The sequence below is a fragment of the Bacillus cereus group sp. BfR-BA-01347 genome, from assembly GCF_022663835.1.
Classification (GTDB): Bacteria; Bacillota; Bacilli; order Bacillales; family Bacillaceae_G; genus Bacillus_A; species Bacillus_A thuringiensis_K.
Map to the genome: position 1 here is coordinate 1 of NZ_JAKUGG010000006.1, position 57471 is coordinate 57471.

A 57471-nucleotide genomic window follows, 5' to 3' on the forward strand; every position below is an offset into this window, starting at 1 on the left:
TCATAAAAGAATTAAGGCAAAATTAAAGGGTATGAGCCCAGTACAATACCGGGCTCATACCCTAGAGGCTGCCTAATGAAACGACCTGTCTAACTTTCGGGGGTCACTTCACACTTTGAACGGCTTTTTTTATGAGAATTGTTTAAGTGCTCTTTCGGCTAGTAAAGCAAAGTATTCTGCACTTATAGGCAGTGCCTCTTCATTAATTGTAAAAGCAGGATGATGCCATTCATGTGTACCGCTCGTTCCCATAAAGACGAATGAACCTGGTATTTCCTGTTGGTAAAATGAAAAATCTTCTCCAGCCATTGACGGACTAGGTGAGATGATATTAAGATTCATCTTTGTGGCAACTTGAGTAGATAAGTCTGTAAGAGCTTTATCGTTGTGAACAGCAGGAGGACCTGAAAAAAAACGGAATTCCGTTTTTACACCTAATGCATCAGATACACCTTTAATAATACGCTCCATGAGTGCTGGAATCTTTTCACGTGTTTCAGCTTGGAACGTGCGAATAGTACCTTCTAATGTAGCTTTTTCAGGAATCACGTTCCACGTATTTCCTGCATGAATATTTGTGACACTAACAACCGCATTATGAGATGAACTTATATTTCGGCTTACAATTGTTTGCAGTGCCATCACAATTTGAGAGGATGCGACAATAGGATCTACGCCAGCATCTGGTACAGCCGCGTGTGTACCAACTCCGTGAATTTCAATTTCAAATCGATCAACTCCGGCCATCAGTGGACCATCTTTAATGCCAATAGTACCTACTGGTAAATCAGGTTTATTATGCATGCCGAAAATCGCTTGCACATTACGTAAATGTCCAGCATCAATAACTTTGCAAGCGCCATTACTACTTTCTTCAGCTGGTTGGAATATGAAGCGAACCGTTCCATTTAGGGAAGATTCTCTTTCTTTTAATAAGAAAGCAGTACCTAAAATAGCAGCTGTATGAAAATCGTGTCCACAAGCATGCATTTTCCCTCGTACTTTAGATGCATAGGACAAATGTGTTTCTTCTTGAATAGGAAGAGCATCAATATCAGCACGAACTGCTACAATTGGTCCGTTTTTATTACCAGACACTTCAGCGATAATTCCTGTTTCTAAATTGGAATCAATGATAGTAATATTTTTTTCTTCTAACCAATTTTTTATTGCTTTTGTTGTTTCGAACTCTTCATATGATAGTTCTGGATACTCATGTAAATGTCGACGCACGGAAATAAGTTTTTCTTTTAGTTGATTTGAAATAGATACCATGTAGTATGCCTTCTTTCTTCAGCAAAATATTTATCATAAGTATACAACAATAAAAGAGAGGATTCTCAAATGAAAATCCTCTCTCGTTTATCCCGTATTAATGGGCAGCCCGATTGGTTCAACTAATTAAAGTTTTACTTTATGCTGCGACTTTTTTATGCGTATGATGTTTACGATAACGTCCACGCATTGCGTATGCAATTTGCGGGATTGCAATCCCAATTAATATAAGTGATACACCGAACCATTGTGAAGATAGTACAGCTTCTTTTAAAACGAATACTGACATAATTGTTGTAACTGGTAGTTCCGCTGCACCAAGAATAGTTGCTAAGCCAGAACCGATTTTTGGAATACCGATTGTAAAGGCAATAGATGGAATTACGATACTAAATGTTCCTAATCCTAAACCATATTTCCATAGACCTTGAGAAATGGCACCATTAAAAATAAATGTTGGTGGGAATACAATCATGACTAAAGTTAAAGCACCAGTCATTAAGAGAACACCGCGCGGTAATGAAGGTACTTCAACAGCAACTTTTCCGCTCACGAAAATGTATGTTGCGAATGTAACAGCAGATAATAAACCTAAAATGATCCCAGTCGTATCGAAAGCACCTACTGATTGTTCAAATAAACCACTTGATAAAAATGTCCCTACAAGTAAGAAAATAACAGAAATAACTTTTTCTCTTGAAGGTAATGTTTTTGTTGCGACTGCTTCAATGATAATTCCGACCCAAACGAATTGGAATAAAAGAATAATTGCAATAGAAGCTGGTACAGTTTTTAATGAAGCATAATAAAAAATTCCGGTAAAACTTGCAGATGTTCCTGCAACGAATAAAAGTAATGCTTGCTTTAAAGGAACGCGATGTCTAGAAAATAGAAGTGTAATAGCAAGCAAAATAATCCAACCGAACAAATATTGGCTGCCAATTACCTCTCCAAGTGAAAATCCTTCTGCATATGCAAGCTTAACAAAAATAGCTAAAATTCCATAACTACACGCTCCTAATAAAACTAAAAGAGAATAACGAAGCATGAAAAATTCCTCCCATCTATATGAAGTTGTTCCGTATCGAAAATATATAACTAGAGGGAAGTATACAAAATTAGAAATAAAGGGTCAAATGAAAGAAAAGTATGACATTTTATAGAATAATAATAAAAGTATGATATTTATGCATAATCTTGAAATTATTAATAGTAGAAGTATTATAAAATCAACTTTGTATTGTATAGAGACAGCATTTGAAAAAAATATTTTTTTAAACCAATATGTATATAGACGTACTAGTAACGTGCTAATTATTTGAGAAACTATGTTACCTTTGTTATGGTAATAACAATTAAAGGAGTTGTAAAATCCATTTGAGTTTTTCTATATAATAGAAGGAAATGAAAACGTTTTATTAGAAACTGTGAGGAAGTATGGTTTTTCTTATTACCACGTTGTAAAAGTGATTTCACGAATTGTTCATAGTATTTTTATGTGTTTTTGTTACAATATTTAGGGAGAGGAGTGGAATGATGCAAGATATTAGTATTTTTTTAGCGTTTGGCGCCGGGTTCTTATCATTTATTTCCCCATGTTGCTTACCGCTTTATCCGGCATTTTTATCGTACATAACAGGTATGTCGGTTTCTGAATTGAAAGAAGAAAATGCAATGCTTCGCAAAAGAAGTATGATACATACAGCGTTTTTCTTACTTGGATTTTCAATTATATTTATTGCAATTGGATTTGGTACAAGTTTTATTGGAGGAATCTTTACTGACTATAAAGATTTAATCAGACAGTTAGGTGGTATATTTATCATCGTGTTCGGCTTAATTATTGTCGGGGTGTTTAAGCCGAAATTTTTAATGCAAGACCGTAAATTTACATTTAAAAATCGTCCAAGTGGCTATTTTGGATCAGTACTAATTGGATTAGCTTTTGCAGCAGGGTGGACGCCATGTACCGGACCAATTCTAGTGTCCGTAATTGGATTAGCAGCAACAAATCCAGAATCAGCAATGATATACATGATTGCTTACATACTTGGATTTGCAATCCCGTTTTTCGTATTGTCATTCTTTATTACGAAAATGTCTTGGATTAAAAGAAATAGTATGGCCTTCATGAAAGTCGGAGGATATATTATGATTGTTATGGGTGTCTTCCTATACTTTAACTGGATGACGAAAATTATCGTATATTTCTCAAGTTTATTTGGTGGTTTTACTGGTTTTTAGTATTATTCTGCGAAAATGTTGGAAATACTAACGGAAAAGCATATAATGAAAGTATATTTTGCATATAGCCACAAAAAAGGATGAGAAAATATGAACATAGTTCTTTTATCAAGTATCGTTGCTGTTTGTATGGCTGTCGGTGCGATGTTTATTCGTTTAAAAGCAGCTAAGAAACCTGCAACATTGAAAAAAATTATACTTCCGCCATTTTTTATGAGTACGGGCGCATTGATGTATGTTTTTCCTGAATTTCGATTAACTCCAGCAGAAATGTTAGAAGCAATTGGTGTCGGTTTGATTTTCTCTATTTTTCTTATTAAAACATCTAAATTTGAAATTAGAGGACAAGAGATTTATTTGAAGCGTTCAAAAGCCTTTGTTTTTATATTAATTGGATTACTTGTAGTGCGGATTGTATTTAAAACATACTTAAGTCAATCTCTTGATTTAGGACAACTTAGTGGCATGTTCTTCTTACTTGCGTTTGCGATGATTGTGTCATGGAGAATTGCAATGTATCGTTCCTTTACGAAATTACAGAAGGAAATGGAAAAAGAAGATGGTTTTTATAATGAAAAAGATATGAAGCTAACTTAAAAACTGTATATGTATTAAATAAAAAAGACAGCGTCAAAGGCGCTGTCTTTTTTATCGAAAATAATATGAAGTTACTTTGCAAGTAAAGATTGATAGTTAGAATAATCAATCTTTTTTTCTTGTAGTTTTTTAATTAAAAATTTATGATCACGCTTTGGTGTGGCAATGATGTATCCTTTAATAATTAAGTCTTGTGTAATTTGAGAGGCATTTTCTTGTAATGCAAGTTCTCCAATTTTTCCAGCAATCTTTGATTTTGCAACATCGCGAAATAGTTCTGGAACAGGACTTACAAGCTCTTCTAACAATTGTTTTTGTTCGTCAGTCCATAAATGTCTCGTTTTATTTATGTAGTGTTCTTCCCAATCTAAAATGGACATGCCGTCTTCTTTCGGTAAACGTTTTAAAAATTTTCTGAACATAAAGTATCCACCGATAGACATAAGCCCTAATAAAATAACCGTCCATAATACAATGAACCAACTGAACCATCCCTCGAGCAAGCATATCCCCCCTTAATGATAGCGGTTTTCTTTTATTCATATTATATACAGTGAGATTCATAGAAAGCAAGAACGCTTGGTCATTTTGACCAAGCGTTATAGTTTAAACGAAGTATAGTTGTTCAACACATAAATTATTATTATCGTCTTCAACATACTCAATAATAAGTGTGCCAACTTTACGATCTTTATCTTCAGTTGTGAAAATAGAGTAAGAAGTAAAACGTGTTTTTGATAGGCCGCTTATATGTGTAGGTAAAGAAATGTAGTTGTTATCGCGGAAGAATTCCATCAGTTCAATATCCTCAAATTCTTTTCGGTCAACTTGTTTGTTTGTATAGCGGCGTTGAAGTTGTTTTAAAGATTCATTCCAAGAAATTGCTTTTGTGTCGTATACCATTGTTCTATCTCCTTACTGTATGTAATTATTAAGAACATACGTTCTAATCTAGTATACTCTTTTTATTAGAAAAGGGAAAGCAAAAAATAATGTAAGCTTGGATTTCCAAGCTTACATTATTGATGCGTCCGTCATAATCTCTATTTTTCATTATAAGTTAGATAAGAATAAGAAACAAGATGATATATATAATGTTGAGAGTTTTCAAGGTTCTGTATATTATAGGTGTACTAAAGTGTAAGGGAATGAGAGGCGTGGCATATGTAATTTCACTGCAAGGGCCGATGGCTAGCGGAAAAACAACATTAGCAAAAAGGTTAGAAAAGAGAGGGTTTCGAGTTATATATGAAAATCCATATCCAATTGTAGAGAAGCGAAAAAAATTGAATTTAGATATGAATTCAAAAGTAGGGTTTATTATGAATCAAAAAATGTTTATGGAAGCAAAAATTAAGGAGTTTCAAAATGTGAAAAATTCAGTCGTAATTTTTGATCGCGGACCAGAAGACATTGAGTTTTTTACACTCTTTTATCCAACGATTATAGGAGAAGAGTGGGATATAGAAACTGAATTGAAAGATGAATTATATAAATTAAGAGAATGCCGTTCGGATGCGATTTTTTACTTAGATGTTACGAAAAAGAATGTATATGCTAGAAAAAATAATGATAGAACAAGAAACAGAAGTACGTTTGAGGAGCAATTTAAATTAGTAGAAACTGAAAAAGATTGGTATAAACAATTTCCTGTAACTTATGTGGACACAAATAGATTAACAGTGAACAATTTAGAGGTATATTTTATGGACTGGCTAAAGGAGAGAGGGCTATGAAAAAAATACTTTTATTTGTATACCCAACATTTGCAGAGTTTGAAATAACAGTAGCAACGGCATTGCTGAAAAATAAATATGAAATCATCACAGCGGGCTTAACTAAAGAATTGGTTATAAGTGAAACCGGGTTGCAAGTGCAGCCGCATATAGAAGTAAGTGAAGTACGTGTAGATGAGTATGAGGGGATACTTATTCCAGGTGGAGAAGAAGTACAGTTGAAAGATGCAAAACCTCTTTTTTCAATCATTCGTCAATTTCATGAACAAGAAAAATTAGTGGCGGCAATTTGTGCTGGACCGTATGCGCTAGCAAAAGCAGGCTTATTCAAAGAAATCTCGTATACAGTGACCCTAGATTATCAAAAGCTTGATTGTTTTCCAGTAGAAAATTTTGTGTATAAAGAAGTTGTGCAACACTCAAATATCATTACAGCACAAGGGCATGCATTTGTACCATTCGGAATAGCGATTGCCTCTTATTTTGGAGTAGCAAACGAACATAATATAAATTTTTACGGTGGTAAAGGGAATGTGATGATGGAGAAGCTTTTGCCTGAGAATGTATAAAAGCTAGCTAATGCTAGCTTTTTTCTTTTTGACATCGATAAATGGCTAACGTTTTCGGATCGCGCCATATACCATTATGAAGTAACAATTCATTTTCTACTTCTTCTTTTAGCCATTCCTTCATTTCGGTGTGAAGAAGTGTGTTATCCGGTATATTTAACGACGGAAACATGCTAGAAATATAGTTTACAATCGGAGTAGCATGATGAAAAACGAGAGCATTATGAATAACTGTTTCTTCAACAGTTGGAAAAACGGATTGTAATATCTCTTTACCGTTTTCTAAACAAAATGGAGTGACTGATGATGTTGTTTTCGGCAAATCAAATGCGTCTAACATGCGGTTACACATTTCAACTATACGAGGTAGTGTAACGCTAGAATTTGTTGTAGCTAAAAGTGAGCCACCAGGACGAATTACTTTATCGAATCCTTGAATTGTTTTTTCGACATCTTTCATGTGATATAGCATATGTCTTGCGACAATCCAGTCGTAGCAATTAGCTTCAAAAGGAAGTTTTCCAGCGTCACCTAGTCTCCATTCAATTAAATTATTCGTTTTAGTGGCTTCAGAAAGCATGGCTTCTGATTGATCAAAACCGGTTAATTGACCTTTATGGCCATTCGCTTGCAAAAGGGAAAGGAATTTTCCGTTAGCGCACCCAACCTCTAATATTCTTTCTCTCCCTTGAAGTTGTAAATGTTCAATAACGATTTCATCTAAATTCACTTGTTTTTCTTCGTAATGTTTATGTGTATCGATACGTGTTTGTAAATTGTTACTAACGCTATATTGCCGTTTTACATCATTCATTTTTTCATATTCCACTTTCATACAAAATTGTTGAATCGCATGTGTTAATACATCGGTTTTCTTTAAACCTTCGTAATGGAGTGCGGATTCAAACCTTTCAAGTAATTTTTCTTCAATTCGAAAATGAATATCTTTTCGCTTTTTCATTGGAATCTCTCCCCTTTGCATCTGTTAGTGAGACTATAGCATGCCTGAAAAATTTGTGTAAATCATTTGTGTACACAAATGGAGGAGATGAAAAAATTGTTTGAATGTGAGTTTAAACTATTGACGATTTAACCGTTTTCATATATTCTTAAATTAAGAAATATTCAAATAATTAAAAGAAATGAGAGAGTCACATGCTTCTTCAAGGAACACATCGAATTGGTCGTATGGCCATGCTGTTGGCACTTGCGGATGAGAATGAAAGCCCTGTATTATCCATTCCGAAAGGTTGGAAATATTGTACGGGGAAAGTGGGTTCGATGAATTCGCAAAAGGTTGTCGCAGCAATGGAAACAGCGGCTAAAAGCAACCAAGTTATTGAAACAGACGTTTACAGAGAAACACATGCACTTTATCATGCAATTATGGAAGCTTTGTACGGAGTGACGAGAGGTCAAATTCAGTTAGCAGACGTTCTTCGTACAGTAGGACTTCGTTTTGCGATTGTGCGCGGTACACCATACGACGGAAAAAAAGAAGGCGAATGGGTTGCTGTTGCATTATATGGAACGATTGGTGCACCTGTAAAAGGATCTGAGCATGAGGCGATTGGTTTAGGAATTAATCACATATGATTTGCCCATAGTCTATTAGTTAGAAGGGGGCCTTAATTTTTTAGGACAGAAGTCTGTCTTAAAAAAGATAAGGTCCCCTTTTGCCTTTTTAAGGAGGAAAAATGATGATTACGTTAACAGGACATACATTGACAGTTGAAGAAATGAAGAGGTTATTACTGGAAGGAGAAGGTGTAACAGCTTGTCCAAATAGTATGAAAAAGGTGGCGGAGTGCCGCGAAGTAGTTGAGAAAATTGTAGAGGACGGAAAAGTCGTTTACGGTATTACAACTGGATTTGGAAAGTTTAGTGATGTGCTTATTCAAAAAGATGATGTAAAGGCACTTCAACATAATTTAATTCAGTCACATGCATGTGGGATAGGTGATCCGTTCCCGGAAGAAGTATCACGCGGTATGTTAATTTTACGAGCGAACACGATGCTTAAAGGGGTATCTGGCGTTAGACCGCTCGTTGTAAATATGCTTCTTGAGTTTGTAAATCGTAAAATTCATCCAGTCGTTCCGCAACAAGGTTCACTTGGTGCAAGTGGAGATTTAGCACCTTTATCTCATCTTGCGCTCGTATTATTAGGCGAAGGTGAAGTGTTCTATAAAGGGAAACGCGTTCATGCAATGGTTGCTCTTACAGAAGAAGGGCTTGAGCCGATTGAACTTGAAGCGAAAGAAGGTCTTGCGTTAATTAATGGTACGCAGGCGATGACAGCACAAGGAGTTCTTTCTTATATAGAAGCAGAAGCAACGGCGTATCAAGCTGAACTAATTGCTTCGATGACAATTGAAGGGTTACAAGGCATTATTGATGCATTTGATGAAAATGTTCATAAAGCACGCGGTTATAAAGAGCAAGTGGAAGTAGCAAGCAGAATTCGTGACATTCTTCATGACAGTAAATTAACAACAAAACAAGGAGAACTACGTGTACAGGATGCATATTCACTTCGCTGTATCCCGCAAGTACACGGTGCTTCTTGGCAAGTTTTAAATTATGTGAAAGAAAAATTAGAAATTGAAATGAATGCCGCAACAGATAATCCGCTTATCTTTGATGGTGGGGAAAAAGTAATTTCGGGCGGGAATTTCCACGGTCAACCGATTGCGTTTGCGATGGACTTCTTAAAAGTAGGAATGGCAGAACTTGCAAATATTTCAGAGCGCCGTATTGAACGTTTAGTGAATCCGCAATTAAATGATTTACCACCATTTTTAAGTCCAGAACCAGGACTTCAGTCTGGTGCGATGATTATGCAATATGCTGCAGCATCACTAGTTTCTGAAAATAAAACGTTAGCACATCCGGCGAGTGTTGATTCAATCCCGTCATCAGCTAACCAAGAAGATCACGTAAGTATGGGAACAATCGCTTCACGCCATGCACATCAAATTATTCAAAACGTAAGACGTGTTCTTTCAATTGAAATGATTTGTGCGATGCAAGCTGCAGAATATCGCGGTATTGAAAACATGAGTACAGTGACGAAGAGCTTCTACCATCAAGGTCGTCAGCAAGTACCTTCTATTACAAATGACCGCATATTCTCAACGGATATTGAAAATATTGCGTATTGGTTAAAAACGAATTATTCGATCAAAGAAAGATTAGATGTAAACGCAGCACTATAAAATGAGAAAAAGGAGAGATTGAAATGGAAAAAGTACAACAAACAATTCGCGCGCCAAGAGGTACTGAGTTACAAACGAAAGGATGGGTTCAAGAAGCTGCACTTCGTATGTTAATGAACAATTTAGATCCGGAAGTTGCTGAAAAACCAGAAGAATTGGTTGTATATGGCGGAATTGGCCGTGCAGCCCGTAACTGGGAAAGCTATCAGGCGATTGTAGATTCATTAAAAACGTTAGAAAGCGATGAAACGTTACTTGTTCAATCAGGAAAACCAGTTGCAATCTTTAAATCACATGAAGATGCACCGCGCGTTCTGTTAGCGAACTCAAACTTAGTACCAAAATGGGCAAACTGGGATCACTTCCGTGAACTAGAGAAAAAAGGTCTTATGATGTACGGACAAATGACAGCAGGTAGCTGGATTTATATTGGAACACAAGGTATTTTACAAGGAACATATGAAACATTTGGAGAAGCGGCACGTCAACATTTCGATGGTTCATTAAAAGGCACACTAACACTTACTGCTGGTTTAGGTGGTATGGGTGGCGCACAACCTCTTGCTGTAACGATGAATGGCGGTGTTGTTATCGCTATTGATGTTGATAAGCGCAGCATCGATCGTCGTATTGAAAAGAGATACTGTGATATGTATACAGAATCGTTAGAAGAAGCATTAACGGTTGCGAACGAGTATAAAGAGAAGAAAGAACCAATTTCAATTGGATTATTAGGCAATGCGGCAGAAATTTTACCAGAGCTAGTGAAGCGTAATATTACGCCAGATTTAGTTACGGATCAAACATCTGCACATGATCCATTAAACGGTTATATTCCAGTAGGTTACACATTAGAAGAAGCAGCGAAACTTCGTGAAGAAGATCCAGAGCGCTATGTACAATTATCAAAAGAGAGCATGACAAAACATGTGGAAGCAATGCTTGCTATGCAAGCAAAAGGTGCAATTACATTTGATTACGGAAATAACATTCGCCAAGTTGCTTTTGATGAAGGGTTGAAAAATGCATTCGATTTCCCAGGATTCGTTCCAGCATTTATCCGTCCATTATTCTGCGAAGGAAAAGGACCGTTCCGCTGGGTAGCACTTTCTGGTGATCCAGAAGATATTTATAAAACAGACGAAGTAATTTTACGTGAGTTCGCTGATAATGAACATTTATGTAACTGGATTCGTATGGCACGTCAACAAGTTGAATTCCAAGGTCTTCCGTCACGTATTTGTTGGCTTGGTTACGGTGAGCGCGCGAAATTTGGTCGTATCATTAATGAAATGGTGGCAAATGGCGAATTATCAGCACCGATCGTTATCGGCCGTGACCATTTAGATTGCGGATCGGTAGCATCTCCAAACCGTGAAACAGAAGCGATGAAAGACGGTAGTGATGCAGTAGCTGACTGGCCAATTTTAAATGCATTAATTAACAGTGTAAACGGTGCAAGTTGGGTATCTGTTCACCACGGTGGCGGCGTTGGTATGGGATATTCACTTCACGCTGGAATGGTTATCGTTGCAGATGGAACAGAAGCAGCAGCAAAACGTATTGAGCGCGTATTAACTTCTGACCCTGGTATGGGTGTTGTTCGTCACGTGGATGCAGGATATGACTTGGCAGTGGAAACTGCGAAAGAAAAAGGCGTTAACATTCCAATGATGAAATAAGGAGGAGAAAACATGCTGGACACTTTACTAATAAATATCGGTCAATTACTAACAATGGATCAAGAAGATGGCTTGTTAAGACGGGAAGCGATGAACACGCTTCCTGTTATCGAAAACGGTGCGGTTGGAATTGAAAATGGTGTAATCACTTTCGTTGGAACAGTGGAAGAAGCGAAAGGACTTCAGGCGAAAGAAGTTATTGATTGCGGTGGGAAAATGGTTTCTCCTGGTCTTGTTGATCCGCATACTCATCTTGTATTTGGTGGATCTCGTGAAAATGAAATCGCACTAAAATTACAAGGAGTTCCGTACTTAGAAATTTTGGAAAAAGGGGGCGGTATTCTTTCAACTGTAAATGCAACGAAACAGGCGTCGAAAGAAGAACTTGTTCAAAAAGCGAAATTCCATTTAGACCGTATGCTATCTTTCGGAGTTACAACTGTAGAAGCGAAGAGTGGTTACGGATTAGATGATGAGACGGAATGGAAACAATTAGAGGCAACAGCACAATTACAAAAAGAGCATCCGATCGATTTAGTTTCAACATTTTTAGGTGCTCATGCAGTTCCGAAAGAGTATAAAGGTAGATCGAAAGAATTTTTACAATGGATGTTAGACCTACTACCAGAAATGAAAGAGAAGCAATTAGCGGAGTTCGTTGATATTTTCTGTGAAACAGGTGTGTTCTCTGTAGAAGAATCAAAAGAATTTTTATTAAAAGCGAAAGAGCTTGGCTTTGACGTGAAAATTCATGCAGATGAAATCGACCCTCTTGGTGGTGCGGAAGCAGCGGCAGAAATCGGTGCAGCATCAGCGGACCATTTAGTTGGAGCTTCTGATAAAGGAATTGAAATGCTTGCAAACTCGAATACAGTAGCAACATTATTACCAGGAACAACTTTCTATTTAAATAAAGAAAGCTTTGCTCGTGGTCGTAAAATGATTGATGAAGGTGTTGCAGTTGCGTTAGCTACAGACTTTAACCCAGGTAGCTGTCCAACTGAAAATATTCAGCTTATTATGAGCATTGCGATGCTAAAACTGAAAATGACACCAGAAGAAGTTTGGAATGCCGTAACGGTTAACTCATCATATGCCATTAACCGTGGTGATGTAGCTGGAAAAATTAGAGTTGGTCGTAAGGCAGATTTAGTTTTATGGGATGCTTACAATTATGCTTACGTACCGTATCATTACGGCGTAAGTCATGTGAATACAGTATGGAAGAATGGTAATATTGCATATACAAGAGGTGAACAATCGTGGAGCACGGCCACTATTTAAAGAAAAATGCAAAGTTTATTGATCGTGAAGTGACAAAATGGAGTGAGATGATTAAAGATTGGGAGGAAGGCGTAGAAATATTCGGTGCTGCCTTAATTGGAGCACCCCTTTCTAAACCATCTATTAGTCATTCAGGAGCAAGTTTTGCTCCAAAGACAATTCGTGCGATGTTAGATGCATATAGCACATATGCAATTACAGAAGAACACGATATGAAAGAAAGTGTCTTATATGATTGCGGCGATATTACGATGCATGTGACGGATATAAAAGAAAGTCATAAACGAATTGCAAAAACAGTTGGTCATGTAACGAAAGTAAATCCGAACATGATACCAATCGTTCTTGGCGGTGACCACTCGATTAGTTTTCCGAGTATAACAGGTTTTGCAAACAGTAAAGGAAAGGTCGGAATTATTCAATTTGATGCTCATCATGATTTACGTAATTTAGATGATGGAGGCCCGTCAAATGGTACACCATTCCGTAGTTTACTAGAAAATGATGTCATTACAGGGAAACAACTTGTTCAAATTGGAATTCGTAATTTTTCTAATGCACGTGCGTACCATGAATATTCAATAGAACATGGCGTGAAAGTGTATACAATGAAAGATGTACGAGAGCGAGAAATAAAAGATATTATCACGGAAAGTATTGAAGTATTAAGAAATCAAGGTGTGACTTCTATTTATATTTCTCTTGATATGGATGTGCTAGACCAAGCGTTTGCACCAGGTTGTCCAGCAATTGGGCCTGGTGGAATGGATAGTACGACTTTACTAGATGCGATTGAATTCCTTGGTAAAGAACCGCTCGTTCAAGGGATGGATATAGTAGAGATTGATCCAACTCTTGATTTTAGGGATATGACGAGTAGAGTAGCAGCGCAAGTGATTATGAGTTTTCTTTTAGCGAGGGAAACGGTTAGTAAGCAGGTTAGTATATAGACGGAAAAGTAGATCTTTATTTATGTCTTATCAAAAACACATCACTACTTAAATGTAGTGATGTGTTTTTGTGTTAAAAGAGAATGAATGTGTGTGGAACTGTTAATGGAATTGCGGTTTTTATAGTGTATTGTGTAAATTTAATTTCTTGCTTCTGAAGTGTTGACGTGTAAAATAATTTTGTGATAAAATAAAAATTTTGCTAAAAAACTAAAATTGTGTTAAACTTGAGAAGGTTACCATATATGGAGGTGGATTATTTGTTTCAAATTGGCGATAACATTGTTTATCCAATGCAGGGAGCAGGTATAATTAAAGCCATAGAAGAGAAGGAAATCTCAGGAGAAAAACAACAGTATTATGTTATAAAAATGTCGGCTAGTAATATGGAACTAATGATTCCAGCAGGGAAAATATTGAATTCGAATATACGACCAGTTACGGATATAACCGCATTAGCACACATAATGGATATTTTTCAACATGGGGAATCAGATAGATTACTTACGTGGAAGCAAAGGTATAAATTGAACACTGATAAAATAAAGACGGGTAAAATGCAAGAAGGTGCTGAAGTTGTGCGTGATTTAATGCGTATACAGAAAGAAAAAGCACTTAATGCAAGCGAAAAGAAGATGTTAGATAACGCATATGAATTTTTGATTAGTGAACTGGGATTAATTGAAGGTATCACAGAAAATCAGATAAAAAGCTTTTGTTAAGGTTCATTACAAATAATGTATTATATCCCAAAAAAGATCTTGAATTTTTTGGGAACATAATTATAGAAAATTTATCATTTCAAAGACATTCAACTCTTTCAAACCACTTTTAGAGCATTACCTCTATTGTTATTACTACAATCAAATCCATTTTTATTTTTTAATTTCATTTATGAATGTTCGAAGTTTAATTGAATACTTCGATAAAATAGTTACTTGATTTTTGCAATCCTGATTCACACTGGCACGGACGAGGAGCCGTAAGGATGAAAGAGAGGTAGGGCTTTCATTGTTTTAGGTATATAAGTTATTATTTTTAGAAGAATACTGAACCATTTTCACTTCTATTGATAAGGTGTTTTTTATTAAAGAGATAAACGAATTGACAGCCATATATGGTTAACAAAAAAGGTTTCCTCCTAAGGAAACCTTTTTAATATTATTTATAGCATTTTATTTTTGGGATATTCGAATTTTTTATTGTAAAGTCGTAAAAATTGACGTTACTATCTAAAAGTAAGTATGATGCGATTATAGTAAGATTTTTTAGGGGGAAGAAAAATGACAAGTTCAAGTAATAAAGCAGCGAGTATTTATGAAGGAACAAATGTAAATGCTGGGGGATTTTTTGAAAACGTTGAAGAAACAAAGTTGTTTGATCCAATTCAAGTTGGAGCTTGGTCTCTTCGTAATCGTATAGCGATGGCACCGATGACAAGATGCTTTGCAGATAATGAGACTGGAGTAGTTGGTGCTGATGTAGTGGAGTACTACAGAAAACGTGCTGCGGATGGAATTGGACTAATTATTACAGAAGGAATTGTCATTAGTCAGAGAGCAAAAGGAAACCCAGGAGTGCCAGGTATTTATACACAAGAACAAATCGATTCTTGGAAACCTGTTACAGAGGCGGTACATAAAGAAGGCGGGACGATTATTGCTCAAATATGGCATGTTGGGCGTATGAGTCATCATGAAATAATTGGTGGTCAAATGCCACAAGCACCGTCGGCTATCGCTGCAGAGGGAAATGTTCCACGTTTTCGTAAACCATTTGATACGCCAGAAGCAATGACGTTAGAAGAAATACAAGAAGTGATCGGTCAATACGCACAAGCTGGGAAAAATGCGATCGAAGCTGGATTTGATGGAGTAGAAATTCACGGTGCACACGGATATTTAATCGATCAATTTACGTATGAGTTTGCGAATAAGCGAACAGATAAATATGGCGGTAATTTAAAACAAAGGTTAACGTTTATGAAAGAAGTAACGGCGGCTGTAATAGAAGCTGTTGGAGCTAATAAAACACTTCTTCGCTTCTCTGCTTTCAAAGGTGATAATCCTACTTATATGTGGGAAAACCCTGAGTTTGCAATTGAAACGTTCATAAATATATTTAAAGAGGTAGGGTTAACGATGATCCATCCTTCAACGATGAATTATACGCAAGAGATTACTGACGGAAAGAATTTTCATCAACTAGTAAGAAAATATTGGGATGGTACGATTGTTGGGGTTGGTAATTTGAATCCGAAAGAGGCCGAAGAAGCGTTGGAAGAAGGAACGATTGATGTAGCGGCATTCGGAAGACCGTTAATTGCTAATCCAGACTTTGTTCATCGAATTAAACACGCTGAAAGTTTAGTTGAATATGACGCGAAAGAGCATCTTGCTACGTTAGTATGAATAAAGATAAAAGGAGAGCACATCGAGTGTTCTCCTTTTATTATGGAATTTCATAGGGGGAAGCGGGATGAGTGAAACGCTACTCGTTATTATTAGTATATTACTATTTTTAATGTTGCTTTTAATCGTCTTTTTTATCATTACATTTTTTATAAAAAAACGAACATATCATTCTATTTTAAAATTACATCCGTACTTAGGAAGAATGCGCTACTTACTGGAAAAGATAGGGCCTGAATTTCGACAATATTGGTTTGATCATGATACGGATGGAAAGCCTTTCTCACGTTATGATTTTCAAAGTGTTATGTTTTTAGCGAAATATCGCTCTGAAATACTTGGTTTTGGATCAAAACGAGATTTTGAAGCTTCTGGCTATTATATTGCTAATACATTATTTCCGATATTAACTGAGGAATTAAGTGTGAATCTCACGCAAGAGCGGGAAGGTAAAAAGTACGTGATTCATAAAGAAGGGTTATTTTCAAGAAGAGAAAAATTGACAGCGGATACAACGAATCTTTGGCTGTATGAAGAAGATGATGCAATTATAGTTGGTGAGAACCGTAAATATCCGTGGAAGCTACATGGCATGTTTGGTGCATCTGCAACTTCTTACGGTGCGATTGGAGAAAATTATATTTTAGCGAGTGGTTTTGGAGCGAAAATGGCAGGCGGATCGTGGATTAATACGGGTGAAGGCGGCGTTATTCCAGAACATTTACATACAGGAGCAAATATCGTTGCACAAATTGGTCCAGGGTTATTTGGATATCGTGATGAGGACGGTAATTTTTCAATGGAAAAATTCATGGAGAAAGCGAAAGAAAGTAATATTAGAGCATTCGAATTGAAATTTGGGCAAGGTGCTAAAATACGTGGTGGTCATTTAGAGGGGCAAAAAGTAAATGAGAAAATTGCTTTTGTTCGCAACGTCCGAAAGGGAGAGACGATTAATTCACCGAATCGATTTTCATTTTTAAAGAATGCAGCGGATACACTTTGTTTTATTCAACAGTTGCAAGAAAGCGGCGGTAAACCAGTTGGAATGAAAATTGTAATTGGTCAGCAGAAGCCTTTGGAAGATTTAATAAAAACAATGAAAGAACTAAACATTTACCCAGATTTTATTACAATAGACGGTTCAGAAGGTGGGTCAGGGGCAACGTATAAATCGATGGCAGATTGTATGGGACTGCCGCTTATCCCAGCATTACTTACATTTATCGATACAGCAAATCATTATGGTGTCCGTAACAAGTTTAAAGTATTTGCATCGGGTAAATTAATAACACCAGATAAAGTAGCGATTGTTTTAGCGATTGGAGCGGATGCTGTAAGTTCAGCCCGCGGATTTATGATGGCAAGCGGCTGTATTATGGCCCTTCAATGTAATTCTGGCCAATGTCCATCTGGTGTAGCCACGACGAATCCACATTATCAAAAAGCATTAGATCGGTATGAGAAGAAGTGGCGAGTCATGAATTATATTATTAGTATGAGATATAGTTTATTTTCATTAGCGGCAGCGGCGGGAGTGAAGAGCCCGCGCTATTTAACTAGAGAGCATATTGTGTTTAAAGACGAGGTGGGGAGAGTAATTCCTCTTTCGGAGTTGTTTCCTATAGTAAATCAAACCTAAAAGTATATTTGATATGTAAGATTTTTTAGAGGAATACTCATATTTTGGGGAAAATTAGGAGTATAATAGGGAAGTGTTTTTTAAAATGACTATTTTTAGGGAGAGATTCACTTGCAGCAAGGTTCTTACAGTATTACAATTTTTTTACTCGTCATAGGGCTCGTTATATTTAGACGCATGCGCTCTACGAATCGACCAATTAATAATAAAGGAAGACGACTACTATTGCCATTATTTTTCTTATTACCAGGTTTTTCTTTATATGCAGCACCGATACAACTTGCTGATTGGAAAATTGGTATAGCTGCTGGGATCGGATTGTTATTGTCAATTCCACTTATTATTTTAAGTGGGTATGAAGTCAGAGAAGATGGTCAAATTTATGCAAAAAAAGTATCGCTTTTATTGCTACATTTTTAGTTATCGTTCTTTTACGTGCTTATTTTAGAAGACATTTACAAGGGTTAGATCCAAAGTCAATCGGTATTCTTTTCTACACTCTTGCGGTTTGTTATATAGTACCTTGGTGTATTGGATGCTATATGAAATTTCGTAAAGTATATGTAGAGAAAGAGAAAATTGAGACGTCAATAAGCTAAAAGTCATACATTTGTGTGGCTTTTTCTTTTAAAATTTATCGGGTAAACAGATGAAAATAAGGTGTGAAAAAACACCGTTTAATTTTCTGAATATTCTTGCTTTAAATTCTTGAAAAATCATTGTAATCCACTGGGATAAAGGCGTTTATAAAGGTTTTCACATGTAATGAAAAGTGCTCGTTCACTTGAAAGAACAAAAAATGTTTGTTAAGGTAGGGAACCATAAGCGAAAACAAGAAAATAGAAAAAGTCATTTTTCGAAATTTTGAATGGCTTATGGACTAAGGGAGAGATTTGGTGAAGATTGAAATTATGGTTTCGCTTGCTATTTATATGGCAGGTATGTTGTATATCGGATATTGGTCTTATAAGAAGACATCCAATTTATCAGATTATATGTTAGGCGGAAGGGGACTCGGTCCAGCAGTTACAGCTTTATCAGCTGGTGCTTCTGACATGAGTGGTTGGATGCTAATGGGATTACCTGGTGCGATGTATGCAACAGGATTATCAAGTGTATGGATTGCGATAGGTTTATTAATAGGTGCTTATGCAAACTATTTAATCATTGCCCCGCGTTTACGAACGTATACAGAAGTGGCAAATGATTCAATTACGATTCCAGACTTTTTAGAAAATCGGTTTAAAGATCGTACGAAAATACTTCGTTTTGTCTCCGCTATCGTCATTTTAGTATTTTTCACATTTTATGCGTCGGCTGGTTTAGTTTCAGGTGGACGTTTGTTTGAAAATTCTTTTAACCTTGATTATAAAATTGGTTTATTTGTAACAGTGGGTGTCGTTGTTGCGTATACACTATTTGGTGGTTTTCTAGCTGTAAGTTGGACGGACTTTGTGCAAGGTTGTATTATGTTTATTGCACTTGTACTAGTACCAATTGTTGCTTTTACGGATGTCGGTGGTGTAACAAAAACATTCAATACGATTAAGCAAGTTGATGCATCACATTTAGATATGTTTAAAGGGACTACAATGCTTGGTATTATTTCATTTTTAGCATGGGGTCTTGGGTATTTTGGTCAACCACATATTATTGTCCGCTTTATGGCAATTACCTCTATTAAAGATTTAAAAACTTCTCGTAGAATTGGTATCGGTTGGATGACGATTTCAATTATAGGTGCAATGCTTACTGGTCTAATTGGTATCGCTTATTATGCTAAAAATAATGCGACATTACAAGACCCAGAAATGGTCTTTGTAACATTCTCAAATATTTTATTCCATCCGTACATTACAGGATTTTTATTATCAGCTATTTTGGCTTCGATTATGAGTAGTATTTCCTCACAATTACTTGTTATTTCAAGTGCCGTAACGGAAGATTTCTATAAAACATTTTTCCGTCGTAATGCAAGTGATAAAGAACTTGTATTTATCGGTAGGCTGTCAGTATTAGTTGTAGCGATGATTGCAGTTGTTTTAGCGTATCATCCGAGTGATACAATTTTAACGCTTGTTGGATATGCTTGGGCAGGATTTGGATCAGCATTTGGACCAGCAATTTTATTAAGTTTATATTGGAAGAGAACGAACAAATGGGGCGTTCTTGCTGGGATGATTGTCGGGGCATTAGTTGTTATTACTTGGGTACAAATTCCAAGTTTAAAAGCGACTATGTATGAAATGATACCTGGATTCTTCTGTAGCTTATTAGCTGTTATTATTGTAAGTTTATTAACGAAAGAACCAGTTAAAGCGATACATCGTGAATTTAATGAGATGGAAGCAGTATTGGAAGAAGAAAAGAAATGATTTGCAAAAAGAGTAAACGGTGAATAGCGTTTACTCTTTTTACATGTAAAATGAAAGTAAGGACTTATTGACAATAAAAAATAAGTAACTTATAATAAATCTTGAGTTCGAGATAATAAATGTTCATAATGAAAATTTATTATGGTTATAAATCGAACAAATATTTTTTGTGAATTATCTTGAATTCGAGATAATTTAATAGGTTAGACACCGATACGTAATCTTGTAATTAATATCTCGAATTCGAGATAAAATTATAATGACGGATTTTACTTTGTAGCATGGACAAAATGAATAATGAATTTAAATGTAAAAGAATTTTTATAATGAAATAAAAAAGGGGTGGAAGAAATGGAAAAGAAAACAATGGGAATCCATCATATTACAGCGATTGTAGGGCATCCACAAGAAAATGTAGACTTTTATGCTGGTGTATTGGGGTTACGTTTAGTGAAACAAACAGTGAATTTTGATGATCCAGGTACGTACCATCTTTATTTTGGAAATGAAGGAGGAAAGCCTGGAACAATTATTACGTTTTTCCCATGGACAGGTGCTCGTCAAGGTATTATTGGAGATGGTCAAGTAGGAATTACGTCTTACGTTGTACCAAAAGGTGCAATGGAGTTTTGGGAAAATAGATTAGAAAAATTCGATGTTTCGTATACAAAAATGAATCGTTTTGGAGAGCGGTATTTAGAATTTGATGATCCGCATGGTTTGCATATAGAATTAGTTGAAAGAGAAGAAGGCGAATTAAATAATTGGAGTTTTGGAGAAGTTACACCAGAAGTAGCAATTAAAGGGTTTGGAGGTGCTGTTCTTTTATCTACACAGCCTCAAAAAACAGCTGAATTATTAGAACATATTATGGGTCTTGAGAAAATTGGAGAAGAGGGTGAATTTGTTCGATTCCGTTCTTCTGCTGACATTGGAAATATTATTGATTTGAAATTATCAACAATCGGTCGTGGCCAAATGGGCGTTGGCACAGTTCATCATATTGCCTGGAGAGCGAGTGACGATGCTGATCAGCTAGACTGGAAAGAGCATGTGTCGCGTTTTGGATATCACGTAACTCCTGTACAAGATCGAAATTATTTTAACGCGATTTATTTTAGAGAACATGGTGAAATCTTATTTGAAATTGCAACAGATCCTCCTGGTTTCGCTCATGATGAATCGTTAGAGACGATGGGTGAGGAATTAAAGTTACCGGAACAATATGAACAACATAGAAAACAGATTGAACAAACGCTTTTACCATTTGAAGTGAGAAATTTAGATTAAAGTGATTGAAGGGGGAAAAGGATTATGATGAAACATGTTTTTCAAAAAGGAAAAGATACGTCAAAACCAGTGTTGTTATTACTTCATGGCACAGGTGGTAATGAATTAGATTTACTACCACTTGCAGAAATAGTTGATCCGGAAGCGTCGGTATTAAGCGTTAGGGGAAATGTGTTAGAGAATGGGATGCCGCGTTTCTTCCGCCGATTAGCAGAAGGCATTTTTGATGAAGAGGATTTAATTTTCCGTACGAAGGAATTAAATGAATTTTTAGATGAAGCGGCTAAAGAATATAAATTCGATAGAAATAACATTGTAGCTATCGGTTATTCGAATGGGGCAAATATCGCAGCAAGCTTATTATTCCATTACGAAAATGCATTGAAAGGTGCTGTGCTTCATCACCCAATGGTACCAAGAAGAGGAATGCAATTAGCAAATTTAGCAGGGAAATCTGTATTTATTGCTGCTGGGACAAATGACCCAATTTGTTCATCAGCAGAGTCAGAGGAATTGAAGGTACTATTAGAAAATGCAAACGCGAATGTAACAATGCATTGGGAAAATCGAGGGCATCAATTAACGATGGGTGAAGTAGAAAAAGCAAAAGAGTGGTATGACAAAGCATTTTAAAAAAGAAGCATCTGCTAATCATTAGCAGATGCTTCTTTTTTATTTAAGACTGGATTGCAAGATGAGATGAAGAAAGTGGTAGCTTAATATCAACAATTGTACCTTTATTTAATTCGCTTGAAATGTGTAATTTACCATGATGTTCTTCAATTATTTTGTAACACATCATTAATCCTAGTCCTGTGCCTTTTTCTTTTAAACTATAAAAAGGTTCGCCTAGACGGGAGATACGATCTTCTGGAATGCCACAACCTTCATCGATAATTCGTATTAAGATGAAATTATCCTCTAATGGTTTTGTTTGGATGAAAATATTTCCGCCATTTGGCATCGCTTCTATCGCATTTTTTAATATGTTTATAAAAACTTGTTTTAATTGGTTACCGTCACATTGAATATCATATACGTAATCAAAATGATCCATGATGATATGAACGCTATGCATAATTGCAGTCGGTAAAATAAATGTAACTACCTCTTCAATTAAAGTTTGTATGTTACAAGTTTGGATAGATAATACTTGTGGCTTAGACATCGCCATAAATTGACTCGTGATGGATTCCATTTGTGAAATCTCACTTAACATAACATCGATATACCATTTTTGCTCCTCATTTATTTCAGGGAGGAGCAACGTTAGAAAACCTTTTAGAGAAGTGAGTGGATTTCGAATTTCATGGGCAATTCCAGCTGTCAGTTGTCCGACTACTGCGAGCTTCTCAGATTTTCGTAATAACTTTTCAGTTTCTTTTAGCTCAGTAACATCTCTCCCCATCACGATAAGACCTTTGCGAGAACCGTCAGGATGATAAAGCGGGACTTTTGATATACTTAAGATTAGATCGAAATCATCTCTATGTATAATAAATTCCTCGCCATGAAGAATTTGTCTTTGTTGCCATGCTAGTTCATCAATTTCTTCACAATGTAAAAAAGCTTCTCGGTATGCTTCATTATATTGAATGAGTTCGCTATCTTTTTTCCCATGGTAAGGTACATGATGGAAATTGAAGCAAGAAAGTGCGTAGTCATTTGCCTCAAGCCAGCGCCCTTCATGATCTTTAAATATAACAAAGGCAGGCATGGAGTTTACTAATGTACGTAATCTCTTCTCACTTTCTTTTAGCATATTCTCAATTCTTTCTGATTTTTCAAGCGGCTTCATAATAGCATATACGCCAGTAAGACGATTTTGAACAAAAATAGGAACTAGTTTTGTCACAACATCTAATAAGAATCCATTTTTATGATAAATAGATAAGATATACTCTTGTTGATTATCCGCTTCAGTATTCTTTATATTTTGTAATACTTGCTCAGAAATATGGGCTTCTAAAATAGAGGTAATATTTTTCTGTTCTAATTCTAAAGAAGTGTAACCTAATATTCTTTCGGCAGAAGGATTTATATGTAGAATAACTCCTTCTAAATTTAATGAAATAATACTATCAGGATTGTGTTCGAACAGAGATGCGTACATTTCTGTTAATGAACGATCTTGTATATGGTTTCGCAAACGTCTAGAAATGTTCGGATGACGTTTTTTTTGAGTTGGTGAATATTTTTTACGACTCATAATAGTTCCTCCGTACAAATAGCATCTAAAAAGATTTGTCTATTCATAACTATAATATAGATGTAATGTGTATTTCTATAAAAAATGGAAGTTATAGAATAAATTTTGTTTTTTTTATTTTTTGTAAGGTGAATGCAGGGTGGTAATAAGGGGAGCTTATATTGTTTTATAAACCTTTTGTAAGTTACAGACGGCTGTTTTCCATATAACATTAGGGTAGAGGAGGGGAGAGGAAATGAAAAATTATATTCAAGGGATTAATCACGTGCAAGTAGCTGCACCTGTAGGGTGTGAAGAAGAGGCGCGTGATTTTTATGGGAATATGATTGGTATGGAAGAAATTCCAAAGCCAGAAGAGTTGAAAAAACGAGGCGGATGTTGGTTTAAATGCGGAAATCAAGAAATTCATATTGGTGTCGAGCGGAACTTTACACCAGCTAAAAAGGCTCATCCAGCTTTTTATGTGAATGAAATTAATGAATTTAAGCAAACACTTATAGAGCAAGGTGTTAAAGTGATTGATGATTATGCACGGCCAGATGTAATTCGATTTTACGTGTCAGATCCATTTGGAAACCGAATTGAATTTATGCAAAATAAAGACTAGGTGGATTCCCACCTAGTCTTTAACTTCTTCTGAAAAGTCCTAACACTTCTACAGTTTCTGTAATATTAACGAATGCATTCGGGTCGATTTCAGAAATTGTTAGTTTCATACTTGCTAATTCTTCACGAGAAACGACGGTCATAAGTACACGCTTTTTCTCGCTTGAATAAGCACCTTCGCCATCAAGTAACGTTATTCCACGTACAACAGTTGAAAGAAGCTGTTTTTTCATTTTTTCTGCTTCATTTGTTACAATCATAAGTGTAACTTTACGATGTTTTGTATGAACAGCATCAATTACTTTACCAGTTACATAAATTGAAAGTAAGCTTGTAAGTGCAACATCCCAGGTGAAGAAGAATCCTGCGATTATTACAACGACTGCATTTAAAATAATAAGGAATCCGCCAAGTTTAATGTCTCGCTTGCGGGATAAAAGCATACCGATAATATCAAATCCACCAGTGGATCCATTACAGTTAAAAACAAGACCAATACCAGCTCCGGCGATGACACCTCCGAAGATAGAAGATAACAATGGATCTGTTGCTACGACTTTTACTGGAACGTAGTATAATGCAACAGATAATACAACTACAGAGACAACGGTGTTAAAAATTACTTTTTTTCCAAGACCTATGTACCCTAAAATAAGGATAGGTAAGTTTAATACAAAGTTAATAATGCCTGTGTTTACAGGGGTTACAATCCCTAAAATAATAGCAATTCCGCCAATTCCACTACTTAAAATTTTGTGGGGGATAAGGAAAAGATTAAAGGCAACCGCAATAATAATAGAACCGATAATAACACCAAGGAATCTGACCATTTCTTTCCCGTCCTTCACTGAAAAATTCATATTATTTCAAGATTATATATGATATTGAAAGTTTTGGGTAAAAACAGTTTATTTTGGTAAATTAGATTAATCAAAAGAATTTGAGTATTTTATTATTTGAAAGGGGATACAGTTGTGAAGATAAAAACCTATCAACAGAAAAGCCCGTTGAAGCAAGAATGTGAGGATTCTTATTTTTGTAATAAAGAAAAAAAGATTTATGGTGTATGTGACGGTGCAACACCACTTGTCCCGTTTCGTGATGAAAAGGGACATAATGGAGCATACATCGCTTCGCATTTATTTGCAAGTTATTTTACTGCATTACGAGAGAATCATAGTTTACAATTTGCAGTTGCCAAAGCAAATGAAGCATTGCAAAGCAAAATGTTAGAATATGAAGTAGACACGGGAAAAAAAGAGCATTTGTGGTGCACATGTATCGCGGCAGTTCAAATAGTTGGTGAGAAAATTGAATATGCGCAGCTTGGGGACTGTATGATTGTCGCAACTTTTCAAAATGGAACGATGCAAGTATTAACGAAAGACACAGTTGAAGGAATTAGTAAACGAGCAAAAAGGAAGAGGGAAGAAGATCGTAAAAAAGGGTTATCTGTACCAGAAGAATATGTTTTTCAAGATGTGCGAGAACAGTTAAAATACAATCGTTATCTTGCAAATATGCCAAATGGTTATTCAGTTGCAAATGGAATGAAAGAAGCGATACATTATTTACAACATGGTGAATTACATATAGATGAAGTGAGTGGAATTTTTATTTGTTCAGACGGGTTATTCCACCCAGATTGGTCATTAGAACAAACTGTTGCATATATAAGAAAGAATAGTATAAACGAATATGTAGCAATCATTGAAGAGCTAGAAGCGGAAAAGAGAATAAGGCCAGATGATAAAACGATTATTATGATTGATTTTTAAGAGGAGGCAGTTCAAATGGAAATTAAATGTGTCAATCTAACATTTCAAGATGAATTAGTTCCTTTAGAAAAAGTAAATCAACTGATTATTCACCATACAGCTGAAGATGGATGGGACGTGTATAAAACGCATGAATTTCATCAAAAAGTACGGGGGTGGAGCGGGATTGGTTACAATTATTTTATTGAAGAAGATGGAACTGTAGTGGAAGGACGAGGTTTACATATTGGAGCGCATGCGAAAGACCATAACCGTTATACAATTGGAATATGTATGACGGGAAATTTCGATAAATACGATCCAACTCCTGCACAAGTGAATGCATTATATTCTTTATGCAAAATGTTTATGAAGCAATTTGCTATAAAGGAAAAAAATATACTAGGTCATAGGGAGTTAGAAGGAGTTACAAAAAGCTGTCCTGGTAATCGTTTTTCTATGGTAGAGTTAAGGAAGATATTATCTTAAATATAGAGGAGTAACAACGATGATGAATATAAAAATACCAAATGATAAAAAAGAAGAGCTTGTAGCGCAAATTCAGCAATTTTTCATGGAAGAAGATCTAGATGAAATTGGACGTTTCCAAGCAGAGCGTTTAATAGAAGAAATGATTAAATTAGTTGGACCATTTGCATACAATCAAGCAATTGGAGATGCAAGAAAGCTTGTAAGTGAGAAATTAACGAATATCGAAGAAGATTTATACGTGTTAGAGAAGAATGAAGGAAAATAAAAAAAGAGCCGATGGGCTCTTTTTTATTTTTCTTTCTTATGTTCCTTATATTCATGTACTTTTTCTTTCACATTACCAACTGTATCTTTAGCAGTGCCTTTCACCTTATCCCATTTTCCTTCAGCTTGTAATTTCTTATTGTCAGTTACTTTCCCGACAACTTCTTTTACTTCACCTTTTACCTTATCAATGGCACCTTCTACTTTTTCTTTTAAACCATGATCATGTTTAGTCATACATTTCTCCTCCTTGTAGTTTGATTAGAATTCTCTTTTCATATTGCAAGTTGAATGATGTATCTAGTAATAGCGTAACAAATCTAGTTGGAATATTCAAATGATTAATAGGATAGAAAAGGAATTGTCATAAAATGTTTAAAAATGTAACGGAAGGAGAAAGAAAGTAAATTATAATATGTCTTTTGCGGTCCATATTGATTTTGTATAAGCAATTTTCATATAGGCCCGTTCCATGTTATTTTGACTGCGGCTACCAAAGCGGGCTTGGCCAACTATTAAATGACAATTTGTCGCTATAGCTTTTTCTATTCTTTTTTGAATTAATGCAGTATGACAGCCGTTACGTTGAAATTCTGGCAAAGTAGCAGAAGCAGCTAATGATGCGACACCCTTATTTATATACAGGACACCAATACCAGCAGGGATATTTTGAACTTCAGCTATGAAAAAATGCCATCCTGGTTCATTGTAAAGAATTTCATTATTTTGGCGGACACCATCTTTTGTAAAGGATGGCATATTAAATCCACGTACATAAATGTCTGCAAAAATATCAAACTCATTTTCTTTTAGTTTTCGTATTGTAATATTAGAAGGAAGAAGTGATGAACCCTCTCTCGGTATACTATACAAAGCAGTATGGAAGCTAGATTGATAAAATCCTTTTTGAGATAAGTATTGAAATAATTCAGTTGTACCTTGTGCTGGGGTAATTTCAAAACGACAAGGGATTTGTAGTGATTCATAATAAGAAATGATTGCATCAATCGCATCTGCATTTGTAATACCTTTTACCGTATTAAAAGCAGGACCAGCAATTATTTTTGATGAAAAGGCAGTGACACTACCGAATTTTTTCATTTGCACTTGCATTGGGTTTCCGCTCATTGTTTGTAGTCTCTCTAATTTAGAAGAGAGCATATCAATTTCTGCATTTTCAATTTCTGTTGCCATATCGAGTGTCATAACAGTAGTCATAAAATTCCTCCGTTAATAAATATATTTCATAGTACATATACGATTTTTGTTTTGAGATTCCTGTTGAAATGTGAGAGAATAAGAGGTTTTTTGGAAGGGAAATGGAAGTGAACTGTCGAAGGGAGTAGAAACAGATTAAAGGTGGTGCTCTCATGAAACAAAAAGCCGTGCAGACATGCTCTAATTGTGGTTCTCAAAATATAGGAGAAGGTGAGTTTGTCGGATATGCACAAATACGGAAAAAGGAAACGATGTTCACATCTTCGCCGGTGGATGCTTATATTTGTACAGATTGTGGGAATATCCTTTTATTAAAGGTAAGGAATTATGAAAGGTTTAAACAGAAACCGTTATGATTATTGAGAAGTGGTCATATCCAACTTTGTATACGAAACGACTTATGTTAAGGAAAATGAATATGAGTGATAGTTTACATATATATGAGTATGCTACAGATAAAGAGATGACAACTTTTACTGTATGGGATGCTCATCGATCGTTATGTGACACATATAACTATATAGAAGAAATTGTGGGTCAGTACAATGGAGGGCAAGTAGCACCTCTTGGAATTGTATTAAAAGAGGAAAAAAAACTTATAGGCACGTGTGGATTTATAAAATATGATTTGGTCACACATACAGCAGAAATTGCATACGCCTTATCTCGAAAATATTGGGGAAGAGGATTAGCTACGGAGGCTGTGTTAGCTTTTTTCTACTATGGTTTTCATGAATTGCATCTTAATAGTATTGAAGCGGGATGTGATTCAGAAAATGAAGCATCTGAAAAATTAATGAAACGTTTGAATATGGAGTACAAATATACAATTCAGAAGGATATGTTTATTAAAGGTAAGAATCGTGATACAAAAAGGTATTTTATATCTAGAGAAAGATATATGAATCAATGAAATATCTTACATTGAAAACTCCTTTAAATGAATTAAGGAGTTTTTTTATTTTGATAACAACAAATGGACTATTAGGAAGCGCTATTTTTATTAACGTTCTAAGTTTAGAAAAAAAACGCTATATAACACAATCGCAACCGCAAGTTGACAAAGTGCAACCGCAGGAAGATAGAGATAAGGGCAATGTTTACATACAATTTAGGTAAGAAAACAAAGGGGGACACACATATGGGATTTGGTGAAAAGCTTTTTAGATTAAGAAAGGAAAAGGGCCTTTCTCAAGAAGCATTAGCTGAAAAATTAAATACCACAAGGCAAGCAGTTAGTAAATGGGAAAACGGTCAAGGTTTTCCTGAAACTGAAAAATTAATAATGATTGGAAATGTATTTGAAGTATCACTCGACTATTTATTAAAAGAAACTGCAGAGCAAAGTAACGAAAAGGAAAATGGTTACTATGTAAGTAAGGAAATGGCAGAAGGGTATGTAGTGTATGGACAAAAAATTTCTAAATATATTGCGTTAGGATTTAGTTTGCTTATTTTATCTACAATACCGTACTTATTATTTAAAGAAAATGCGACAATGTCTACGTTTCTTGTCATTATCATTGCAGTGCTTGGGATTGGAGCAATGATGGCATCTGTAACAATAGAAGAGAGTCGATACAATGTATTGAAAAAGGAAGAACTACTATTTGATCAAAACTTTCTAAAAGAATTGACAAAAAGATATGCGATTATTAAGAAGAAGTATGCTGCAGTAATGATCGTTGGATTTTGTTTTATAGCAGCAGGCGCGATACCGTTTTTATTTGAGAAAAAACGAATTACTTCAGGAGAGCTTGTGCAGTACTACCCTTATTGTGTTGTACTTATTGCTATCGGAGTTTATCTTTTTGTTCGTGTGTTAGGAGTATGGGAGATATATCGGATCTTAGTAGAAAATAAAGAATATAGTAATCGTCTTATTTTTAAACTGAAAAAGAAAGTGAGAAAAAAGGTAGATAGTTTATAAAAGATAAAAAAACATGTTTCGAATCAATGTATTCAAAACATGTTTTTTATCGTTCTGAATTATTTCCAAGAAAATAATTCAGAAAATACAGAAAAATATAGTGGTTATTTGCAGAAGTCTGTTATAATAAACAAAAAATGAGAACGCTTTAAAGGGGGATATAACCAATATGATGATGAACGTACCGCTAACAATTAGTTCTATGATGGAAAGAGCAGAGAAACTATTTTCGAAGAAAGAAATTGTTTCACGGACACATGATACAGTTACAACGTTAACGTATAAGCAGTTAGGGGAAAGGACGAGAAGACTTTCCAGTGCGTTGAAAAAGCTTGGAATTAAAGAAGGTGAACGTGTAGGAACATTAGCGTGGAACCATCATCGACATGTGGAAGCGTATTTTGCTATTCCAGGTATTGCTTCTGTTTTGCACACAATTAATATTCGTTTATCTCCTCAACATATTTCATACATTATTCAGCACGCAGAAGACCGAGTTCTACTTATAGATGAAGATCTCGTACCACTCGTTGAAAATATTCAATCACAATTATCAACTGTACAAGCTTACATTATTATGACTGATAAAGATGAACTCCCAAATACAACGCTGGAACCTGTATATCATTATGAAAAGCTATTAGAAGAAGGCAATCCAAATTTCCAATTTGTAAAAGATATTGATGAAAATACACCTGCTGGTATGTGTTATACGTCAGCGACTACAGGAAATCCAAAAGGTGTTGTATATACGCATCGTAGTACTGTTTTGCATTGTATGGTACTCGGTTTAGCTGATACAGCTGCTTTATCGGAAAGTGATGCAGCAATGGCAATCGTCCCTATGTTTCATGTGAACGCTTGGGGACTTCCTTTTGCGGCTACTTGGTTTGGATCAAAACAAGTTCTTCCTGGACCGATGTTTACTCCGAAAATTTTATTAGAGATGATTCAATTAGAAAAAGTGACGTTAGCTGCGGGTGTGCCGACAATTTGGCTCGGCGTATTACAAGAGTTAGAAAATAATAGTTACGATTTATCTAGTATGACGAGAATACTATGCGGAGGTGCAGCGGCGCCGAAAAGTGTTATTAAAGCATTTGAACAGAAACATAATGTTCCGTTCATACATGCATATGGTATGACTGAAACGAGTCCACTCGTAACACTTGCACGTTTGAAAAGTTATGAAACGGAATTATCGTATGAAGAGCAACTAGAAATTCGCTCTAAACAAGGATATCTTGTACCTGGTGTCGAGATGAAAGTAGTCGGGACAAATGGTGAAGTGAAGTGGGATGGTACTGAGATGGGAGAATTATGTTTACGAGCACCGTGGATCGCTGAAAGCTATTATAACGATGATCGTACTGTCGAAGGGTTTCGCGATGGATGGTTATATACTGGTGATGTTGTCACAGTGGATGAGGAAGGTTGCGTGAAAATTGTTGACCGTACGAAGGATGTTATTAAAAGCGGGGGAGAATGGATTTCTTCTGTCGATCTTGAAAATGCTTTAATGGCACATGATGCTATATTTGAAGCGGCTGTCGTTGCAATTCCTCACCCTCAGTGGCAAGAGCGACCTGTTGCCTGCGTTGTTCAAAAGAAAAATAGTACAGTAACGAAAGAAGAGATATATGAGTTTTTAAAACCACAGTTTGCGAAGTGGTGGTTACCAGACGATATTGTATTTATGGAAGAAATACCGAAAACATCTGTTGGGAAGTTTTTAAAGCAGGCGCTTCGGAAAGAACTTGAGCATTTGCATAAAGAAAAATAATTAAATTTATATTTGTAAACCTATAAAGAAAATAAGTTGACAAAAACTAAATGGAAAGATAATATAACTTCTATAATATGTTACCTAAAAAACATTTTAAGTTTACAAATAGGAGAAGCAAATATGAATACAAAAAACTTAGTTTTCGTCGCTTTATTTAGTTCTATTATGGGAGTGTTAGGGTTAATACCTCCGATTGCTCTTTCTATTACACCAGTTCCGATTACATTGCAATCACTCGGTGTTATGCTTGCGGGTGGGTTGTTAGGATCACGTCTAGGTGCGTTAAGTCAGCTTATTTTCTTACTTATTGTAGGAGTTGGAGCACCATTACTTGCTGGTGGACGTGGTGGCCTTGGTGTATTTGTTGGGCCAAGTGCAGGATATTTACTTGGTTACATCATTGGAGCGTTTGTTATTGGTTATTTAATTGAGCGTTTACGTGAAGTTTCTATTATAAAAGTATTATGTATTAATATAATTGGTGGTATTTTCGTAGTTTATGTATTTGGTATTACTGTACAAGCGTTTTTAATGAATGTTTCTGTATGGGAGACAATGAAAGTGAGTGCTGTGTTTTTACCAGGGGATTGTATAAAAGCAATTATTGCGGCAGTTCTCGTAACAAAATTACATCGTTCATTGAAACATATTATTACACCCGCTTTAAAGAATGGAAAATATACAAATGCGGGATGATAAAGGGAAGAAACACGTTTATTGCGTGTTTCTTTTTATTATTTTTGTAAAGAAAGGACGTCTCATATGGGGATTACAAAAGAATATAAAAAGCATGCCTCTTTACAACCAAATAAAATAGCGATAAAGGAAAATGATAGAGTTTTAACATATAAAGAGTGGTTTGAATCAGTTTGTAAAGTAGCAAGTTGGTTAAATGAAAAAAAATTGAAGAATAAAACGATAGCAATCCTATTAGAAAATCGTATAGAGTTTTTACAACTATTTTCTGGTGCCGCTATGGCCGGGTGGGTTTGTGTTCCGTTAGATATAAAGTGGAAACAAGATGAGCTCAGAGAAAGAATTGAAATTAGTAATCCGGATATGATTGTGACAGAACGATATAAGGTGAATGATCTATTGGATGAAGAAGGAAGAGTAATTGAAATTGATGAGTGGAAAAGAATGATAGAGAAATATCTTCCTACATATTCCACTGTAGAAAGTGTACAACATGCTCCTTTTTATATGGGATTTACATCAGGATCAACAGGAACAGCAAAAGCATTTTTACGTGCACAACAATCGTGGGTTCATAGTTTTGATTGTAATGTACATGACTTTTATATGAAAAGGGAGGATTCGATTTTAATAGCTGGGACGCTCGTTCATTCTCTTTTCTTATACGGGGCAATAAGCGCATTATATGTAGGACAAACAGTTCACATTATGAGAAAGTTCATTCTAAATCAAGTATTAGATCAGTTAGAAACTGAAAATATATCAGTTATGTATACAGTTCCGACAATGCTTGAATCTTTATATAAAGAAAATAGAGTAATAGAAAATAAAATGAAAATTATTTCATCAGGAGCGAAATGGGAAGCTGAAGCGAAAGAAAAAATAAAGAGTATATTTCCTTATGCGCAAAAATATGAATTTTATGGTGCATCGGAACTGAGTTTTGTAACAGCATTAATTGATGAAGAAAGTAAAAGAAAGCCAAATTCAGTAGGAAAACCTTGTCACAATGTGCAGGTTCAAATATGTAATGAAGTGGGAAAAGAAGTACCGAAAGGCGAGATAGGAACTGTTTATGTGAAAAGTGATCAGTTTTTTATGGGATACATAATAGATGGGGTTTTAACACGGGAGTTGAATGCAGAAGGCTGGATGACAGTGCGAGATGTAGGCTATGAAGATGAAGAAGGCTTTATATATATTGTTGGTAGAGAGAAGAATATGATTTTATTTGGAGGAATCAATATTTATCCAGAAGAAATAGAAAGTGTATTACATGAACACCCAGCTGTCGATGAAATAGTTGTAATTGGTGTGAAAGATAGTTACTGGGGTGAAAAGCCCGTCGCGATCGTAAAAGGAAGTGCTACGAAACAACAATTAAAGAGTTTTTGCTTACAGAGATTATCCTCTTTTAAAATACCGAAAGAATGGCATTTTGTAGATGGAATACCTTATACAAATAGTGGGAAAATCGCTCGTATGGAAGCAAAAAGTATGATTGAAAACCGGGAGAAAATATATGAATAGAGCAGTTATTGTAGAGGCGAAAAGAACACCTATTGGTAAGAAGAATGGGATGTTAAAAGAGTATGAAGTTCAGCAATTAGCAACGCCGCTTCTTACGTTTTTAAGTAAAGGGATTGAGAGGGAAATAGATGATGTCATATTAGGTAATGTTGTTGGGCCAGGAGGGAATATTGCGAGACTATCTGCTTTAGAGGCGGGACTTGGCTATCATATTCCTGGTGTAACGATTGATCGGCAATGTGGTGCTGGTTTAGAAGCAATTCGAACTGCGTGTCATTTCATTCAAGGCGGAGCAGGTAATTGCTATATTGCAGGAGGAGTAGAGAGTACAAGTACGTCACCTTTTCAAAAAAGAGCAAGATTTTCACCTGAAACAATTGGTGATCCTAATATGGGAGTAGCGGCTGAATATGTTGCAAATCGTTATAACATAACGAAAGAAATGCAAGACGAGTACGCTTGTCTTAGTTATAAGCGGACATTGCAAGCGTTAGAAAAAGGCTATATACATGATGAAATATTTTCTTTTAATGGATTATTAGATGAATCTATAAAGCCAGAAATGAATTATGAACGAATCATTAAAAGAACAAAGCCCGCATTTTTACAAAATGGTACAGTGACGGCAGGTAATTCATGTGGTGTAAATGATGGAGCATGTGCCGTTCTTGTAATGGAAGAAGGGCAAGCCCGAAAATTAGGATACAAACCTGTACTTCGTTTCGTTCGTAGTGCTGTAGTTGGAGTAGATCCCAATCTTCCAGGAACTGGTCCAATATTTGCGGTGAACAAATTATTAAACGAAATGAATATGAAAGTAGAGGACATCGATTATTTTGAAATAAATGAAGCATTCGCCTCAAAAGTTGTAGCTTGTGCAAAGGAGTTACAAATTCCGTATGAAAAATTAAATGTAAATGGTGGGGCAATTGCGCTCGGTCATCCGTACGGTGCATCTGGGGCTATGCTTGTAACACGTTTATTTTATCAGGCGCAAAGAGAGTGTATGAAATATGGAATTGCTACATTAGGAATTGGAGGCGGGATAGGGGTTGCGCTATTATTTGAGAAAGTAGAAGACTAGAAAGGAGCTAGTTTTCTACTTTTTGAGGAACATAAGCATTGCTACCAGGTTTTGCTTTTATTTCATTCCAAGCAGCAATCGCATCAGCTTTTGCTTTTCCTTTATTATTTGGATCTTCGAAAAAGTCACGAGTAAAGCGATTGTATTCAAACTGCGCACTAATAGTTGTTTTGTATGTAGGGTCTTTTTTTCGTTCGTTTTCTTCATGCCAAAAAGCTACCGCGTCTTCATATGTTTTTCCAACATTCTCTTTAAAAAGTTTTTGAAGAGCTACTGTAAAGCGGAAGTTTGTTCCGATTTTTTCTTTGAAAAAAGCACGAACATCTTCGCTACAGCGGTGATTTTTAGTAATAATCGTTTGAAGGGAAAGGTCTTTATAAGAGAGGGGAGCTTTGCTCACTTTTTGCACAGAGCTGTTTTTTAAGACTTTCCCCGTAGTTAAATAATGTGAGATACGCTCGGTTATTTCGGTCTTAGAGCCACTAGCTGGCAAACCATGCTCGCGACAAAATGTTTGCAGTTCTGCTTTTAACCAATAATAGTTTTGAAAATCTTTAAGTGATATAGATTTTGTTAAAGGTGGACGCATGAATATAACAACTTCTTTCTTCCATAATTTTCTTTAATTATAAAACGTATGTTCTTTTTGTGGAAGGATTAATTTGTAAATATAACAGGAAGAGGAGATTACATATGGAAAATGTAATGCAAGTTCGTATTACGGGAATTTTAATTGAAGATGAAAAAAAGTATTGCTAGTAAAGCAAAAAGTGGCTAATCGCGATTGGTCTTTACCTGGAGGAAGGGTAGAGAATGGTGAAACGTTAGAAGAAGCGATGATTCGAGAAATGAGAGAAGAAACGGGATTAGAAGTTAAAATTAAGAAGCTACTCTATGTTTGTGATAAACCAGATGCTAGTCCATCTTTGTTACATATTACGTTTCTGCTTGAAAGGATTGAAGGTGAAATTACACTACCTTCTAACGAGTTCGATCATAATCCGATTCATGATGTGCAAATGGTACCGATTAACGAATTAAGTTATTATGGTTTTTCGGAAACTTTTATCAATCTTATAAGTGGCGGTTTTGCAAATGCAGGAAGTTATCAAGGGTTAAAACGAAATATAGGCCTGTAAATATAGTTGAAGGATAGCCGTTAGCTATCCTTCATAAACATGTTTTACACTGCTGACTGTAAAGAAGAAACAAGCTGATTTAAAAACTCGTCCCCGTTCATCACCGCTTTTCCGCCGCCGCGTGCACTCTTTTTATTTCCGCCACCTTTTCCTTCAATTGCAGGAAGAGCATCTTTTAAAAGAGCATTCATATCGAGCGTTACTGTTTTTCCGCAAGCGAGAATACATTGTAGTTTGTCATCATTTTCAATAACGAAATACGTAATTGCATGCTCTTGTTGTTCTGTAATGATAGCTGATAGTTTTGCAATTTCTTGCATAGAACGATCTGTAAATGCTTTAGAAATAAGTAACCCAGCATGTATTTCGGTGGGCTGTTGCAGTAATTCATTTGCCTCTGCAAATAATAATTTTTCATTCATTGTTTGTATTGTTTTTTCGTTTTCCTTTTGAGCGGTAAGAAGCTGTGCTACTTTTGCTGGGATATCAGTTTCGCTACTGTTTAATTGTTTGGAAACATCTTTTATAATTTGTTGCTGTTGCCCCATTAATTTAAGTGTACGCCAACCAGCGATAAAGGTTAAGCGTATACCACCTTTATTGCGCTCCCATCCTAGTACTTGAATAGGACCAACTTCACCAGTGCATTTCGGATGGGTTCCACCACAGCCGTTGTAGTCGTAATTTTCGATAATAACAACACGTATATTCTCTGTCATAGTCGGTTCTTTACGAAGGGGCAATGTTTTCGCTTCTTCTAAGTTCATCCACTCTATACAGATTGGATGGTTTTCAAAAACTATATTGTTTGCAATTTGTACTGCTTTTTCAACCGTTTCTGCATGTAAATTTTCTGTTTCTAAATCAATTGTTACCGTTTCTTTACCAAGATGGAATCCAATCGTAGGTATGTTAAAATAATCCCAAAAAGCAGCAGATAAAATGTGCTGAGCCGCATGTTGTTGCATATGATCAAAACGGCGCTCCCAATTAATTTTACCTTCTACGTCTTCTGTATGTAATTGTTCTGCGATGTAGTGACGAATTTCTCCGTTTATCTCTTCTACATTGATTACATTTATATCATTTAATGTACCAGTATCATATGGTTGTCCGCCACCTGTCGGATAAAATGCTGTTTCATTCAAAACAACGTATAAGTTACCATCTTTATCATAATCTTGCTTTATAATTTTAGTAGTAAAGTCTTGCTTATAAGCGTCAGTGTAATATAATTTGTGTTCCAATTTTCTTTCTCCTCTCGCATTAACTAGTTTCATTGTAAAGCAATTGAAATTAGTTTCCTAATATTTCAGAAGAAAGAAACTATTTTTAGAATTTTCTTGCTATAATAAGGGAAAGAAAATGCGGGGGTGGAATAAATATGTTATATGAAAACGGCGTAGATAAACTGCTTAGTTTAAGCAGAAATATTTCCGAATTATATCGAGAATTAAACGAAATGACCCGGATTTTAACGGATTGTAATCGAGAAAGTGTGAAGTTTGATCGATTATATGTAAAAGAGTTACTTTGGAAGAAAGAAGATGTAATAGAGAAATATGACCAGCTACTTGTACAACTTTGTATTAACGAATGCTTTGATCTAAAAAGTGTCATTACAGGGGAATATAAGTATACATATGAAGAAGTAGAAAACATCGTTTTACAATTTAATGAAAAGTATAATGTCGTAATCTTAATTAAAGATGTGTGTAAAGAATTACAATTCACATATGGAATTGATATGGACATAACGAGAACAACTCGGGTATCAACAGCTCAAGTATAGAAAAAGGAAAAGAAAGCAGATCCTTTGCTTTCTTTTTTTGTGAAAATAGAGAGAGTAGGTTTAACGATGAAGGGGAAGTTACAGCATATTCATCCGCTTGGAATGAGTATTATTTTAGGGACATTGTTTGCTAGGTTTGCAACTTCAATGAGTATCCCTTTTTTAGCGATTTATTTAACGACTGTTAAAGGTGTATCAGCTGGAATGACTGGTGCTATTATCGGAACGAGTGCACTTGTTGGCGTTTTTGCTAGTTTTATCGGAGGGAATTTATCAGATCGATTTGGCCGGAAAACGATTATGCTCTGGTCCATGATTGTTTGGATTTTTGTGTTTATAGGTTTTTCACTTGCGGATCATGTTTTAAGTTTCTTTTTATTAAACGCTTTAAATGGATTATGTAGGTCGTTTTTTGAGCCAACATCAAGAGCATTATTATCAGATTTAACAAAGCCTGAGTATCGGTTACTCGTCTATAACTTACGATACGGTGCAATAAATGTTGGAGTTGCAATTGGACCAATTGTTGGATTACAGATTGGAAGTGCAAAATCAACAATTCCTTTTTTAGTAGCAGCTGGGGTATATATTCTATATACAGCTATATTAGCGTTCCAATTTAAGAAGTATCCAATGGAAAAAAAGAAAGTGAGGACAGAAAAACCTGTTACAATGCTAAATGCAATGCGTATATTGCGAAAAGATATAGTATTTTTAGTTGCTTTAGTCGGTATTATTTTGAGTAATTGCGGTTTTTCACATTTAACGACGACAGTATCTCAATATTTTGCAAATGCATATATATTTGAGGATGGAGTGAAGCTATTCTCATATATGCTCGCTTTAAATGCAATTGTTGTAGTGATTATCCAATACCCTGTTATTCAAATGTGCAAAAAGTATACACCGTTAACATCAATTATGGTGGGGACTTTATTTGTGAGCGGAGGATTGTTTGGCTTTGGAATAGTAGAATCTATGCTAGGTGCTGCCGTTTGTACAATTATTTTTACAATTGGAGAAGTATTAATGTTTTCAATGACGGATGTATTTATTGATGATATTGCTGTTGCGCATCTAAAAGGAACATACTTCGGTGCGATGGGCTTTTCGGGAATTGGAGCAGTAATAGGTCCGTGGTTTGGAGGAGTACTTCTCGATTACTACGGGTACCAAAATGGGTTTGCAGTATTTTCAGCACTAGCTATATTTTCAACTGTCGCATTTCCTGTGCTTTTAGTTACAAAAGGTTTATTGAAAAAAAGATATGATAGAAATTCTAATATAGAAATGCATGCGAAATAACATAAGCCCCAGTAACCAACTGGGGCTTAGTTTGTATTATATTAACTCTTAATTTGAAAAAAGAACTTTCTTTTCATGCTTATCAGCAACTTCATTTTTGGAAATATGAATGGCTAAAAATCCGTTTTCTAAGCAGGCTAGCATCTTTTTGTAAATGATAGTAGTAGGTAAAGGGATTGTTCGTTGTAAGGAAATGTTTTTATGAAGTATGCAAATAGCTAGGCCTGTCTCTAACTTTTTAATGAGTACATTTTGTTCTGAAACATTTTGTACATCTGTTTCCAAAATATATTCTTCTTCAGTTTCACAAAGGTCGATGTGAATTTGATTTGGAAAGCTAAAGTTACTATAAGAATCGGAACAAAATTGATCCATCCATTCTTCGAAACCATCAACATGAAAAAGACAATTCTTCTTTTTCTTGCCCATGTAAGACACCCTCCGTAAAATATCAATTCATATCATGTTATGCATGAATGAAACAGAGGTGAAGAATAAATGATGAAATACAAACATTTTATGTTGAATGTGCACTGTATGTGAATGTTTTTTATTACATATCATGATGTGCATGTTTTTTTTGGCGTGAATGGTTACGGTTTTTTACTTTATGAGATCCGCTTAATGGCTCAGGTTGTCCTTGTTTTTCTTTTGATTCACGGTTGTTTTTACCCATTGTATATGACACCTCCTCTTTCTTTTTAGAATGAGAGAAGTTGACGATTTTATACGAGAATGTTTTTAGAAAAAAAGGTAAAGATAAAGGGGACTAACTATTACAGAAAGGGGATTATATAATGCCATATCATAAAGATAAGCAACAAGCTTTTCAAGCGGCACAGCAAGGCGTTACACAAGCAGAAAATGCATTTAACAACATTGTGAAAAATGATCCAAACTACGGTCATGATTTAAAAGAATTACGCCAAGAGGTTCAGGAAGCATATGAACAAATTCAAAATGCACTAGAGGTAGCTTCAGAAACACAACGTCCACAACTTGAGCAATATGAAAATAATCTCCAAAATATAATGCGAAATGTAGATCAATTAGAAAAGTAAATGAGGTTGTTGTTTATTCGACAACCTTGCTGCTTTAGTAAACGTTATGCTAAAACAGAAAATTTTTCTATTCGTTTTTTCTTTGCTATGTGCAGTACATATATTTCAAGTGGAAAAAGTGGAAGCGAAAATGTTGCTCAGAAAAGAGTTAGAACCAACTGGTTATGTAACATGGGAAGTACCTAATAATGAAAAAATTATTGCAATTACATTTGATGATGGGCCAGATCCAACGTATACACCACAAGTTTTAGATTTATTACGTCAATATAAGGCGGAAGCGACATTTTTTATGATTGGATTTCGAGTTCAGCGTAATCCATATTTAGTGAAGCAAGTGTTAAAAGAGGGACATGAAATTGGAAATCATACGATGAATCATTTGTATGCGAGTAATTCGTCAGATGAAAAATTAGAAAATGATATTTTAGATGGAAAGAAATTTTTTGGAAAATGGGTGAAAGAACCTTTGCTATTCCGTCCTCCTGGCGGATATATTAACGATGCTGTATTTAAAACAGCGAAAGAGGCTGGCTATCAAACCGTTCTATGGTCGTGGCATCAAGACCCGCGTGATTGGGCAAATCCAGGGGTTGACTCCATTGTAAATCATGTAGTGAAAAATGCTAAAAGTGGCGATATTGTATTGTTACATGATGGAGGAAATGATCGTAGTCAAACGGTAGCAGCGCTAGCAAAAATTTTACCTGAGCTGAAAAAGCAGGGCTATCGATTTGTAACGGTTTCGGAATTACTACGTTATAAACATTAGAAAAAATCCCAAAAGGAAAATAGACCTTTTGGGATTTTTCTTTACTGGTTCTTTTTACGTTTCTTATTATTTTGTCGCTCTGCTGGAGTTAAAGGTTCGTTTGCAAATTCTTCATTGTAACCAGTTCCTTGTCCTTGTGCAGATGCAGCATTCATTCCTGAAATAGTATGATTTGCTTTTCTTTTACCCATTTTATTTCACCCCTATAACATTTTTTGTATGTTGAATGATGAGCAGTTCATAGTATGTATGAACTGTAAGTAAACCGCTGATAGAGCATTTTACTTTATGATAATAGTATTCATAAGGAGCATGAAAGCTATTCAAATTTAGAAACATAAAGAAAACTTATGATAATCTATAAGTTTCTTATTATTTACTTATTTAGAAAGTTGTAATAAGATATTATCGTAAGGTATTGAAAAGTTTGTCTACATTTTATATTCAGACAACTTAGTCACGTTTAACAGGGGGGAAACATAATGGTCAAACATAATCCATTTCAATCACGTGCAACTTTTGAAGTAGATGGAAAAACGTATCATTATTATGATTTGAAAGCGCTTGAAAATGCAGGGGTTGGCAACGTATCTCAATTACCATATTCCGTGAAAGTTTTACTTGAATCAGTACTTCGTCAAGTAGACGGACGTGTAATCACAGAAGAGCATGTTACAAATTTAGCGAAATGGGGAACGAAAGATGTTCAAGATATCGATGTTCCATTTAAACCATCTCGTGTAATTTTACAAGATTTCACTGGTGTTCCAGCTGTTGTTGATTTGGCTTCGCTTCGTAAAGCAATGGCAGACATGGGCGGAGATCCTGACAAAATTAATCCTGAAATTACTGTAGACCTTGTAATTGACCACTCTGTACAGGTTGATAGAGCGGGTACGGCAGACGCGCTTGCATTCAACATGGACTTAGAGTTTAAACGTAATGAAGAACGTTATAAATTTTTAAGCTGGGCACAAAAATCATTTGATAACTACCGTGCGGTTCCACCAGCTACAGGTATTGTACACCAAGTAAACCTTGAATATTTAGCACCAGTTGTTCATGCTGTGAAAAATGCTGAAGGTGATTTAGTTGCATATCCAGATTCGTTAGTTGGAACAGACTCACATACAACAATGATTAACGGTATCGGCGTTCTTGGATGGGGCGTTGGTGGTATTGAAGCAGAAGCAGGAATGCTTGGACAGCCTTCATACTTCCCGGTACCTGAAGTAATCGGTGTGAAATTAACTGGTACACTTCCAAGTGGTACTACAGCGACAGACGTTGCATTAAAAGTAACACAAGTATTACGTCAAAAAGGTGTAGTTGGTAAATTCGTTGAGTTCTTCGGAAATGGACTAAAGAGCATGCCTTTAGCTGACCGTGCAACAATTTCAAATATGGCACCAGAATACGGCGCAACTTGTGGATTCTTCCCAATCGATGATATTTCATTAGAATACTTACGTTTAACAGGTAGAGATGAAGAACAAATTCGCGTTGTTGAAGAATACTGTAAAGCGAACGGTTTATTCTATACAGCAGATAGTAAAGATCCAATCTATACTGATCTTGTTGAAATTGATTTAAATACAATCGAATCTAACCTTTCTGGACCGAAACGCCCACAAGATTTAATTCCACTTTCAGATATGAAAGATGCGTTCCACAAAGCTGTTGTAGCACCAGTTGGAACACAAGGACTTGGATTTAATGAGCAAGAGTTCGATAAAGAAGTGAAGGTTACATTAGAAGATAAAGAAGTAACGATGAAAACAGGTGCAATTGCAATCGCTGCAATTACAAGCTGTACAAATACATCAAACCCATACGTATTAATCGGGGCAGGTTTAGTTGCGAAGAAAGCAATTGAAAAAGGACTTAAAGTACCTGAGTATGTAAAAACATCATTAGCACCAGGATCAAAAGTTGTTACTGAATACTTAGATAAATCAGGTTTAACAACATATTTAGATCAATTAGGTTTCCAAACAGTTGGTTACGGCTGTACGACTTGTATCGGTAACTCTGGTCCATTAGCGCCAGAATTAGAAGAAGCAATCGCAGCAAACGACTTACTAGTAACATCTGTTTTATCTGGTAACCGTAACTTTGAAGGTCGTATTCATCCACTTGTAAAAGCAAACTACTTAGCATCACCACCACTAGTTGTGGCATATGCACTTGCAGGTACTGTTGATATTGACCTGAAAAATGATGAAATCGGTAAAGATGCAAATGGCAATGCTGTTTACTTCAACGATATTTGGCCATCAGCTAAAGAAATTGAAGATGTAGTTCAAAACGTTGTTACATCTGAACTGTTCAAGAAAGAATATGCACAAGTATTTAACAGCAATGAGCGCTGGAATGAAATCCAAACTTCAAACGAAGCTTTATATACTTGGGATAATGATTCAACATACATTCAAAACCCGCCATTCTTTGAAGGTTTATCTAAAGAGCCAGGTGAAGTCGAAACATTATCAGGCCTACGCGTAGTTGGTAAATTTGGTGACTCTGTAACGACAGACCACATTTCACCAGCAGGTTCAATCGGTAAGCATACACCAGCTGGACGCTACTTATTAGAAAACGGCGTACAACCAGTTGACTTTAACTCTTACGGTTCTCGTCGTGGTAACCATGAAGTTATGATGCGTGGTACATTCGCAAACATCCGTATTAAAAACCAAATCGCACCAGGAACAGAAGGCGGATATACAACATATTGGCCAACTGGTGAAGTAACATCTATCTATGATGCTGCTATGAAATATAAAGAAGATGGAACAGGTCTTCTAGTTGTTGCTGGTAAAGATTACGGTATGGGAAGTTCTCGTGACTGGGCTGCGAAAGGTACTAACTTATTAGGTATTAAAGCAGTAATCGCAGAAAGCTTCGAACGTATTCACCGCAGTAACTTAGTGTTAATGGGTGTACTACCGCTTCAATTTAAAGATGGCGAAAGTGCTGAAACGTTAGGTCTTGTTGGTAACGAGTCATTTGAAATTCAAATCGACAAAACAGTTAGACCACGCGATCTTGTAAAAGTAGTTGCAACTGATGCAGATGGCAACGAAAAACAATTTGAAGTAGTAGCTCGTTTCGATAGTGAAGTTGAAATTGACTACTACCGTCACGGTGGTATTCTGCAAATGGTTCTTCGTGAGAAAATTGAAGAATCTAAAGTATCGAACTAAATTATTGAAATGAACAATAAGGAAGCTAACAATAGTTAGCTTCCTTATTTTATGGAAAGGGATGAAACCATTTGGTTTCATCCCTTTCTTTTTACTATAAAAATGGAGGAAACGTCATGACAGAGTATAAAAGAATATTGTTGCCGTTACGACAAGAGAAAATATTAGTAATAGCAGCTGTATGTAGTGGGATAATTGCTGCCATTTTAAATTTATCACGCCCAATTTTCATGGGGTTAATTGTAGACAATCTTATTCAAAGGGAGCTAAAAGGTGCGTATTTATATATAGCCTTGTTTGCGGGTAGTCGCTTTTTAATGTGGGCGAACAATCTTTTATTTGATTATATAAGTTCAAAAGCGAGTCAACGTATATTACAAACGAAACGTATAGAATTATTACGTAACTATTTCTCATTACCGTTTGAAGAGAGTGAGAAGATTAAGCAAGGAGAGTTAGAAACTTTGGTCGTGTCTGATATTCCGAACTGGGTCAGATTATATGGCTCTATATTAATAGAATATATACACGCTATTGCCCAATTTATTGGGGCTTTCATAGCACTACAACATATAGATATACAGTTTATATTGTGGGTAACTCCGTTTTTATTTTTAAGTACAATTGTTCCAATACTGATGGGAGAAAAGGTAAGAGATATTGCAAGCGTTGCTCAAAAAAATCACTCAAGTGTTGTAGAGATGGTGTCACAGTTTGTAAAGGGGATACAAGATTTGCGGAGTTTACAAAAAGAAAAATGGGCAATTCGCTTATTTAAAAGAGTAACGGCACAATCGTATAAATCGGAAGTAAAGAAGACGATGATGCAACATTGTATTGGAGTAGTTGGAACGGTGATTGAAACAGGAGCATATATCCTTGTTCTCATTATAGGTGCACAAAAAATAATGAGGGGAGAAATAGAAGTTGGTTCACTCATTGCAGTGTTAGCGACAATTGAGATGCTCTTTTTCCCTGTCCGTTATGTGGGCGATTTATTAATAATGACACAAGTTGCAGTCGCTTCGGCAAATAGAGCTTTTTGCTTTTTAAATAAACGAGCAGCAGATAGCAATGTAGAAAGAGCGATGGGGATCAGGATAACAAATGTTTCATTTCAGGAGAATGATGGAGAGAAATGTAGAATTCATAATATCGATTTACAAATTCATCCTGGTGAACTCGTTATTATTGTGGGAGAAAGCGGTGCAGGAAAAACAACGCTTTTAAAGTTAATAACGGGCTTGTATAAACCATCTAACGGTAGCATTGCTTATTATGGTAATGAAGCTCGTATGACTACAGTGTGGCAAGAACCACGTTTTTTCCGAACGACGGTAACAGAGAATATGTATTTCGGGGAAGAGGGTTTAGAAAATCAGCTAGAAAAAAATAGTGAACTTATAAATGCAACGCCGATTATTAGAGGGTTACCTGAAGGGAGTCAAACTGTGCTACATAAAAGCGGTGAAGAGTTTTCAGGAGGCGAAAGAAAACGTCTTGCCTTATTGCGAGCGATTGTATCAAATCCAACTCTTATTATTTTAGATGAACCGACGGCTGGGTTAGATCCGGGCAATCAAGAATTGGTTTGGAATATGATTGAAGGGATAGGAAGAGATGTAACGAGAATTGTGGCAACACATGATGTAGAGAGAGCGATGATAGCAGATTGTGTTGTTGTCATGAAGAATGGGATTATTGTGGAATGTGGGAATCCTAGAGAATTATTAAATTGCAACTCATTGTACAATGAGTTGCAAACAAAAAGATAAGAGATATGTAATGCTCTTATCTTTAGTCCGCTATTTGCCGGGTAGCCCGATTGGTGAGGGCTGATTAAAGTTTCACTTTATTCGGTCTCATTAAGTTGATAAGTATAAGAATTCGGATCACTAGAATTAACTTCTTTGACGAGAGTAAGTTGATTTGTATCTGGATTATATTTAAAAATCTTAATTGTATGTTCGCTATTTAGTAATGGATTATATTCTTGAATAGCGAATGTATTTTCCGCAATTTGTGTCATATTACTGGTGGGAACATTTTCTATGGAATCATGATTTGTAGAAATTTCAACGACTTTTTCACTGTTGAAAAATAAAAGAACGATTACTAAAATAACTAAGCATATTCGTATATAGCGTAGCTCTTTTGTGATAGGGTGTTCTCCCAAAACAATCATCCTTTCTATAACTATTCTATAGTAGTAATGGTAGTCATTGTGAAAAAAGTAATAATGCCGAGGCCTGCCAAAAGGATAAATGAGATTAATGCGATATAGAGACAAATACGTCCAACTTGTTTTTTTAGGATCTTTACTAAATAGTGAGATAATCCATGTGATAATTCCGATTGGGAAAAATATAAAACTAAGAATATATAGAAGTATTTTTTCAAATAAATTCATGAGAGCTCCTTTCATTGTAAAATGTTCCGTGTATTTCTAATTATATGATTAAAAGGTAAATATTTCATATTATTTATAAAAATTCTGATTATTTAGAATGTGAATATTTTCAAGCTTGTCCGTATAAGCTAAAATAAGGTATATAGCATCTGAATGGATATATTAAAAGAAGATAAACACGTTAGGGTGATATAACATGTGGCGGAAGCTTATGATTATTGTAGTGTTACTTTGTTTAGCGGGATATGCAGCTTATGAACAGTTTGGTCATAAAGAGCAGGCGGTAAAAGTGAAGCAAGAAAAAAGTGAAGTTGCTATGAAAGAGATGATCGCAAGGAATGGTATTGAGATAGGGAAGAGTGCACCGGACTTTGAATTAACTAAGTTAGATGGGACAAATGTAAAGTTATCGGATTTAAAAGGAAAGAAAGTAATTTTAAACTTTTGGGCTACGTGGTGTGGACCATGTCAGCAAGAAATGCCGGATATGGAGGCTTTCTATAAAGAACATAAAGAAAACGTAGAAATTTTAGCGATCAATTATACGCCTTCAGAAAAAGGTGGGGGGGAAGAGAAGGTAAGCAATTTTGCTAAAGAAAAAGGAATTACTTTTCCTATTTTATTGGACAAGAACATTGATGTGACAACAGCGTATAAAGTAATTACGATTCCAACTTCGTATTTTATAGATACAAAAGGTGTCATTCAAGATAAGTTTATTGGGCCGATGACACAAAAAGAGATGGAGAAAAGAGTTGCTAAATTAAAATAATGGTGAAAAGGTAGAGATGGAGAGTTCCCATTTCTGCCTTTTCTTTTTCAAGTAGTAATCACTTCATGATATGATGTAAGAAATATAAACGTTTAGAGATAAAGGAGTGTATGGAGTGGGGAATGTATCCTTACCGTTAGATTATGTTGTAATTGATTTTGAAACAACAGGATTTAACCCTTATAATGATAAAATTATTCAAGTTGCAGCGGTGAAATATCGTAATCATGAACTGGTAGATCAATTTGTTTCATACGTGAATCCAGAGCGGCCAATTCCGGACCGAATAACGAGTTTAACAGGTATTACCAATTATCGCGTTTCAGATGCACCGACGATTGAAGAAGTGTTACCTTTATTTTTAGCATTTTTACATACAAATGTTATTGTGGCCCATAATGCTTCTTTTGATATGCGCTTTTTGAAAAGTAATGTAAATATGCTGGGGCTGCCTGAACCTAAAAATAAAGTAATTGATACTGTATTTTTAGCGAAGAAATACATGAAGCATGCGCCTAATCATAAACTTGAAACGTTAAAACGAATGCTTGGAATTCGTTTAAGCTCTCATAATGCATTTGACGATTGCATTACGTGTGCTGCTGTTTATCAAAAGTGTGCAGCTATTGAAGAAGAAAGACAGAGAAAAGTAAATAAGGTCTCACTTGATGAAATTGTAGTATACGAAGCGGTGAAAGAAATGCTTGCACGTAATAAACGTAATGTAGAATGGCTACGTTGTATGAACGTAGGAAGTTATTTAGATATAAAAGCTTTTTATCCAGTTATGAGATTAAAGGTAAAAGGGCGAAAGAAATATGTATTAACAGAGATATTAGAAGAAGATGTGAAAGAAATATGTACAAGTTTAAAATGTGAACCGGCGTTAAAAAGTGAAGTTGGTAATACGAGAATTATGCTTAATAGCTTAGAGGATGTTATGAAATTAGAAAGTTATATTTTAGAGCAGTATGATTTTGTATTACAGGCGCTTCATGATTATAAAGAAAATGAAATGAATGCAGATGAAAAGTTGAAAGAGTATTTAAATATTATGGTATAAAAAACTCCGTGTGCAATATATTGTACACGGAGTTTTTTTAGGAGTACTAAAACATAAAATTTTCTTACAAATCTGATTAAAGAGTTTTTTGTTTGCTCATACTATGTAATAAGAAAGCGAAGGAGAGAGGGTGAACAACATGAGAAGAAGTCGCCGTAAATCGTTTGAAGAACTTGTAAATGAAAATAAACAACAATTATTAAGCGATCGTGAGGCAATTGATCGCATTGAAGAGCGCATTGAAAAACGTTATGAAATGAAACTTTTTAAGCAAGCTGAATAATTCTTAACACTAGTACGATACTAGTGTTAAGGAGGCGATAGTAATGGGTAATCCGAAAAAAAATTCAAAAGACTTTGCACCAAATCATATTGGAACACAATCGAAAAAAGCTGGTGGAAATAAAGGAAAGCAAATGCAAGATCAAACAGGTAAACAACCGATTGTTGATAATGGTTAAAGAAAAGGAGAATATTACATTCTCCTTTTTTATGTATAAATTTGAGGAAAGATAGGTAATTTAAGATGGTGTGTATATACAATATTAGGAGGGAAGTACATGCCAAATCCAGATAATCGAAGTGACAACGCTGAAAAGTTACAAGAAATGGTGCAAAATACAGTTGATAACTTTAATGAAGCAAAAGAAACAGCGGAACTTTCTAATGAAAAAGATCGTGCTGCTATTGAAGCAAAAAATCAAAGACGTTTAGAAAGTATTGACTCATTAAAAAGTGAAATCAAAGATGAATCTTAACAAAATGTACAAAAAGGGCTGACTTTTGTCAGCCCTTTTTCGTAATCGTAAAGTTTTCAACAAGTAAACGCCAATTTTGTGGAAATGGCAAGCCAATCTTCCAATAACTAATACCGCCAATGCCCTGCTCTTTCATTAAATTGAATTTACTTTGAATAGACCTCGCATCTTCAAACCAAACTTCATGTTGTACGCCATTTTCGTCAAAGTAATTAAAATGTGGAGCTTGAGCTGTGAAATCATAGCGGATAGGAACATTATATTTACGAGCAAGTGCAACAGCTGCGACAGAGCTAACTGCTTTTGCTGGTGGATTCCCTTGTTTGAACGGAAGTTTCCAATCGAATCCGTATAAGTTTTGCCCCATCATAATTTTTTGGGGAGGCATTTGAGATTTTGCGTATTGAAGTACTTCTTTTACAGGACCGATAGGAGAGATTGCCATTGGTGGCCCGCCCTGCCAACCCCAGTCATATGTCATAATGACGACGAAATCAACAATTTGCCCTTGCGCTTTATAATCATGGGCTTCGAAAAATTTTCCCTTTTGATTTGAACTTGTTTTCGGTACGAGAGTTGTGCTTAATGTGTACCCGCTAGGTAAGCGTGTTTTTACATTTCGTAAAAAGCGATTATATGCCTCGCGGTCTTCGGGTGCTACACTCTCGAAATCGAAATGAATGTCTCGCATGCCATATTTTTCAGCTGTTTGCAAAATGTTAGTAATAAATTTGTTTTGAATCGTTGCGTCGCGTAAAATAACCGATGTTAGATCGGCACTGAAATTACCATTTTCAATATTTGTAATAACGAGCATAGGGATTGTTTGCCCTTGCGTTGCAATATTAGCAATTTTAGCTGTTTCAGTAGGTTCTTTTAATGTGCCATCTCTTTTTGCCTCAAAACTAAAATAAGCTAAATATGTTAAAAATGGATTGATGGCACGTGTAGCATTAACTAAACTCTCTTTAATCGGTATAGTGGAAGGTTGTAAATAAGCGATGGATTCTACAGCTCGTTTTGTGCCTTTTGGTACATATAATTGTTGTCCGACATGGAGAATAGATTTTAAAGATAAATTATTAACTTTAGCTAAACTAGCGAGGGGGACATTATATGTTTGAGAAATCCGATAGAGGCTGTCACCAGGCTGTACATAATAATTATTTCCTTTTGTATTAACGATAAGTGCCTGACCAACAACGAGCGTTTCAGCTGGATTTAGTCCATTGTCTTTTACTATTTCGTCAGGTGTCGATCCATATTTTGATGCCAAGCTATATACGCTATCACCGCTACGAACCGTTACAATTTGAATCATATGCTGGCTCCTTTCAGTAAAAGATTCACTGTTTTTATTTTATTTTTGATGTTACTGTATTATGATTAAATGTATGCAAGGCAGCAGAAGTGAAAGAAGGCGAATACATATGTTTGTAGCAGAACATGAAGTTGAAATCCGTTATGCGGAAACAGATCAAATGGGTGTTGTTTACCATTCAAACTACTTAGTGTGGCTTGAGTTAGGTCGCACGAAACTTATACAAGATTTAGGTTTTTCATATGTTGAAATGGAGAAAGAAGGAATTATTTCTCCTGTGTTAGATTTACAAATTTCATATCGTAAAGCGATGCGTTACGGAGAAAAAGCAATCGTAAAAACATGGGTAGATACTGTGAGCCCACTTCGCGTTGTATATGGATATGAAATATATAATGGTGATGGTGAACTGTGTATTACTGCAAGTACGACGAATATTTGTGCGAAAAAAGAAGGGTTCCGTCCTGTATCATTTAAAAAGTTATATCCTGAGTGGTATGCGAAATATGAGGAAATTAAGAAAAAATAAAAAAGCGTGGCAGAAGCCACGTTTTTTTATTTTTCATAATTAAATTGTGGGAAGTCGTCACCTTCGTTAAGTGTAACAGATAAATTATGTCCATCGAAGAACCATTCATCATCGCCTTCAATAAAGAAGTTAATGCCTTCTTCTTGAATTTGAACAGCAGGGTGTGCAGGATCATCTTTACGAATACCTAAAGAAAGTCCTTTTTGCACAGTACTGCAACCACCGTATTGTACGAAAAAGCGTAGTGTTTCATTTGATTGTAAGTTTAATTCATTTTTATACCATTGTGCTGCTTCTTTTGTTACGGAAAGATTCATGTATAGTTCCTCCAAATTATGTTGCTTTTTCTTTAGTATAAAAAATAACGCAAAAAGACGCTATTAATATGCTTCACGTTTTCTTTTTGCGTTATGTGGGTTACGATCTTATTTTTGCTTTTTTGAAAAGTTTGCTTTTGGTTCAGTTTTATTTATAATTCGTCCGATATTTGCACGGTGTTTATAAATAACCATACCTGCTAATAAACACATCGCAATAATGAAGATTTTATCCCCGCTAACAATGGATGCAATAACAGCAACAACTGCTGTTACCATAGAAGAAAGTGATACGTATCTTGTTGTAAATAAAAGGGTGAAAAATACAACAGCCAATATTGCAAAAACAACTGGTGAATAGCATAATAGTACCCCAGCAGAAGTTGCAACTGCTTTACCACCGCGGAATTTCGCGAAGATTGGATAGACATGTCCAAGAACAGCCGCTAACCCGAACCATAGTGGGTGAATATCTAATCCGAAAATCATTGGTAGACTTGTTGCTAAAGTCCCTTTTAAAATGTCAGCAATTGTAACGGTAAAACCTGCTTTTTTCCCTAATGTGCGGAATGTGTTTGTTCCGCCTAGATTACCGCTCCCGTGCTCACGAATATCGATTCCGTAGCCAATTTTTCCAACAACTAGTGCAAATGGAATCGAGCCAAGTAAGTAGGCAACGATAAATAAAAGATATGTAGTAACCATAAGTTCAGTCTCCTTTATTCAAATGTGTTGATAAAGGGTAAAAAGAGTTTTTCCCGTATATTGTACCATACATTTGTAAAGAGCACATTTCTTTTTTGTAAATGAAAAATTCATTATTTCGTGAAAAAAATTTCACAGTAATGTTACATTTCTCACAGAAACAGTAAGACTATATGTAGTAACATTTTAATCAAAAGATAACAACATATTGGTGGAGGGTTATAAATGTTACAAAATAATACACGTGGAGAAGAAGAATTAATGAAAGTGTTCGAGACAATAGTCCACGGCAATGAACAAGATTTAATGCAAGAAAATGCAAATGTAGACGGCCGCTCTCCAATGGGCGTAATGGGAACCTTCGCATCTGAGAGTGCAAAATATTATGCTGTTGAGAATTTATTGTCAGATCAAGTGAAAAAAGCAATAAATGAAAATATATTATATCCACATGATTTAGATTTTTATGCGACAGGAACGACGACTTGTTCACAAATTCCGTTAGCACAAATGCTTGCTAACGGTTTTCATACGGGGCATGGACATATGAGACAACCGCAAGACATTAAAAGTGCATTGGCTCTTGCGTCTATTATTTTTCAAGCGAATCAAAATATGCAGCATGGTGGTCAATCGTTTGCACTCTTTGATATTGATTTAGCACCTTATGTACGAAAAACAATTGAGAGACATAAAAAACGATTACAATCATATCCGCTTACGAAAGAACAAATAGAAGAATTTGCATGGAAAGAAACGGAAAATGATACGTATCAAGCGTGTGAGGCTTTCGTTCATAATTCGAATAGTATGCATAGTAGGGGCGGAGGACAAGTCCCGTTTATTTCTATTAATTACGGAACAGATACATCAAAAGAAGGAAGAATGTTAATTAAACAACTTTTAAAAGCGACACAAGCTGGACTTGGTAAAGGAGAGACACCGATTTTTCCAATTCAAATTTTCAAGATGAAAAAAGGTGTGAATTTTGAAGAAAGTGATCCGAACTACGATTTATTTGAATTAGCATTAGAGACAACCGCAGAGCGATTATTCCCTAACTTTTCATTTTTAGATGCGCCGTTTAATGCAGTGCATTATGATGGAAGACCAGAAAGTGAAGTATGTTACATGGGATGTCGTACCCGTGTTATGTCTAATATACATGGAGAAGAAACAGCGATTGGTAGAGGGAATTTATCATTTACGTCTATTAATTTAGTGAAATTAGCGTTAATTAGTGGTTCAAAAGAAGCGTTTTTTGAAGCGCTAAACTATTATTTAGATTTAGGAATTAAGCAGCTATTAGAAAGATATGCGTATCAATGTACGAAGCGAGCAAGAGATTTTCAGTTTTTATATTCACAAGGTGTATGGCGTGGTGGAGAAACGTTGCAGCCTGAAGACTCCGTAGCCTCGATTTTAAAACAAGGGACGTTAAGTATTGGTTTTATCGGTCTTGCGGAATGTTTAGTAGCTTTAACAGGAAAGCATCATGGGGAAGATGAAGAATCATGGAAACTTGGGTATGAAATTATTTCCTTTATGAGAGATAGAATGGATAAAGCGACAGAAGAACATCAACTGAATTTCTCAGTAATTGCAACTCCAGCAGAAGGATTATCAGGGAAGTTTGTGAAAAAAGATAGAGAAGAATTTGGTGAAATTAGCGGTATAACGAACCATAATTACTATACGAATTCATTCCATATTCCAGTTTATTATAACATTCAAGCGATAAATAAAATCCGTTTAGAGGGCCCGTTCCATGCTCTCTGTAATGGAGGACACATTACTTATATTGAACTAGACGGAGCAGCAATGCATAACAAAAAGGCATTAAAACAAATTGTACAAGCTATGGCAGAACATGGCGTTGGATATGGTTCAATTAATCATCCTGTTGACCGTTGTAAGTGCTGTAGTTATCACGGGGTTATTGGGAATGAATGTCCAAGTTGCGGGAATGAAGATGAGGCTAATATAGAAAGAATTCGCCGTATAACAGGCTATCTTGTAGGAGATATGTCGAAGTGGAATAGTGCGAAACGTAGTGAAGAGATAGATCGGGTGAAACATAAATGAAAGTGATGAATATTATTCATGATAGTGTAGTAGATGGAGAAGGATTGCGGACAGTCGTGTTTTTTGCGGGCTGTCCGCATCGTTGCGTTGGTTGCCATAATCCGAAATCATGGAATATTTGCAATGGAACGGAAATGACAGTAGAAGAAATTGTGAAAGAGATTGCAAGTAATCCATTAACTGATGTAACATTTTCAGGTGGAGATCCATTTTTTCAAGCTGCTGAAGTGAAAAAGGTAGCAAAAATCGTGAAAGATTTTAAAAAAAACCTATGGATGTATACAGGTTATACGTTAGAAGAGATACAGAGTTCTCAAAATAATGATATGATAGAGTTGTTACATTATGGGGATGTTTTAGTCGATGGAAGGTTTGAAATTGAGAAAAAAGATTTAACACTTCCATTTCGCGGAAGCTCCAATCAACGTATTATTCGATTGAAAGAGTAAAAAGGCGGGATAGATGATATGAATAAAACAGTATTGCTTGTTGAAGATGAAAGAAGATTACGTGAAATTGTTAGTGATTATTTTCGTAATGAAGGCTTTGAAGTAATCGAAGCAGAAGATGGAAAAAAAGCGTTAGAGTTATTTGCAGAGCATGAAATTGATTTAATTATGTTAGATATTATGTTACCAGAAATAGATGGATGGTCTGTTTGTAGAAGAATTAGAAAAGAATCAGCAGTACCAATTATTATGTTGACAGCACGTTCGGATGAGGATGATACATTGCTAGGTTTCGAATTAGGTGCAGACGAGTATGTAACGAAACCATTTAGCCCGAAAGTATTAGTAGCTCGTGCAAAGACGTTATTGAAACGTGCGGATGGTGCGGTAGGAGTAGCGGAAGAAAATGCTATGTCTTTAGCTGGAATAGAAGTAAATCGTCTATCTAGAACTGTTTTAGTAGATGGAGAAGAAATTATATTGACACATAAAGAATTTGAACTTCTTGTGTATTTAATGGAGAACAAAGGAATCGTGTTATCACGTCAACATTTATTAGATCAGTTATGGGGATATGACTATTACGGTGATGACCGAACGGTTGATACCCATATTAAAAAACTTCGAAATAAGCTAGGAGATAAAGCGAAGCATATCGGTACTGTTATTCGAGTTGGTTATAAATTTGAAGAATAATCTAGAACGATTTGTGTAATTTAGCCTAGGGAAATGGCGATTTTATACTCTCTTTTGAAGGTAGAATGTACAAAAAATACTTTTTTTGTCTACAATGTTAGATAGGAGTATTTTTTTAATTAGATTTCACGATGAGTTCACAAGAAGGACACAAAACGTGACTATACTGAAAATACGAATTCACCAGAGAGGGGAAATAAAACATGGGATATTACGACGGACCAAATTTAAATGAAGAGCATAGTGAAACGAGAGAAGTGAGAAAATCAGGTAGTAAAAAAGGCTATTTCTTCACAGGTTTAGTGGGAGCTGTAGTCGGAGCGGTTTCGATTAGTTTTGCAGCACCATATATGCCATGGGCTCAAAATAATGGAGCGCCAGTATCATCATTTAGTTCGGATTCAAAAGTAGAAGGTACTGTAGTTCCTGTTGTAAATAAAGCGAAAAATGAAACTGATTTACCTGGTATGATTGAAGGGGCGAAAGATGTTGTTGTAGGTGTTATTAATATGCAACAAAGTGTTGATCCATTTGCAATGCAACCGACAGGTCAAGAACAACAAGCTGGTTCAGGATCAGGTGTTATTTATAAAAAAGCAGGGAATAAAGCATATATTGTAACAAACAACCATGTAGTGGATGGAGCAAATAAACTTGCTGTGAAGCTGAGCGACGGAAAGCAAGTTGATGCGAAATTAGTTGGTAAGGACCCTTGGTTAGACTTAGCAGTTGTTGAAATTGATGGATCTCATGTAAATAAAGTTGCCACTTTAGGTGATTCAAGTAAACTTCGTGCGGGTGAAAAAGCCATTGCAATCGGTAACCCGCTAGGATTTGATGGAAGTGTAACGGAAGGTATAATCAGTAGTAAAGAACGCGAAATTCCGGTTGATATTGATGGCGATAAACGACCAGATTGGCAAGCACAAGTTATTCAAACAGATGCAGCGATTAACCCTGGTAACAGTGGTGGTGCATTATTTAACCAAAATGGTGAAATAATTGGGATTAATTCAAGTAAAATTGCACAACAAGAAGTTGAAGGAATTGGATTTGCTATTCCAATTAATATCGCAAAACCAGTTATTGAATCTCTTGAAAAAGATGGAGTAGTAAAACGTCCAGCGCTTGGAGTAGGTGTTGTTTCATTAGAAGATGTGCAAGCTTATGCAGTCAATCAATTGAAAGTACCGAAAGAAGTAACTAATGGTGTTGTATTAGGTAAAATTTACCCAATCTCACCGGCTGAAAAAGCTGGTTTAGAGCAATATGATATTGTAGTAGCATTAGATAATCAAAAAGTAGAGAATGCTCTTCAATTCCGTAAATATTTATATGAAAAGAAAAAAGTAGGCGAGAAAGTAGAAGTTACATTCTACCGTAACGGTCAAAAAATGACGAAATCGGCTACTTTAGCAGATAATTCAGCTACAAAGAATCAATAATCGAAATAAAAGAAAGTCTCTTTCATATTGAAAGAGACTTTCTTTATCGGCTATACTAAAGGAATAGGAGGGATTAATTATGACAATTGAAAACCCAACTCGTACGGAAATTGGTGAAGTGCTAAAGAAAAGCAAAACAATTGCGGTTGTTGGATTATCAGATAAGCCAGAACGTACATCGTATATGGTTTCAAAAGCAATGCAAGATGCTGGATACCGCATTATTCCAGTTAATCCAACAGTAGATGAGGTGCTTGGAGAAAAGGCAGTTTCTTCACTAAAGGATATTAAGGAACACGTTGACATAGTAAATATATTTCGTCGCTCAGAGTTTTTAATGGATGTTGCAAAAGAATTTGTAGAGATTGATGCAGATGTTTTTTGGGCACAATTAGGAGTACAAGATGAGGATACATATAAACTTTTAAAAGAAAAAGACTATACTGTAATAATGGATCGTTGTATTAAAGTAGAACATGCGATGACAAAATAGTATAGATTTAAAGGTAGAAAGATTGATTCAGCCCTCATTATAGATAAGTAGGGCCGATGAACGAGGTGTTCATCATGAGATTTTTTAAAGGCTGTTTTTGGGGATTGTTACTTGTAATCCCGTTTTGGATCTTGATCATTTGGATCATAATAAAGGTTTGGAATGTGTAATCTTGGAATACATATCCATTTCTCGTTGACAAACGATTATTTTTCTGAAATAGTAGCCTAGAGGAATCCTTGTGAGAAAACAAGGATTTTTCTATTGAAAATGGTATATAAAAGAGATAAGATAACTTGCCAAAACGA

The 57471-nt window shown here is 35.6% G+C and carries 62 protein-coding genes and 3 pseudogenes; 46 read left to right on the forward strand and 19 right to left on the reverse strand.

Annotation, left to right across the window (positions count from 1 at the left end; translation table 11 throughout):
• Window positions 1-129: 129 nt before the first annotated feature.
• Window positions 130-1275, reverse strand: coding sequence for a M20 peptidase aminoacylase family protein (locus MR143_RS11560; RefSeq protein ID WP_000253682.1), 1146 nt, complete (start codon window positions 1273-1275; stop codon window positions 130-132).
• A gap of 139 nt (window positions 1276-1414) precedes the next feature.
• Window positions 1415-2323 carry an EamA family transporter gene (locus MR143_RS11565; protein ID WP_000947038.1) on the reverse strand — a complete coding sequence of 303 codons (909 nt, stop codon included), beginning with the start codon at window positions 2321-2323 and terminating at the stop codon, window positions 1415-1417.
• A 343-nt stretch (window positions 2324-2666) separates the two neighbouring features.
• Here MR143_RS11565 and MR143_RS33165 point away from each other — a divergent pair, with 343 nt between their 5' ends.
• The 3 genes from MR143_RS33165 (at window position 2667) to MR143_RS11575 (ending at window position 4116) form a co-directional block, all read left to right on the forward strand.
• The gene (locus MR143_RS33165; RefSeq protein ID WP_074593505.1) at window positions 2667-2795 is read left to right on the forward strand and encodes a peptidase T; all 129 of its coding nucleotides are present in this window, start codon (window positions 2667-2669) and stop codon (window positions 2793-2795) included.
• Window positions 2796-2811: 16 nt separating this feature from the next.
• The gene (gene ccdA / locus MR143_RS11570) at window positions 2812-3519 is read left to right on the forward strand and encodes a cytochrome c-type biogenesis protein CcdA (protein ID WP_001152676.1); all 708 of its coding nucleotides are present in this window, start codon (window positions 2812-2814) and stop codon (window positions 3517-3519) included.
• A gap of 90 nt (window positions 3520-3609) precedes the next feature.
• Complete coding sequence (locus tag MR143_RS11575; protein ID WP_001028440.1) at window positions 3610-4116, forward strand: CcdC family protein; 507 nt, start codon at window positions 3610-3612, stop codon at window positions 4114-4116.
• 71 nt (window positions 4117-4187) lie between these two features.
• Here MR143_RS11575 and MR143_RS11580 read toward each other — a convergent pair whose 3' ends face one another.
• Window positions 4188-4619 (reverse strand): DUF2621 domain-containing protein, encoded by a 432-nt coding sequence (locus MR143_RS11580; protein ID WP_000889393.1) that lies wholly within the window; start codon window positions 4617-4619, stop codon window positions 4188-4190.
• A gap of 103 nt (window positions 4620-4722) precedes the next feature.
• Complete coding sequence (locus MR143_RS11585; RefSeq protein WP_000262406.1) at window positions 4723-5019, reverse strand: hypothetical protein; 297 nt, start codon at window positions 5017-5019, stop codon at window positions 4723-4725.
• Between the two features lie 245 nt (window positions 5020-5264).
• Between MR143_RS11585 and MR143_RS11590 the strand changes: the two genes are divergently transcribed.
• Together MR143_RS11590 and MR143_RS11595 are read left to right on the forward strand one after the other, a co-directional pair.
• Window positions 5265-5852: an AAA family ATPase gene (locus tag MR143_RS11590; RefSeq protein WP_003302191.1), complete on the forward strand. Its 588-nt coding sequence runs from the start codon at window positions 5265-5267 to the stop codon at window positions 5850-5852.
• On the forward strand, window positions 5849-6421 hold the full coding sequence (locus tag MR143_RS11595) for a DJ-1/PfpI family protein (RefSeq protein ID WP_000722208.1): 573 nt from the start codon (window positions 5849-5851) through the stop codon (window positions 6419-6421). Before MR143_RS11590 ends, MR143_RS11595 begins: the two co-directional genes overlap by 4 nt.
• Window positions 6422-6434: 13 nt before the next feature.
• Here the strand turns inward: MR143_RS11595 and MR143_RS11600 are convergent, their stop codons facing one another.
• Window positions 6435-7382 (reverse strand): class I SAM-dependent methyltransferase, encoded by a 948-nt coding sequence (locus tag MR143_RS11600; protein ID WP_000746255.1) that lies wholly within the window; start codon window positions 7380-7382, stop codon window positions 6435-6437.
• A 194-nt stretch (window positions 7383-7576) separates the two neighbouring features.
• On the opposite strand from MR143_RS11600, the gene hutP reads away from it, so the two are divergent.
• The 12 genes and pseudogenes from hutP to MR143_RS11660 all read left to right on the forward strand — a co-directional run bounded on the left by hutP (window position 7577) and on the right by MR143_RS11660 (window position 21906).
• Complete coding sequence (hutP, locus tag MR143_RS11605; protein ID WP_000926516.1) at window positions 7577-8017, forward strand: hut operon transcriptional regulator HutP; 441 nt, start codon at window positions 7577-7579, stop codon at window positions 8015-8017.
• 104 nt (window positions 8018-8121) lie between these two features.
• Entirely contained in the window at window positions 8122-9639 is a 1518-nt protein-coding gene (hutH, locus tag MR143_RS11610; protein WP_000631861.1) for a histidine ammonia-lyase, read from the forward strand.
• Window positions 9640-9662: 23 nt separating this feature from the next.
• Complete coding sequence (gene hutU, locus MR143_RS11615; protein WP_000416945.1) at window positions 9663-11321, forward strand: urocanate hydratase; 1659 nt, start codon at window positions 9663-9665, stop codon at window positions 11319-11321.
• Between the two features lie 12 nt (window positions 11322-11333).
• Entirely contained in the window at window positions 11334-12605 is a 1272-nt protein-coding gene (hutI, locus tag MR143_RS11620; protein WP_000887544.1) for an imidazolonepropionase, read from the forward strand.
• Window positions 12584-13555 (forward strand): formimidoylglutamase, encoded by a 972-nt coding sequence (gene hutG, locus MR143_RS11625; protein ID WP_000399829.1) that lies wholly within the window; start codon window positions 12584-12586, stop codon window positions 13553-13555. The genes hutI and hutG overlap by 22 nt, the downstream gene beginning before the upstream one ends.
• Window positions 13556-13815: 260 nt before the next feature.
• Window positions 13816-14277, forward strand: a complete 462-nt coding sequence (locus MR143_RS11630) for a CarD family transcriptional regulator (protein ID WP_175423368.1) — start codon at window positions 13816-13818, stop codon at window positions 14275-14277.
• A 561-nt stretch (window positions 14278-14838) separates the two neighbouring features.
• Window positions 14839-15966 carry an alkene reductase gene (locus MR143_RS11635; RefSeq protein ID WP_242280781.1) on the forward strand — a complete coding sequence of 376 codons (1128 nt, stop codon included), beginning with the start codon at window positions 14839-14841 and terminating at the stop codon, window positions 15964-15966.
• Between the two features lie 67 nt (window positions 15967-16033).
• On the forward strand, window positions 16034-17608 hold the full coding sequence (locus tag MR143_RS11640) for a glutamate synthase-related protein (protein WP_199717656.1): 1575 nt from the start codon (window positions 16034-16036) through the stop codon (window positions 17606-17608).
• Window positions 17609-17719: 111 nt separating this feature from the next.
• A pseudogene (locus tag MR143_RS11645) lies at window positions 17720-18207 on the forward strand (CcdC protein domain-containing protein).
• A gap of 297 nt (window positions 18208-18504) precedes the next feature.
• Complete coding sequence (gene putP / locus MR143_RS11650; RefSeq protein WP_000687618.1) at window positions 18505-19983, forward strand: sodium/proline symporter PutP; 1479 nt, start codon at window positions 18505-18507, stop codon at window positions 19981-19983.
• 351 nt (window positions 19984-20334) lie between these two features.
• Window positions 20335-21273, forward strand: a complete 939-nt coding sequence (locus MR143_RS11655; RefSeq protein ID WP_000412750.1) for a ring-cleaving dioxygenase — start codon at window positions 20335-20337, stop codon at window positions 21271-21273.
• Window positions 21274-21297: 24 nt separating this feature from the next.
• Window positions 21298-21906: an alpha/beta hydrolase gene (locus MR143_RS11660; protein ID WP_000975488.1), complete on the forward strand. Its 609-nt coding sequence runs from the start codon at window positions 21298-21300 to the stop codon at window positions 21904-21906.
• A 43-nt stretch (window positions 21907-21949) separates the two neighbouring features.
• Here MR143_RS11660 and MR143_RS11665 read toward each other — a convergent pair whose 3' ends face one another.
• Window positions 21950-23482, reverse strand: coding sequence for a BA3702 family sensor histidine kinase (locus MR143_RS11665; protein ID WP_000087651.1), 1533 nt, complete (start codon window positions 23480-23482; stop codon window positions 21950-21952).
• A 235-nt stretch (window positions 23483-23717) separates the two neighbouring features.
• On the opposite strand from MR143_RS11665, the gene MR143_RS11670 reads away from it, so the two are divergent.
• Window positions 23718-24089, forward strand: coding sequence for a VOC family protein (locus tag MR143_RS11670; protein ID WP_000800778.1), 372 nt, complete (start codon window positions 23718-23720; stop codon window positions 24087-24089).
• A gap of 19 nt (window positions 24090-24108) precedes the next feature.
• On the opposite strand, the gene MR143_RS11675 is transcribed toward MR143_RS11670, so the two are convergent.
• Window positions 24109-24918, reverse strand: coding sequence for a YitT family protein (locus MR143_RS11675; RefSeq protein ID WP_000251344.1), 810 nt, complete (start codon window positions 24916-24918; stop codon window positions 24109-24111).
• A 126-nt stretch (window positions 24919-25044) separates the two neighbouring features.
• Between MR143_RS11675 and MR143_RS11680 the strand changes: the two genes are divergently transcribed.
• From MR143_RS11680 to MR143_RS11690, 3 genes are read left to right on the forward strand one after another with little or no spacing between them, the layout of a single operon-like run.
• Entirely contained in the window at window positions 25045-25866 is an 822-nt protein-coding gene (locus tag MR143_RS11680) for a protein phosphatase 2C domain-containing protein (RefSeq protein WP_002000458.1), read from the forward strand.
• A 15-nt stretch (window positions 25867-25881) separates the two neighbouring features.
• Complete coding sequence (locus MR143_RS11685) at window positions 25882-26334, forward strand: peptidoglycan recognition protein family protein (protein ID WP_000402976.1); 453 nt, start codon at window positions 25882-25884, stop codon at window positions 26332-26334.
• 19 nt (window positions 26335-26353) lie between these two features.
• Window positions 26354-26602, forward strand: a complete 249-nt coding sequence (locus tag MR143_RS11690; RefSeq protein ID WP_000981064.1) for a DUF2164 domain-containing protein — start codon at window positions 26354-26356, stop codon at window positions 26600-26602.
• Between the two features lie 23 nt (window positions 26603-26625).
• Here MR143_RS11690 and MR143_RS11695 read toward each other — a convergent pair whose 3' ends face one another.
• Together MR143_RS11695 and MR143_RS11700 are read right to left on the reverse strand one after the other, a co-directional pair.
• A complete protein-coding gene (locus MR143_RS11695) occupies window positions 26626-26838 on the reverse strand; it encodes a CsbD family protein (RefSeq protein WP_000160410.1) in 213 nt (70 codons plus the stop codon).
• Window positions 26839-27009: 171 nt separating this feature from the next.
• Entirely contained in the window at window positions 27010-27819 is an 810-nt protein-coding gene (locus MR143_RS11700; protein WP_000214351.1) for a GNAT family N-acetyltransferase, read from the reverse strand.
• 152 nt (window positions 27820-27971) lie between these two features.
• Here MR143_RS11700 and MR143_RS11705 point away from each other — a divergent pair, with 152 nt between their 5' ends.
• From MR143_RS11705 to MR143_RS11735, 7 genes are all read left to right on the forward strand, one after another.
• Window positions 27972-28175: a hypothetical protein gene (locus MR143_RS11705; RefSeq protein ID WP_000810193.1), complete on the forward strand. Its 204-nt coding sequence runs from the start codon at window positions 27972-27974 to the stop codon at window positions 28173-28175.
• Window positions 28172-28732: a GNAT family N-acetyltransferase gene (locus MR143_RS11710; protein ID WP_000582841.1), complete on the forward strand. Its 561-nt coding sequence runs from the start codon at window positions 28172-28174 to the stop codon at window positions 28730-28732. Before MR143_RS11705 ends, MR143_RS11710 begins: the two co-directional genes overlap by 4 nt.
• A 228-nt stretch (window positions 28733-28960) precedes the next feature.
• Window positions 28961-29749, forward strand: coding sequence for a helix-turn-helix domain-containing protein (locus MR143_RS11715; protein ID WP_000505636.1), 789 nt, complete (start codon window positions 28961-28963; stop codon window positions 29747-29749).
• A 169-nt stretch (window positions 29750-29918) separates the two neighbouring features.
• On the forward strand, window positions 29919-31532 hold the full coding sequence (locus MR143_RS11720; RefSeq protein ID WP_199717655.1) for a long-chain fatty acid--CoA ligase: 1614 nt from the start codon (window positions 29919-29921) through the stop codon (window positions 31530-31532).
• A gap of 123 nt (window positions 31533-31655) precedes the next feature.
• Complete coding sequence (locus tag MR143_RS11725; RefSeq protein WP_001093336.1) at window positions 31656-32231, forward strand: biotin transporter BioY; 576 nt, start codon at window positions 31656-31658, stop codon at window positions 32229-32231.
• A 66-nt stretch (window positions 32232-32297) separates the two neighbouring features.
• Complete coding sequence (locus MR143_RS11730) at window positions 32298-33761, forward strand: acyl-CoA synthetase (RefSeq protein WP_000513148.1); 1464 nt, start codon at window positions 32298-32300, stop codon at window positions 33759-33761.
• Complete coding sequence (locus MR143_RS11735; protein ID WP_001077995.1) at window positions 33754-34845, forward strand: acetyl-CoA C-acyltransferase; 1092 nt, start codon at window positions 33754-33756, stop codon at window positions 34843-34845. Before MR143_RS11730 ends, MR143_RS11735 begins: the two co-directional genes overlap by 8 nt.
• Before the next feature lie 7 nt (window positions 34846-34852).
• Here the strand turns inward: MR143_RS11735 and MR143_RS11740 are convergent, their stop codons facing one another.
• Window positions 34853-35434 carry a DUF6434 domain-containing protein gene (locus MR143_RS11740; protein WP_001247757.1) on the reverse strand — a complete coding sequence of 194 codons (582 nt, stop codon included), beginning with the start codon at window positions 35432-35434 and terminating at the stop codon, window positions 34853-34855.
• Between the two features lie 104 nt (window positions 35435-35538).
• On the opposite strand from MR143_RS11740, the pseudogene MR143_RS11745 reads away from it, so the two are divergent.
• Window positions 35539-35984 (forward strand): annotated as a pseudogene (locus MR143_RS11745) (NUDIX hydrolase).
• Between the two features lie 44 nt (window positions 35985-36028).
• Here MR143_RS11745 and MR143_RS11750 read toward each other — a convergent pair.
• On the reverse strand, window positions 36029-37231 hold the full coding sequence (locus MR143_RS11750; RefSeq protein ID WP_000400376.1) for a serine-tRNA(Ala) deacylase AlaX: 1203 nt from the start codon (window positions 37229-37231) through the stop codon (window positions 36029-36031).
• A 137-nt stretch (window positions 37232-37368) separates the two neighbouring features.
• On the opposite strand from MR143_RS11750, the gene MR143_RS11755 reads away from it, so the two are divergent.
• A complete protein-coding gene (locus MR143_RS11755; protein WP_000965150.1) occupies window positions 37369-37776 on the forward strand; it encodes a hypothetical protein in 408 nt (135 codons plus the stop codon).
• A gap of 66 nt (window positions 37777-37842) precedes the next feature.
• Window positions 37843-39081 carry an MDR family MFS transporter gene (locus tag MR143_RS11760; protein WP_000676809.1) on the forward strand — a complete coding sequence of 413 codons (1239 nt, stop codon included), beginning with the start codon at window positions 37843-37845 and terminating at the stop codon, window positions 39079-39081.
• 48 nt (window positions 39082-39129) lie between these two features.
• Here the strand turns inward: MR143_RS11760 and MR143_RS11765 are convergent, their stop codons facing one another.
• Together MR143_RS11765 and MR143_RS11770 are read right to left on the reverse strand one after the other, a co-directional pair.
• Window positions 39130-39510, reverse strand: a complete 381-nt coding sequence (locus MR143_RS11765; RefSeq protein ID WP_000516756.1) for an Hsp20/alpha crystallin family protein — start codon at window positions 39508-39510, stop codon at window positions 39130-39132.
• 124 nt (window positions 39511-39634) lie between these two features.
• Entirely contained in the window at window positions 39635-39757 is a 123-nt protein-coding gene (locus tag MR143_RS11770; RefSeq protein WP_000517653.1) for a small acid-soluble spore protein P, read from the reverse strand.
• Window positions 39758-39878: 121 nt separating this feature from the next.
• On the opposite strand from MR143_RS11770, the gene MR143_RS11775 reads away from it, so the two are divergent.
• Window positions 39879-40142: a hypothetical protein gene (locus MR143_RS11775; protein ID WP_001146295.1), complete on the forward strand. Its 264-nt coding sequence runs from the start codon at window positions 39879-39881 to the stop codon at window positions 40140-40142.
• A gap of 46 nt (window positions 40143-40188) precedes the next feature.
• Window positions 40189-40914 (forward strand): polysaccharide deacetylase family sporulation protein PdaB, encoded by a 726-nt coding sequence (gene pdaB / locus MR143_RS11780; RefSeq protein ID WP_102947840.1) that lies wholly within the window; start codon window positions 40189-40191, stop codon window positions 40912-40914.
• 41 nt (window positions 40915-40955) lie between these two features.
• On the opposite strand, the gene sspO is transcribed toward pdaB, so the two are convergent.
• Complete coding sequence (sspO, locus tag MR143_RS11785) at window positions 40956-41105, reverse strand: acid-soluble spore protein SspO (protein WP_000518057.1); 150 nt, start codon at window positions 41103-41105, stop codon at window positions 40956-40958.
• A 291-nt stretch (window positions 41106-41396) separates the two neighbouring features.
• Between sspO and acnA the strand changes: the two genes are divergently transcribed.
• Together acnA and MR143_RS11795 are read left to right on the forward strand one after the other, a co-directional pair.
• Window positions 41397-44120 carry an aconitate hydratase AcnA gene (acnA, locus tag MR143_RS11790; protein WP_000238559.1) on the forward strand — a complete coding sequence of 908 codons (2724 nt, stop codon included), beginning with the start codon at window positions 41397-41399 and terminating at the stop codon, window positions 44118-44120.
• Window positions 44121-44236: 116 nt separating this feature from the next.
• Window positions 44237-45895: an ABC transporter ATP-binding protein gene (locus MR143_RS11795; protein ID WP_000141524.1), complete on the forward strand. Its 1659-nt coding sequence runs from the start codon at window positions 44237-44239 to the stop codon at window positions 45893-45895.
• A 77-nt stretch (window positions 45896-45972) separates the two neighbouring features.
• On the opposite strand, the gene MR143_RS11800 is transcribed toward MR143_RS11795, so the two are convergent.
• On the reverse strand, window positions 45973-46305 hold the full coding sequence (locus MR143_RS11800; protein ID WP_074593090.1) for a YmzC family protein: 333 nt from the start codon (window positions 46303-46305) through the stop codon (window positions 45973-45975).
• Between the two features lie 11 nt (window positions 46306-46316).
• Window positions 46317-46530 (reverse strand): annotated as a pseudogene (locus tag MR143_RS11805) (hypothetical protein).
• 196 nt (window positions 46531-46726) lie between these two features.
• Between MR143_RS11805 and MR143_RS11810 the strand changes: the two are divergent.
• The 5 genes from MR143_RS11810 to tlp all read left to right on the forward strand — a co-directional run bounded on the left by MR143_RS11810 (window position 46727) and on the right by tlp (window position 49123).
• Window positions 46727-47302: a TlpA family protein disulfide reductase gene (locus MR143_RS11810; protein WP_000269041.1), complete on the forward strand. Its 576-nt coding sequence runs from the start codon at window positions 46727-46729 to the stop codon at window positions 47300-47302.
• A gap of 115 nt (window positions 47303-47417) precedes the next feature.
• The gene (locus MR143_RS11815) at window positions 47418-48365 is read left to right on the forward strand and encodes a 3'-5' exonuclease (RefSeq protein ID WP_199717652.1); all 948 of its coding nucleotides are present in this window, start codon (window positions 47418-47420) and stop codon (window positions 48363-48365) included.
• Window positions 48366-48504: 139 nt separating this feature from the next.
• Window positions 48505-48648 (forward strand): FbpB family small basic protein, encoded by a 144-nt coding sequence (locus MR143_RS11820; RefSeq protein ID WP_001254703.1) that lies wholly within the window; start codon window positions 48505-48507, stop codon window positions 48646-48648.
• 43 nt (window positions 48649-48691) lie between these two features.
• Window positions 48692-48826, forward strand: a complete 135-nt coding sequence (gene sspN / locus MR143_RS11825; RefSeq protein WP_000527987.1) for an acid-soluble spore protein SspN — start codon at window positions 48692-48694, stop codon at window positions 48824-48826.
• 99 nt (window positions 48827-48925) lie between these two features.
• Window positions 48926-49123 (forward strand): small acid-soluble spore protein Tlp, encoded by a 198-nt coding sequence (gene tlp / locus MR143_RS11830; protein WP_001133511.1) that lies wholly within the window; start codon window positions 48926-48928, stop codon window positions 49121-49123.
• Between the two features lie 28 nt (window positions 49124-49151).
• On the opposite strand, the gene MR143_RS11835 is transcribed toward tlp, so the two are convergent.
• A complete protein-coding gene (locus MR143_RS11835; protein ID WP_000614862.1) occupies window positions 49152-50444 on the reverse strand; it encodes a glycoside hydrolase family 18 protein in 1293 nt (430 codons plus the stop codon).
• A 109-nt stretch (window positions 50445-50553) separates the two neighbouring features.
• Between MR143_RS11835 and MR143_RS11840 the strand changes: the two genes are divergently transcribed.
• The gene (locus MR143_RS11840; RefSeq protein ID WP_000495812.1) at window positions 50554-50973 is read left to right on the forward strand and encodes an acyl-CoA thioesterase; all 420 of its coding nucleotides are present in this window, start codon (window positions 50554-50556) and stop codon (window positions 50971-50973) included.
• Between the two features lie 26 nt (window positions 50974-50999).
• Here the strand turns inward: MR143_RS11840 and MR143_RS11845 are convergent, their stop codons facing one another.
• Window positions 51000-51290 (reverse strand): HesB/YadR/YfhF family protein, encoded by a 291-nt coding sequence (locus MR143_RS11845; RefSeq protein WP_001054453.1) that lies wholly within the window; start codon window positions 51288-51290, stop codon window positions 51000-51002.
• 108 nt (window positions 51291-51398) lie between these two features.
• Complete coding sequence (gene plsY, locus MR143_RS11850; protein WP_000258974.1) at window positions 51399-51995, reverse strand: glycerol-3-phosphate 1-O-acyltransferase PlsY; 597 nt, start codon at window positions 51993-51995, stop codon at window positions 51399-51401.
• A 225-nt stretch (window positions 51996-52220) separates the two neighbouring features.
• Here plsY and MR143_RS11855 point away from each other — a divergent pair, with 225 nt between their 5' ends.
• From MR143_RS11855 to MR143_RS11875, 5 genes are all read left to right on the forward strand, one after another.
• Window positions 52221-54080 (forward strand): anaerobic ribonucleoside triphosphate reductase, encoded by a 1860-nt coding sequence (locus MR143_RS11855; RefSeq protein ID WP_000940062.1) that lies wholly within the window; start codon window positions 52221-52223, stop codon window positions 54078-54080.
• A complete protein-coding gene (nrdG, locus tag MR143_RS11860; RefSeq protein WP_000867074.1) occupies window positions 54077-54529 on the forward strand; it encodes an anaerobic ribonucleoside-triphosphate reductase activating protein in 453 nt (150 codons plus the stop codon). The genes MR143_RS11855 and nrdG overlap by 4 nt, the downstream gene beginning before the upstream one ends.
• 18 nt (window positions 54530-54547) lie before the next feature.
• The gene (locus MR143_RS11865) at window positions 54548-55225 is read left to right on the forward strand and encodes a response regulator transcription factor (RefSeq protein WP_001044679.1); all 678 of its coding nucleotides are present in this window, start codon (window positions 54548-54550) and stop codon (window positions 55223-55225) included.
• Between the two features lie 203 nt (window positions 55226-55428).
• On the forward strand, window positions 55429-56670 hold the full coding sequence (locus tag MR143_RS11870) for a S1C family serine protease (protein WP_000542644.1): 1242 nt from the start codon (window positions 55429-55431) through the stop codon (window positions 56668-56670).
• Window positions 56671-56749: 79 nt separating this feature from the next.
• Complete coding sequence (locus MR143_RS11875; RefSeq protein WP_000151386.1) at window positions 56750-57163, forward strand: CoA-binding protein; 414 nt, start codon at window positions 56750-56752, stop codon at window positions 57161-57163.
• The last annotated feature ends 308 nt before the right edge of the window (window positions 57164-57471 follow it).

Excerpts from the sequence above, each read along its gene's own strand:
- MR143_RS11670 (WP_000800778.1), top strand. The coding sequence starts at position 23,718 with ATGAAAAATTATATTCAAGGGATTAATCACGTGCAAGTAGCTGCACCT.
- MR143_RS11865 (WP_001044679.1), top strand. The coding sequence starts at position 54,548 with ATGAATAAAACAGTATTGCTTGTTGAAGATGAAAGAAGATTACGTGAA.
- MR143_RS11655 (WP_000412750.1), top strand. The coding sequence starts at position 20,335 with ATGGAAAAGAAAACAATGGGAATCCATCATATTACAGCGATTGTAGGG.
- tlp (WP_001133511.1), top strand. The coding sequence starts at position 48,926 with ATGCCAAATCCAGATAATCGAAGTGACAACGCTGAAAAGTTACAAGAA.
- MR143_RS11595 (WP_000722208.1), top strand. The coding sequence starts at position 5,849 with ATGAAAAAAATACTTTTATTTGTATACCCAACATTTGCAGAGTTTGAA.
- MR143_RS11810 (WP_000269041.1), top strand. The coding sequence starts at position 46,727 with ATGTGGCGGAAGCTTATGATTATTGTAGTGTTACTTTGTTTAGCGGGA.
- MR143_RS11795 (WP_000141524.1), top strand. The coding sequence starts at position 44,237 with ATGACAGAGTATAAAAGAATATTGTTGCCGTTACGACAAGAGAAAATA.
- hutU (WP_000416945.1), top strand. The coding sequence starts at position 9,663 with ATGGAAAAAGTACAACAAACAATTCGCGCGCCAAGAGGTACTGAGTTA.
- MR143_RS11685 (WP_000402976.1), top strand. The coding sequence starts at position 25,882 with ATGGAAATTAAATGTGTCAATCTAACATTTCAAGATGAATTAGTTCCT.
- MR143_RS11675 (WP_000251344.1), bottom strand. The coding sequence starts at position 24,918 with ATGGTCAGATTCCTTGGTGTTATTATCGGTTCTATTATTATTGCGGTT.
- MR143_RS11725 (WP_001093336.1), top strand. The coding sequence starts at position 31,656 with ATGAATACAAAAAACTTAGTTTTCGTCGCTTTATTTAGTTCTATTATG.
- MR143_RS11565 (WP_000947038.1), bottom strand. The coding sequence starts at position 2,323 with ATGCTTCGTTATTCTCTTTTAGTTTTATTAGGAGCGTGTAGTTATGGA.
- MR143_RS11835 (WP_000614862.1), bottom strand. The coding sequence starts at position 50,444 with ATGATTCAAATTGTAACGGTTCGTAGCGGTGATAGCGTATATAGCTTG.
- MR143_RS11800 (WP_074593090.1), bottom strand. The coding sequence starts at position 46,305 with ATGATTGTTTTGGGAGAACACCCTATCACAAAAGAGCTACGCTATATA.
- MR143_RS11720 (WP_199717655.1), top strand. The coding sequence starts at position 29,919 with ATGATGATGAACGTACCGCTAACAATTAGTTCTATGATGGAAAGAGCA.
- MR143_RS11590 (WP_003302191.1), top strand. The coding sequence starts at position 5,265 with ATGAGAGGCGTGGCATATGTAATTTCACTGCAAGGGCCGATGGCTAGC.
- MR143_RS11575 (WP_001028440.1), top strand. The coding sequence starts at position 3,610 with ATGAACATAGTTCTTTTATCAAGTATCGTTGCTGTTTGTATGGCTGTC.
- MR143_RS11760 (WP_000676809.1), top strand. The coding sequence starts at position 37,843 with ATGAAGGGGAAGTTACAGCATATTCATCCGCTTGGAATGAGTATTATT.
- MR143_RS11820 (WP_001254703.1), top strand. The coding sequence starts at position 48,505 with ATGAGAAGAAGTCGCCGTAAATCGTTTGAAGAACTTGTAAATGAAAAT.
- MR143_RS11700 (WP_000214351.1), bottom strand. The coding sequence starts at position 27,819 with ATGACTACTGTTATGACACTCGATATGGCAACAGAAATTGAAAATGCA.
- pdaB (WP_102947840.1), top strand. The coding sequence starts at position 40,189 with ATGCTAAAACAGAAAATTTTTCTATTCGTTTTTTCTTTGCTATGTGCA.
- MR143_RS11560 (WP_000253682.1), bottom strand. The coding sequence starts at position 1,275 with ATGGTATCTATTTCAAATCAACTAAAAGAAAAACTTATTTCCGTGCGT.
- MR143_RS11740 (WP_001247757.1), bottom strand. The coding sequence starts at position 35,434 with ATGCGTCCACCTTTAACAAAATCTATATCACTTAAAGATTTTCAAAAC.
- MR143_RS11640 (WP_199717656.1), top strand. The coding sequence starts at position 16,034 with ATGAGTGAAACGCTACTCGTTATTATTAGTATATTACTATTTTTAATG.
- MR143_RS11770 (WP_000517653.1), bottom strand. The coding sequence starts at position 39,757 with ATGGGTAAAAACAACCGTGAATCAAAAGAAAAACAAGGACAACCTGAG.
- MR143_RS11690 (WP_000981064.1), top strand. The coding sequence starts at position 26,354 with ATGATGAATATAAAAATACCAAATGATAAAAAAGAAGAGCTTGTAGCG.
- acnA (WP_000238559.1), top strand. The coding sequence starts at position 41,397 with ATGGTCAAACATAATCCATTTCAATCACGTGCAACTTTTGAAGTAGAT.
- ccdA (WP_001152676.1), top strand. The coding sequence starts at position 2,812 with ATGCAAGATATTAGTATTTTTTTAGCGTTTGGCGCCGGGTTCTTATCA.
- MR143_RS11635 (WP_242280781.1), top strand. The coding sequence starts at position 14,839 with ATGACAAGTTCAAGTAATAAAGCAGCGAGTATTTATGAAGGAACAAAT.
- nrdG (WP_000867074.1), top strand. The coding sequence starts at position 54,077 with ATGAAAGTGATGAATATTATTCATGATAGTGTAGTAGATGGAGAAGGA.
- MR143_RS11735 (WP_001077995.1), top strand. The coding sequence starts at position 33,754 with ATGAATAGAGCAGTTATTGTAGAGGCGAAAAGAACACCTATTGGTAAG.
- MR143_RS11730 (WP_000513148.1), top strand. The coding sequence starts at position 32,298 with ATGGGGATTACAAAAGAATATAAAAAGCATGCCTCTTTACAACCAAAT.
- MR143_RS11875 (WP_000151386.1), top strand. The coding sequence starts at position 56,750 with ATGACAATTGAAAACCCAACTCGTACGGAAATTGGTGAAGTGCTAAAG.
- MR143_RS11870 (WP_000542644.1), top strand. The coding sequence starts at position 55,429 with ATGGGATATTACGACGGACCAAATTTAAATGAAGAGCATAGTGAAACG.
- MR143_RS11660 (WP_000975488.1), top strand. The coding sequence starts at position 21,298 with ATGATGAAACATGTTTTTCAAAAAGGAAAAGATACGTCAAAACCAGTG.
- hutI (WP_000887544.1), top strand. The coding sequence starts at position 11,334 with ATGCTGGACACTTTACTAATAAATATCGGTCAATTACTAACAATGGAT.
- MR143_RS11710 (WP_000582841.1), top strand. The coding sequence starts at position 28,172 with ATGATTATTGAGAAGTGGTCATATCCAACTTTGTATACGAAACGACTT.
- MR143_RS11840 (WP_000495812.1), top strand. The coding sequence starts at position 50,554 with ATGTTTGTAGCAGAACATGAAGTTGAAATCCGTTATGCGGAAACAGAT.
- sspO (WP_000518057.1), bottom strand. The coding sequence starts at position 41,105 with ATGGGTAAAAGAAAAGCAAATCATACTATTTCAGGAATGAATGCTGCA.
- MR143_RS11665 (WP_000087651.1), bottom strand. The coding sequence starts at position 23,482 with ATGAGTCGTAAAAAATATTCACCAACTCAAAAAAAACGTCATCCGAAC.
- MR143_RS11695 (WP_000160410.1), bottom strand. The coding sequence starts at position 26,838 with ATGACTAAACATGATCATGGTTTAAAAGAAAAAGTAGAAGGTGCCATT.
- MR143_RS11855 (WP_000940062.1), top strand. The coding sequence starts at position 52,221 with ATGTTACAAAATAATACACGTGGAGAAGAAGAATTAATGAAAGTGTTC.
- plsY (WP_000258974.1), bottom strand. The coding sequence starts at position 51,995 with ATGGTTACTACATATCTTTTATTTATCGTTGCCTACTTACTTGGCTCG.
- MR143_RS11600 (WP_000746255.1), bottom strand. The coding sequence starts at position 7,382 with ATGAAAAAGCGAAAAGATATTCATTTTCGAATTGAAGAAAAATTACTT.
- MR143_RS11585 (WP_000262406.1), bottom strand. The coding sequence starts at position 5,019 with ATGGTATACGACACAAAAGCAATTTCTTGGAATGAATCTTTAAAACAA.
- MR143_RS11845 (WP_001054453.1), bottom strand. The coding sequence starts at position 51,290 with ATGAATCTTTCCGTAACAAAAGAAGCAGCACAATGGTATAAAAATGAA.
- MR143_RS11755 (WP_000965150.1), top strand. The coding sequence starts at position 37,369 with ATGTTATATGAAAACGGCGTAGATAAACTGCTTAGTTTAAGCAGAAAT.
- MR143_RS11715 (WP_000505636.1), top strand. The coding sequence starts at position 28,961 with ATGGGATTTGGTGAAAAGCTTTTTAGATTAAGAAAGGAAAAGGGCCTT.
- hutP (WP_000926516.1), top strand. The coding sequence starts at position 7,577 with ATGCTTCTTCAAGGAACACATCGAATTGGTCGTATGGCCATGCTGTTG.
- MR143_RS11705 (WP_000810193.1), top strand. The coding sequence starts at position 27,972 with ATGAAACAAAAAGCCGTGCAGACATGCTCTAATTGTGGTTCTCAAAAT.
- MR143_RS11765 (WP_000516756.1), bottom strand. The coding sequence starts at position 39,510 with ATGGGCAAGAAAAAGAAGAATTGTCTTTTTCATGTTGATGGTTTCGAA.
- sspN (WP_000527987.1), top strand. The coding sequence starts at position 48,692 with ATGGGTAATCCGAAAAAAAATTCAAAAGACTTTGCACCAAATCATATT.
- hutH (WP_000631861.1), top strand. The coding sequence starts at position 8,122 with ATGATTACGTTAACAGGACATACATTGACAGTTGAAGAAATGAAGAGG.
- MR143_RS11775 (WP_001146295.1), top strand. The coding sequence starts at position 39,879 with ATGCCATATCATAAAGATAAGCAACAAGCTTTTCAAGCGGCACAGCAA.